Origin of the sequence: Actinokineospora sp., from assembly GCF_052390155.1 — a bacterium.
Classification (GTDB): domain Bacteria; phylum Actinomycetota; class Actinomycetes; order Mycobacteriales; family Pseudonocardiaceae; genus Actinokineospora.
The window spans coordinates 112,292-168,808 of the sequence record NZ_JBQTHF010000006.1; the positions used below are offsets into that span (position 1 = coordinate 112,292).

Genomic DNA, 56,517 nt, shown 5'->3' on the forward strand with positions numbered 1-56,517 from the left:
TGCGCTACGCCATCGACCTGCGCTCGCTGACCTCGGGCGCGGCGAGCTTCACCCGCGACTTCACCCGGTTCGACCCGCTGCCGGAGGCCCTGGCCGCCCAGTACGTCTAGGACGCGCCGAGGAAGGCGAGTACCCGCTCGCGCACCAGTGCGGCGGCGTCCGGGTCGTACGACGGCAGGGAGCTGTCGGTGAAGAGGTGCTGGTCGCCGGGGTAGAGGAACAGCTCGGCGGCGGCCGCGTCGACGAGCGCCCGGGCGGCGTCGATGTCGCCGTCGCCGACGAAGAACGGGTCGGTGTCCATCGCGTGCACCTGCACCGGCACCCCGGCAGGCCACGCGGGGCTGAACTCGGACACCGGGACGCAGGCGTGCAACAGCAGCGCACCGCGCGCGCCCGCCCGGGTCTGCGCCAGGCACTGGGCCGCGAGCACGCCCAGGGAGAAACCGGCGTACACCAGCTCGGCGGGCAGCCCGTCGACGGCCTCGGCGCCGCGCGCGACGACCTCGCCGAAGCCGATCTCCTGGGCGTGGCCGACCCCCTCGGCCACGGTGTCGAAGGTGCGGCCCCGGAACAGGTCGGGTGTGTGCACGGTGTGCCCGGCGCCGCGCAGTTCGTCGGCGAAGGCGAGCACGCCCGGGGTCAGCCCGTGCGCGTGGTGGAAGAGCACTACCTCAGCCATGTCAACACTCCATCCCCTGGATTCGAACGGTTTAGCGGACCGCGCGCAGCATCCCGTCCCACGCCTGGCCCACGACCTCGGGCAGCAGGTCGGCGAGCTGCACCGGGTAGACGGTCTCGTCGGTGGCGCGCAGGTCGTCGGCGCTCCACCAGCGGTGTTCGGCGATGGTGCGTGCCTCCAGCTCGGTGAACCCGGCGGTGTCGACCTCGGCGCCCTCGGGCAGGTCGGCGACGAAGAACCACTCCTCGCCGTCGTAGCTGCGGCCCGCGAAGCTGAACGCGACCCGTCGCCGCCACACCGGCCCGACCAGGACGTCGGCCGCGACCTCGATCCCGGTCTCCTCACGCAGCTCGCGCGCGGCGGCCGAGCGCAGGTCCTCCCCCGGTTCGACGCCGCCGCCCGCGGTGAACCAGAACGTCACGTCGGCGCGGCCGGGGTCGCGGCCGTGGAAGAGCAGCACGCGGGCCCGCGCGTCGAGCAGCAGCACCCTGGCCGACGGCCGCGGGCGCGGGAGGTCGTCGGCGGGCGTGGGCTCGGCGATCTCCAGGTACTGCGGCTTCGGCGCCGTGCCCGCGAGCTTGAGCCAGCGCACGGCGCGGCGGCGGCGCTGGGTCAGGGTGTCGCGCACGGCGTCACCGTGCACGCGGCGCGCGATCATCACCCGGTGCTCGGCGTCGACCAGTTCGGCGGCCAGCGCCAGGGCGAGCGCCTGCCGGTCGACGCCCGCGAGCAGCCTGGTCAGCTCGTTCTCGGCGGCCTCGCGGTCGCCGCGGGGGGCGCGTTCGGCCAGGTCGGCGACCACGCGCAGCCGGTCGGCCGGATCGTGGTCGAGGACCCCGGACACCGCGCGGGCCACCACGGCACGCCGGGCCAGCGCGGCGTCGAGGGCGGCCCAGGCGGCGTCGGTGCGCACGTGCAGCCGGTCGAGCCGGTTCGCGGTGCCGACCAGCCAGACGCCGATCACGGCGACGGTGGTCAGCACCAGGACCAGGATGGTGATCTCCCAGCCGGTCACGACACCTCACCCACTCCCCTCGGGTCCGCGGCGACGGCCTGCTCGTAGACCCGCAGCACCTGGTTCGCCACCACCGACCAGTCGAACGCCGCGACCCGCCGCTCGGCCGCCGCGACCAGGTCCGCGCGGCGGTCGCGGTCGGCGAGCACCTCGCGCAGCCCGGCGGCCAGCGCCCGCGGGTCGCCGACCGCGGTGAGCACGCCCGCGCGGCCGTCGTCCAGCACGCGGCGGAACGCGTCGAGGTCGCTGGCCACCACCGCGGCGCCCGCCGACATGGCCTCGGTGAGGATGATCCCGAAGCTCTCCCCGCCGGTGTTGGGCGCGCAGTAGACGTCGACGCTGCGCAGCGCGCGGGCCTTCGTGGCGTCGTCGACCTGGCCGAGCAGGTCGAGCCGGTCGGCCAGTTCGGGCCCGGCGGCGCGGCGCAGTTCGGCGTCGTCGCCGCGGCCGACGACGAGCAGCCGCAGGTCGGGCCGCTCGTCCAGGAGCAGCCGCAGCGCGTCGAGCAGCACGGCCATGCCCTTGCGCGGTTCGGTGTAGCGGCCGACGAAACCGACCGTGCCGCCCGCGCGCGGATAGCCGTCGAGCGGGTCGGCGTCGCGGAAGAAGGCCACGTCGACGCCGTTCGGGATCTCCACCGCGTCGCCGCCGAGGTGCTCCACCTGCACCCGACGGGCCAGCTCGGACACCGCGATCCGGGCGGTGATCTTCTCCAGGAACGGCTGCAGGACGAGCTGGAACGCGCTCAGCGTGCGCGAGCGAGGGGTCGAGGTGTGGAAGGTGGCCACGATCGGGCCGTCGGCGATCAGCAGCGCCAGCATGGACAGGCTCGGCGCGGTCGGCTCGTGCAGGTGCAGCACGTCGAAGTCGTGGTCGCGGACCCAGCGGCGCACCCGAGCGTAAGACACCGGGCCGAACGACAGCCGGGCCACGGAGCCGTTGTACGGGATGCCGACCGCGCGGCCCGCGGGGCGGACGAAGTCGGGCAGCGGGGTGTCCTCGTCGGCGGGGGCGAGCACGTCGACATCGTGGCCGATCGCGCGCAGCGCCCTGGCCAGGTCGAGCACATGGGCCTGCACCCCTCCGGGGACCTCGAAGGAGTACGGGCAGACGACCCCGATCCTCACCGACGCTCCCGGGGTTCCTCCTTGACGGCCAACGCCTCCTGGCGGGCGGCCGACAGGTCCGAGATCCACAGGTGCTGCAGCATGTGCCAGTCCTGCGGGTGGGCGGCGATGTCGGCGGCCAGCACGTCGGCGAGTGCCTGGGTGGCGGCGGCGATCTGGCGGACGCCGCCGACCCGCAGCGGCGGGTGCAGGCGCAGGCCCCAGCCGTGCTCGGTGAACCACAGGCCCGCGGGCAGCAGTGTCGCGCCGGTCCGCGCGGCCAGGTAGGCCGGGCCGCCCGGCATCCGGGTCTGCTCGCCGAAGAAGGTCACCGGGATGCCGGTGCGGCTCAGGTCGCGGTCGGCGACCAGGCACACGATCCCGTTGTCGCGCAGCCGGTCGGCGAGGATCGCCGACGCGGGCCGGGCGCCGCCCGCGGCGGGCAGGATCTCGAACCCCAGCGACTCGCGGTAGGCGACGAACCGTTCGTAGAGCGACTCCGGCCTGAGCCGTTCGGCGACCGTGGCGAACTTCCCGTGCTCACCGACGAGCCACACGCCCGCGGCGTCCCAGTTGCCCGAGTGCGACAGCGCCAGGACGACGCCATTGCCCTCGGCCAGCGCCGCCGCGAGGTTCTCCTTGCCGGTGACCTCGGCGTCGATCGCGCCGTGGATGGCGGTGTGGTCCATCGACGGCAGCCGGAACGCCTCCAGCCAGTACCGCGCGTAGGACCGCAGGGACTGCCGCACCAACTCGTCCAGCTCGGCCGGGCCCGCCTGCGGGACGACCCGGGCGAGGTTGGCGCGCAGCCGCAGCGTGCCCGGGCCCGCGCGGCGGGCGGCGAGGTCGGCGCCGAACCGGAACAGCGCCCGGGCGACACCCGCGGGCAGCACCCGGACCAGCCGCCAGCCCGCGGTGTAGCCCCAGATCGCGAGGCGGTCGCCGATCCTCATGTGGTCTCCTCCAGCGCCGAGCGGCGGACCGCGAGCAGCCGTTGCGCGACGGTCGCGAGCGACCCGGCGGCGAGCACCCACAGCGCGACGTGCAGCGCGTACGGCACGCCGAGGCCGGTGAGCCCGGTGCCGACCAGGGTGATGATGAGGCGTTCGGCGCGCTCGACCAGACCGCCGTCGGCCGCGAGCCCCGACGCCTCGGCGCGCGCCTTGACGTAGGAGATCACCTGCGCGGACACCAGGCAGATCAGCGCCGCGACGGCCAGCGCGCGGTCCTGCGCTACGACGAACAGGTACCAGACGATGCCGCAGAACAGCGCCCCGTCGGCGATCCGGTCGCAGCTCGCGTCGAGCACGGCGCCGAACCGGGTGCCCCCGCCCAGCGCGCGGGCCATGGCGCCGTCGATCAGGTCGAACATGGCGAAGCCCCACACCACGAACGTGCCCGCGAGCAGGTGTCCGGTGGGGAACAGCCACAGCGCGCCCGCCACGGCGCCCGCCGTGCCGAACAGGGTCATCCCGTTGGGGGTGAGCCCGATCCGAACCATCCACGCCCCGACCGGATCGGTGGCGCGCGAAACCGAGGCACGAGCGAAGATGTTCAGCATGAGGACGTCGACTGCACCTAACCGGCGGGACGATCTGGCCCGGGCAGCCTAACCGGCCGCACCCGCGAGCGCCGTCGCCACCCGCCGTCCGACCCGAGTTGTCCAGCGCGGCCGTGTGGCCCTCGCGCGGCCGCCGTGACGATGCCGTCGTGCCGAGTCCCGCTCCTGGGTGCGTGCTTGACCCACGACCGCTCAGCAGCCCACGCCGAGTTCGCGGTTGCCCGGGAGGGTCTTGTCCGGGTCGAGGCCGCCGAGGACGGCGACGCTGATCTCGCCGAGCACGCGCACCTGGTCCGGGGTCAGCCGGTCGAACAGGTTCTCGCGGACAGCGGTGACATGGCCGGGCGCCGCGGCGGCGAGGGCGGCGAACCCGACATCGGTGAGCACGGCCAGGGAGCCGCGCTTGTCGGTCGGGCAGTCGCGGCGTTCGACCCAGCCCGCGTGCTCCAGGCGGGCGACGGCGTGCGAGAGCCTGCTCCGCGACGACCCGCGCAGCCCGGCCAGTTCGCTCATCCGCAGCGTGCGGTCCGGCGCGTGCGAGAGCACGACGAGGATCTCGTAGTAGGTGTAGGGCATCCCGGAGTCGCGCTGGAGTTGCCGGTCCAGGTGGTCGTTGAGCGCGCCAAGCATCGTGACGAAGGTCCGCCACACGTCCTGCTCGTCCGCCGACAGCCACCGGGTCTCAGCCATGACCCCAGTCTACCTTCTTGTTGAACTCTCAACATCGGTGACAACGCTACGCCAGGACTGACTCAGTCGGTCACGGACTCAGTCGGTCACGGACCACGCTTCGGCGAGCAGCGCGCGGGTCTCGCCCAGAAGCTGCGGCAACACCTTGGTGTGGCCGACGACGGGCATGAAGTTGGCGTCGCCGCCCCAGCGCGGCACCACGTGCTGGTGCAGGTGGGCGGCGATGCCCGCGCCCGCGATGACGCCCTGGTTCATACCGATGTTGAACCCGTGCGGCGCCGCGACCCTGCGGGCCACGAGCATCGCCCGCTGGGTGAACTCGGCCAACTCGACGGTCTCGGCGGCGGTGAGCGCGGTGTAGTCGGCCACGTGCCGGAAGGGCACCACCATCAGGTGGCCCGGGTTGTACGGGTAGAGGTTGAGCACCGCGTACACCCGCTCGCCCCTGGCGATGACGAGCGCGTCCGCGTCGTCGAGGTCGACCAGGGTGCAGAACGGGCACCCGGCCGCGTCGTCGTCCTGGGGCTTGTTCTCGCCGCGGATGTAGGCCATCCGGTGCGGTGTCCACAGCCGCTGCAGGGCGTCGGGAATCCCCACCCCGTCCTGGGCGACGAGTTCGGGCTCCTCGGAGCGCACGGCAGCGGCCATGGCGCGATCCTAGTAGCGGCCGGCGCGCGGTCAGCCCGCGAGCATGCCCCGCATCCGGCGGATCTCGTCGGTCTGCTCGGCGATCACGTCGTTGGCCATCTCCTGCACCCGCACGTCCACGCCCGCCTGCTGCACCGTGGTCGCCATGGTCAGCGCGCCCTCGTGGTGGGTGATCATCAGCCGCAGGAACAGGGTGTCGAACTCCGCGCCGGTGGCCGCCTTGAGCCGCGCCAACTGATCGGCGGTCGCCATGCCGGGCATGTCGTGGCCCCGGTGTCCGCCGTGGCCGCCGTGGTCCGCGCCGACGGTGGGCTTGCCGTGCTGGGCGAGCCAGCGGTTCATCGCGTCGATCTCGGGCTGCTGGGTGTTGGCGATCCGGTCGGCGAGGCCCTTGACCTGCGCGTTCTGGCCGCGTTCGGGGACCAGCGCGGTCATCTCCACGGCCTGCCCGTGGTGCACGATCATCATCTGCACGTACTCGGCGTCGGCGTCGTTCGGCTGGACCGTCGGCACCCCCGCCGCGGCCTCGTCGGCCGACAGGGTCTTGTTGGACTCGCCGGGTTTCCCCGGCTGCAGCACGGGATTCGGCGGTGGCCCCGATTCCGCGCACGCCGCGGCACCGGCCGCCACCAGCACACCCGCGAGCACGGCCGCCACCGTCCGCCGCCACATCATCGGAACACCCCTCACCAGCCAGGACACGGAAGCCGATGCCGAACCTACCTTCGGTCGGCGAATACCGACAATGACGGAGCGCACTGGTGAAAACATGCTTCGAAAGTAGCTGGTTACCGCGCAACCGAAGGGTCATACTGCGGATTCCCGACTCCACGAGAGGGGTACGCAGCGTGCCTTCCACCCGACGCGACTGGCGCCGCCGGGCGCCCGTGGCAGTTCTCGGAGCAGCGGCGATCACCTTGACCACACTGCTCGCCGTGCCCGCCGCGGGCGCACAGGGTTCGACCCCCGCCGCGGACGAGATCGTCACGAGCCCCAACGTCAAACACCTCGCCAACATCCCCGCCACGGCGCCGCTCGCGGGCACCGGATCGCTGGGCAGCGACCTCGCGTTCACCGGCGACTACGCCATCGCGGGCAACTACCTCGGCTTCACGATCTACGACATCAAGAACCCGCGGCAGCCCGCGATCACCAGCCAGGTGCTCTGCCCCGGCTCGCAGAACGACGTGTCGGTGACCGGGAACCTGGTCTTCCTGTCGACCGACTCACGGCGCAGTGACAACTCCTGTTCCTCGGTCGCCCAGAACGACGGCACCAAGCCGTACTGGGAAGGCATCAAGGTCTTCGACATCAGCGACAAGCGCAACCCGCGCTACGTCACCGCGGTCGAGACCGACTGCGGGTCGCACACGCACACGCTGGTGCCGGACAAGCGCGGCAAGGACGTCTACCTGTACGTCTCGTCCTACAGCCCGGCGGCGTCGCTGTCGAAGTGCCAGCCGCCGCACGACAAGATCTCCATCGTCAAGGTGCCACTGAAAAACCCGGCCTCGGCCGCGGTCGTGGCCACCCCGAACCTGTTCCCCGACGGCGGCAACCCCGGCAAGCCGGGCAGCATCGACACCGGCCTGGTGACCGCCACGAGCGGCTGCCACGACATCACCGTCTACCCGTCGAAGAACCTGGCGGCGGGCGCCTGCATGGGCGACGGCGTGCTGCTCGACATCGCCGACCGGGAGAAGCCGCGGGTGATCCACCGCGTGCAGGACGACGCCTACTTCGCGTTCTGGCACTCGGCCACGTTCAACAACGACGGCACCAAGGTGATCTTCACCGACGAGCTCGGCGGCGGCGGCGCGGCCACCTGCAACGCCAAGATCGGCCCGACCCGCGGCGCCGACGGCATCTACGACATCACCGGCCGCGGCGACGCGCGCAGGTTGGAGTTCCGCAGCTTCTACAAGATCGGTCGGCACCAGACCGATCAGGAGAACTGCGTGGCGCACAACGGTTCGCTGCTGCCCGTGCCCGGCCGCGACATCATGGTCCAGGCGTGGTACATGGGCGGCACGCAGCTCATCGACTTCACCGATTCGACCGCCCCGAAGGAGATCGGCTTCTTCGAGCGCGGCCCGGCGGCCATCCCGGCCGAGAGCGGCGGCTCGTGGTCGTCGTACTACTACAACGGCTTCATCTACTCCTCGGACCTGGGCAAGGGCCTGGACGTGCTGGAGATCAACGACCCGCGGACCGATCCCGCGAAGTCGGTGCGGCTGACCGAGCTGAACGTGCAGACGCAGAACCGCTTCTGAGACCAGGCTTTCCCGACCGGGCCCCGCGGCACTCGCCGCGGGGCCCGCGTCGTCAGGTGATCACGGCGCAGCGGCACCGGGTCGGTGAAACTCAACGCGCGGACCCGGTACCGCTACGGCCGCTGAGGGCTCAGACGGTCTCGACGACCTGGTCGTAGGTCAGCCGCGGGCTGCGCTGGAACCAGGCGTCGGGGCCGGGGTTGCCGATGTTGACCACGACGAGCGAGTGCTTGCGGCCGTCCGGGAAGAACTCCTTGTCCACGCCCTTGGCGTCGAACCCGGTCATCGGCCCGGCGGCCAGGCCCGCGGCGCGGACGCCGAGGACGAAGTAGCCGACCTGGAGCAGGGCGTTGAGCCGCGCCGCCTCGATCCGGCCGGACTCCTCGGCGAAGAAGTCCTTGGCGTTGGGCAGGTGTGGGAACACCGTGGGCAGGTGCTCGTGGAAGTCGATGTCGGCGGCGAGGATCGCGACCAGCGGCGCGGCGACGGTCTTGGCCCGGTTGCCCTCGCTCAGCTGCGCGCCGAGCCGCTCGCGTGCCTCGTCCGACCGGACCAGGAGCACGCGCAGCGGCTGCATGTTCATCGACGTCGGCGCCCACTTGACCAGTTCGTAGATGGCCCGGACCTGCTCCTCGGTCACCGGCTCGGCGGAGAAGGTGTTGGCCGTGCGCGCCTCCCGGAACAGCAGGTCCTGCGCCTCCTCGGCCAGGGCGAGGGTGCTGGTGTCCGCTTGAGTGCTCATGGGTCGTGCTCCCCTGGTTGATCGTTGGGCATTCGCCCACGTCAACCTAGTTGAGAGCTTGACTATTCCTGCGACGCTGTGACGCCCGTCACGGCGACGCGGAATCGTGCTCGACCAACTCGGTAGGGCAGGGCGATGCGACGATCTGGTCGTGACAGCGCACCTGCCTAGCTGGCCGAGCACGAAGCCGACCCACGGTTCGGTCGTCCTTCGGGAGTTCACCGACGCGGACCTGCATCTGGCCGTCGAGCTGGGAGCCGACCCGTATGTCCCGCTCATCGGCAGCCTGCCCGCGCTACCCACGACTCGGCAGGCGCTGGACTGGATCGAGCGACAGCGGGGCAGGCCGGCCGAAGGAATCGGGCTGTCCTTCGCCATCGCCGATGCTGCTTCGCAGCCACCAGGAAATCGGCGGAACCCGCCGCGACATGCTCCTCTACGCGACGACGCGGTCCTGACGACGCACTGGTCTTACGAGATGCGCTCGGTGAGCCAGGCGACGGCGAGCGGATAGCGGTACTCGATGGCGCCGTGCTTTCCGGGGAACAACTCGAAGTGCACCGCGTCGTCGGCGACCCCGGCGGCTTCGAGTGCCCTGCGGAAGGCCACCGCGCCGAAGTCCAGGTGGTACTCGTCCTTGTCGCCCGCGTCGATCCAGATGGCCTTGAGCGAGCGGAGGGCCTCGGCGAAGTGCGGCTCGGCGGCCATCCTGACCGGGTCCCGACCGAGCCAGCGGTCCCACACCTGGGGAATCGTGACGCCGATGTCGTCGAACGGCAGTCGCACGGTTCCGTCGTCGTCGGCGGAGTAGCAGGCGGCGTAGCCGTACATCTCGATGAGGTCGAAGTCGGTCTCCTTGGTGCCGACGATCCGGCCGCCGCGGAAATCGGCGACGAAGTCTTCGTACGAGCCGTCGTAGTTGTCGCGCAGCAGTCGCGCGACCTTCGGGAACTCGGTCTGGTAGCAGACTTCGAACAGCGCGTCCCCGGCGTGCGTGGCCAGGGCGCCGAACACGTCCGGCCGCAGCATCGGCGTGATCATCGCGCCGTACCCGCCGCTCGACTTGCCGGTGATCGCCCGGTGGCCTGCCTGCGGCAGGGTCCGATAGTGCTGGTCCACCCACGGAACGACCTCGTCGCACAGGTACGAGTGATAGCGCCCGGTACCGGGCGAGTCGAGGTACTGGCTGCCGCCGACCGACGTCCAGGAGTCCACGTAGACGATCACCGCGGGCGGCGCCTCGCCCCTGGCGAAGACCCCGTCGGCCAACTCCGGGAACGGCTGCCGCCACGGGGTTCGGTTGCGCCACATCGCGATGTGCCCGGTGTAGCCCATGATCACGTAGATCGTGGGGTAGCGGCGGTCGAACTCGTCGTAACCCGGCGGCAGGTAGACCCAGAGCGGCCGCTCGTGCGGATCCCCCAACGGATTCCCGCGCAGCAGCTCGCTGGTGATCACGTGCTCATCGATCCGTCCGGCGAGCTCAGCCGACCACGGCAGCATGCGATCTCCTTCAGTGAGTCCGTCTCCGCAGCCTATTTCACGTCGCCGCACGCCCACGGTTCCCAGTGCCGCACGAGCCGAGCCGATCGAAGGGCGGCGGACAAGACGCGGTCCGCCACGAGATCGAGCGGCACCCGGTGCCCGAAAAGGCAACGCGCACCACGGCCTCGATGCCTGATCGCCTGTCCGTCAGCCGCCTGAACACGGGCGACGCGCCGCTAGCCTCGCAACGACATCCGGGCAGCGCGCCCCGCCAGCGGGACGAATCGCCCCCGGGTCGAGCGGGGCGGACATCGTCCTGAAAGGACCCCACACTCCGTGTCCCACTCCTCGCACCGCGGCTGGCTGGTCGCGGCCGGGCTCTCGGCTCTCCTGCTGACCGCGGCCGTGGCCGTGCCCGCCCTGCGTGATCCGGGGCCGCCGCCCGCCTCGTCCACCGCCCAGAACCGCACGATCGCGGCGCCGACCTCGACGGCCACCGCGATCCCCACCGCCACAACGACAACGAGCGGCACAACAACCACCGGGTCCACCACCATCACCACCACCACGACCACCACCACCGCGACCACGACTTCCACGGCGACCTCCACAGCGACGCGGACGAAGACCACCGGTCCCACGACTGCCCCACCGCCCGCCACCCCGGCCTCGCCGGAGACGGCCGTGCTCGCCCTGGTCAACCGCGAACGCGCGGCGGCGGGATGTCCGGCGCTGCGCTGGGACGACCGCATCGGGTCTGCGGCCCGGGCGCACAGCGTGGACATGGCCACCAGGAACTACTACAGCCACACCTCGCTGGACGGCCGGGGCCCCGCCGACCGGATGAGGGCGCAGGGTTACCCCAAACCGGGCGGCGAGAACATCGGGGCGGGCTACCGCACCGCCGAGGCGGCGGTGAAGGGCTGGATGGACAGCTCCGGGCACCGGGCCAACATCCTCGACTGCCGGTACCGGGCCCTCGGCGTCGGTGTCGGCAGGGGCGGGAAGTGGGGCGTCTACTGGACCCAGAACTTCGGGTTCTGACGGTCCGCCCGCCCACGACCAGCGACGATCCCCGCGCCCAAGATCAGGATTGGTCCGGTTTCACCCGAGATCGAGCCGTCGAGCCATGTCCGAGAGGAACACACCAGTGGGGTCGACCCGTCGACGAGTAGCGATCCAGGCGTCGATCCGCGGGTACATGGAGTGGAACACGTCCGCCGTCGTCCGCGAATCCTTGCCCGTATACAACCTTCCACCCATTTCCAGGACACGTTGATCGAGGGCAGTCAGGAACTCCTTCAAGCCGGCCTTGACCGGGAAGTCGACGGTGATGTTCCAGCCCGCGGTGGGAAAGGACAGCGGAGCCTTGTTTCCCTTTCCGAACAGTTTGAAGACATTCAGTCCACTGTAGTGACCTGAAGCCTGAATATCGCGAATGACCTGCTTGAATTCCTCGACCGAGGTCATCGGGACCGTGAACTGATACTGGACGAAACCATGGGAGCCGTAGGCCCGGTTCCAGTCGCCGAACAGGTCCAACAGGTGATAGAAGCCGGTCAGGTTCTTGATCTGGCCGGTGTAGTCGCCCCCCATGCGATAATAGACCTCGCCGACCAACCACAGTGTGTACTTGTTCGCCAACCCGTTCGGGAAGACGTCAGGAAGGTTGAGCAGGGTCGGGGCATCGAATTTCAGCGGATTCCGGGCAAGCTTGGCAGGCAGTTCATCCACCTTCGCGAGCCTGCCACGAGAAAATGATCCACGGCCGAGCTTGGGCGGCTTCGAGATGGTGTCGAACCATCCGGCAGCGAACTCGTGGCCGTTTTCCCAGCCGTTTTGGTGGAGTTCGATCGTCTCGTCGAGAGACCGCGTGCGCGCCCCATCCGCCAGGAAGTAGGCGGTTTCCGTCCGCTCCATCAGGATTTTGGCCCGCAGGACGATCCCGGTGAGCCCGATGCCGCCGATCGTGGCCCAGAATATCGACCCATCCGGGTCGTGTCGGGATCCGTCCGGTGTCAGCACCAGAATGTCACCGGATGCGCCGAGAAGCGTCATCTCAAGGACATGGTTTCCGAAAGACCCGGTGGTGTGGTGGCTCTTCCCGTGGATGTCGTGGGCGATGGCTCCACCGATTGTCACCTGCCGCGTTCCCGGCAGCACGGGAACCCAGAGACCGAACGGCAACGCCGCTTTCATGAGCGATTCGAGAGAAACACCCGCCTCGACATCCGCGATACCGGTGTCGACGCTGATCGAATGAATTCGATTGAACAGAGTCATGTCCACGACTACGCCACCGGAATTCTGGGCGGACTCGTTGTAGGACCTGCCCAAACCGCGGGCAATAATACCCCGGCGAAGGTGCGATGGCTTGTCTTCGTTGACGGTGGCCACATCCGAGACCGCTTTGGCCACTACCTCGATGTCCGCGGTTGTCAGCACGTAGCTTGTCGTCGGCGCGGTCCGGGACCACCCGGTCAACTGCCGCTTATCCAGCCGCACACCGCTGATCATCGCATTTGTCGACACAGCGGGCATCTTACCTGGTTCCGAACCGGCGGCCGGCTGTTCCAGGATTCGATTCGATGCCCGGTAGTACTCCGGGTCGCCGGGACGCGCCGTCAGCGCCCGCCCCAGTCGTCGCGGTTGTGGGCACCGCGCCGGATGGCGCACGATAGGGGGACTGCCTGACGATACGGCCGCAGTGGTGAGGAAGGCCGGGGTATGCGCATCGCGACCGAGACCACCGGGCCGCAACCCGTGCATCGGGTGCTCGTCGTGGACGACGACGCGCGGGTACGCACCGTGGTGGTCTGGCAGTTGGAGGCCGACGGCTTCCTGGTGAGCGAGGCGCCGGATGGCCAGACCGCGCTGGACACCATCGTGCGGCAGCGCCCCGACCTGATCGTCCTCGACCTGTCGCTGCCCGGGGTGGGCGGACTGGACGTGCTGCGCCGGGTCCGGGCGGGCGAGACCGGCGAAGCCGCGCTGCCGGTCATCGTGCTGTCCGGGCGCAGCGGTGAGACCGACCGGATCGTCGGCCTCGATCTCGGCGCCGACGACTACCTGGTCAAGCCGTTCTCACCGGGTGAACTGGCCGCGCGGGTGCGCTCCGTGCTGCGCCGGGCCGTGCCTGCGTCGAAGAAGACGCCGCGGGAGACGACCACCGTGGTGACCGGCGTCCGGGTGGACCCGGTCAGCCGTGAGGCCACTGTGGACGGTCAGCTGGTCGAGCTGACCGCCAGGGAGTTCGATCTGCTCGCGTTCCTGTCCACGCATCCGAGGCAGGTGTTCACCCGGGCGCAACTGCTGCGGCAGGTGTGGGTGAGCTCGTCGGGGTGGCAGAGCGAGGCCACGGTCACCGAACACGTACATCGGTTGCGGCACAAGCTGGGCGGCGCGTCGACCCCGGTGCGCACGGTGCGCGGTGTCGGCTATCGCTGGGAGCCATCGTGAGCGAGCTGGTGAGCGAGCTCGTGAGCGAGTCCCGAGCCCTCGGTGTGGCGACGTGAGTACCGAGATCGCCGGGATGCTGGGGCTCGACCACGCGGACAGTGTCGCGCTGCTGCGCAGGCAGACCGAGATGCTGGAGCTGATCGCGGACGGTAGGCCGCTGACCGACGTGCTCACCGGTATCGCGGCCACCCTGGAGGAGTTGGTCCCGGAGTGCCGCTGTTCGGTCCTGCTGCTCGACCCGTTGTCGGCGACGCTGCACCACGGCGCGGCGCCGTCGCTGCCGGATTCCTACTCGGCCGGTGTCGACGGCATGGCGATCGGCGCGGACGCCGGTTCGTGCGGGACAGCGGCGTATCTCGGGCTGGCGGTGGTGGCCGAGGACATCGACACCGATCCGCGCTGGGTCGACTTCCGCGACCTGGCGCGGCGGCACGATCTGCGGGCCTGCTGGTCCACCCCGATCCGGGGTCGCTCCGGGGTGCTGGGCACCTTCGCCGTCTACCACGCCCGCACGCACCGGCCCTCGCGCCGGGAACAGCGGCTGGTGGCGCAGCTCACCCACCTCGCGTCCGTGGCGATCGAGCACGACCGGCTGTTCGGCGCGCTGGCCGAGAGCGAGGAGCGATTCCGGCGGGCGTTCGAGGACAACGCGATCGGCATGGCGCTCACCGACCTGGACCGAGCGCTGGTCCGGGTCAACGGCGCGATGCGCGAACTGCTCGGCCGGACCGACGCCGACCTGATCGGCGCCGACCTGGACACCCTGTTCAAGCCCATCCTCGGCACCGGGCCCGCGGGCGAACCGCGGGCCCACTACGAGGCCACCGCCGAGACCGCGGACGGGCGAACACTCGATCTCGCGGTGGCCATCTCGCCGGTGCGTGGTGCGGCCGGGGTGCCGGTGCACCTGAGCGTGAACGTCCTGGACGTCACCCAGCGGCGCGCCGCGGAAGGCGAACGGCGACGACGCCAGGAAGCCGAGTTCGCCCGCACGGCGGCCGAGGTGGCCAGCCGCGCCAAGTCCGACTTCGTCTCCGCGCTCGGCCACGAGTTGCGCACCCCGTTGCAGGCGATCACCGGGTTCACCGAGTTGCTCGGCACCCTCGACCTGCCGCCGGAGCGCCGCATGGCCGCGCTGGAGCACATCGGGTCGGCAAGCGCGCACATCCTCGCGATGGTCGACGACGTGCTCGACGTGGCCAGGATCGAGGCCGGTGCGCTCCCGGTGCAGCTCACCGATGTCGCGCTGGGGCCGTTGGTGGCCGACGTGCTCGCCATGCTGGAGCCGCTCGCCGCTGCCGAGCGGGTGCGGGTGCGGTGCGCGGCCGCGGACGTGGTGGTTCGAGCGGACGGCAGGCGGCTCAAGCAGGTGCTGCTGAACCTGGTCGGCAACGCGATCCGGTACAACCAGGCGGGCGGCACGGTGCTGGTGTGCGCCGCGCCTGCCGGTGGCGACGTGGTGGTGACCGTGCGCGACAGCGGGGTCGGGATCGCCGAGGAACACCTCGATCGGCTGTTCACCCCGTTCGACCGCCTCGGTGCCGACCGCGATGAGGGTGTCGGCCTGGGGTTGCCGCTGGCCAGAGGGCTGGTCGAGGCGATGGCGGGCAGGCTCCAGGTGGACAGCACGGCCGACGTCGGCACGACGGTCACGGTGACGTTGGCGGCAGTACCGGCGCGTTGAGCGTCCGTTGATAGTCCGTTGGGTTCGCTGTGACACGGCTCACCCACGCTGGGCACTGTGGGTGAGCAGCAGGCGCGGCGTGGTGCCGACACCGTCGCAACGGTGTTGCGCGGGCATGCCGAGCGCACACCGGATGCGCCGTTCCTGCTCTTCGAGGCGGAGCCGGGCACCGTGTCGGCGACGAGCTACGCCGAGCAGTACGAGCGGGCCGGGCGAACCGCTGCTGCCCTGGCCCGGCACGGGGTCTGCCGTGGAGACCGGTTCTGCGTCCACCTGCGGAACCGGCCGGAGTTCTACGACCTGTTCTTCGCCGCGGCCGTGCTCGGCGCGACCATGGTGCCGACCAATCCGCTGTCGACGGCGGAGGAGTTGGACTACCTGCTGTCGCACTCCGGGTGCCGACTGGTGCTGACCCAGTCCGAGCTGGTGGACACGATCCGCGAGGCCGGTCGCGAGCGCACCGTGCTCGATGTCGACCAGCCGTGGGTCGGCGAGCCGGACCCGCGCACGCCGGGCGCGGACCCCGCACCGACCGACCCGCTGTGTGTGCTCTACACCTCGGGCACCACCAGCCGCCCCAAGGGCGTGCTGGTCTCGCACGCCGCCTACCTGCACGTCGGGGACGTCGTCGCCGGGCACCTGCGGCTGCGCCCGGACGACCGGCAACTCGTCGTGCTGCCGCTGTTCCACGGCAACGCCCAGTACTACTCGACGATGTCGGCACTGGTGACCGGCGCGTCGATCGCCCTCGCGCCCCGGTTCTCGGCCAGTCGCTGGTCGGCGCAGGCAACGGAGATGGCGGCGACGGTGGCGAGCCTGTTCGCGGCGCCGATCAGGATGATCCTCGCCGCCCGACCGTCCACAGCGGACTCCACGCACCGGTTGCGCACGGTGTTGTTCGCCCAGAACGTCAGCGACGCCCAGCTCGAAGAGTTCGAACGGCGCTTCGGCGTGCCCCTCGCCCAGCTCTACGGCATGACCGAGACGGTGGTGCCACCGACCATCAACCCCCTCTACGAGCGGCGGGTGGGGACCTCGATCGGCAGGCCGGTGCCCTCCGCGCGGCTGCGGGTGGTCGACACCGACGGGGCGGACGTGGTGCCTGGCAGGCCGGGAGAACTGCTGGTGCACGGTGTGCCGGGCCACACGATGATGTCCGGCTATCTCGACGACCCGGCCGCCACCGCCGCGGTGCTGCGCGACGGCTGGCTGTCCACAGGCGACACCGTGCGGGTGGACGAGCACGGCTACCTGTACTTCGTCGACCGCCGCAAGGACATGATCAAACGGGCCGGGGAGAACGTCGCGAGCGGCGAGGTCGAGCGGGTGGTGGACGCCCATCCAGGGGTGTTCCAGTCGGCGGCTGTCGGTGTGCCGGACGCCATGCGCGACGAGGCGATCGTGGTGTTCGTGGTGCGCAACCCCGGTTCGGCGGTGACCGACGCCGAGCTGATCGGCCACTGCCGCGAACGGCTGGCCACGTTCAAGGTCCCCGATGCCGTCGAGTTCGTCGACGACCTGCCGAGAACCTCGGTCGGGAAGATCCAGAAGAACCTGCTCAAGAGGAGTCGCAGATGACCACGACCCAGCCGGCGCCCGCGTCGGCCGCAACCGGACACACCGGCCTGACCTTCAAGCAGGCCGTCGGCAGGCGCCGCTCGATCCGCTTCTTCAAGCCCTACCAGCCGGTGGACAAGGGCAAGGTGCAGAAGGTCTTGGAGGCCGCGCGGCTGCAGTCCCAGCACGGCAACGCGGTGCTGATCCGCAAGGCTGTCGTCGTCTACCGCGACGAGACCGACCAGGAGACCTTCGCGGGACTGTGCGAGGCGATGTACAACCAGCCCGCCGCGGCCCAGGCGCCCTGCCACATCTACTGGACCATCGACATGTCCGGCTGGGACGAGCTCAAGCCCAGCCTGCTCAAGCTGATCGAGGTCGGCGCGCTGACCTCCAGCTACGGCTGGAGCGAGCAGTTCATCGACGACATCGTGATGAAGACGCCGGACTTCAACGTGCTGGCGGGCGACCGCACCTTCGCCGAGTGGCTCTCCGCGATCGAGACCGGCCTGGCGATGGGTGCCGCGTTGCTGGCGGCCCAGGACGAGGGACTCGGCACCGCGCTGCTCACCGGACAGCGGGCCAGGATCGGTGAACTGCTCGGCATGCCGGAGAACACCACGGTCGCGCAGATCCAGTTGCTCGGCTACCCGGCGGAAGGCGAGGAGGCGGGCGGCCAGCGGCCGAGGCCGGACTTCGAGCAGCTCTACTTCGAGGGCCGGTGGGGCAACCCGATGCGCCGCGACCCGGCCGTGGTGGCCGAACTGGAGGACGCGGGCATGATCCAGGCCGCGGCTCCGCTGGCGCACCGACGCCAGGAAATCCGTGCCATGGCAGCGATGTTCGGCCTGCCCGAGTGAGACCGGCGGGGGCGGCGACGGTGCCGCCCCCGCCCCTCTTTCCGCGCCCATCGGAGGACAACGGTGCCTGACGAGCAGTTCACCAGCAAGACCACGGTGGCCCGATACGCCACTTCGCTAGACGACCTGTCGCCCGCCGAGCGGGCGAAGCGGTTGGCGACCCTGTCCGACTTCGCCGCCTACGTCGAGCGCGACCCGGACCAGATGATCGCCGAGGTGTTCGACGAACAGACCCGCAAGTACCGCAAGCGCGGCTTCTACACCGACAAGGCCAAGGAGTTCGCGGCGACCTACGACGAGCCGCGCAACGCGCAACTGCAGCGCAGCAACATCATCCGCGCGTTCTTCATCGCCAACGGCAGGCGCCTGCTGCCGGAACAGCCGGACTGGATGCGGACATGAGCGAATCATTCGACACCGCGCGTGAGTTGGCCGCGCTGTCCTTGGTGGAGCTCGCCGGTCGCGCGGCGGCGGTCCGCGACGCGGCACACGGAACGCGGGTCACCTTCTCCCCCAAGGTGTTCATTCCGCTGACCAGGCTGTGCCGGGACCAGTGCGGCTACTGCACCTTCGCCACCGCACCGGCCCGGCTGCCCGCCGCGTTCCTCACCCCGGACGAGGTGCGCTCGATCGCCGCGGCAGGCGCGCGGGCAGGCTGCCACGAGGCGCTGTTCACCCTCGGCGAGGCGCCGGAGGACCGCTATCCGGCGGCGGGCGCCTGGCTGGCCGAGCACGGCTACGAGTCCACTGTGGACTATCTGGTGGCGATGTGCGGGCTCGTCCTCGACGAGACCGGCCTGTTGCCGCACGCCAACGCGGGCGCCATCGACACCGCCGCACTCGCCCGGCTGCGCGCGGTCAGCCCGTCACAGGGCATGATGCTGGAGTCCCTGCGGGCCGATCTCGCCGCCCACCGGGGCGCGCCGGACAAGGACCCCGCCCGCCGACTGTCCACTTTGGAGGCGGCAGGCGCGCTGGCGATCCCGTTCACCACCGGCATCCTCGTCGGCATCGGGGAGACCGAGGCGGACCGGATCGCCGCGCTGGCGGCCATCGCCGCGGCGCACCGCAGGCACGGCCACGTGCAGGAGGTGATCGTGCAGAACTTCCTGCCCAAGCCCGGCACCGCCATGCGCGACCGGCCTGCCTGCCCGCCGGAGGAGCACCTGCGGGCGATCGCCCTCGCCCGGCTCGTCCTGCCCGCCGACATCCATGTGCAGGCACCACCCAACCTCACCGACCCGGCCGGTCTCGGCGCACTGCTCGCCGCCGGGGTGGACGACTGGGGCGGGGTCTCGCCGGTCACCGCGGACCACGTCAACCCGGAGCGGCCCTGGCCCACGCTCGCGGTGCTGCGCGCGGCCACCGAAGCGGCCGGGCACACCCTGGCCCCCCGGCTCACCGTGCACCCCGGCTACGCACTCGATCCTGACCGCTGGCTCGATCCCGGCCTGCGGTTCCCGGTCATGGACCGCTCGGACGCCGAGGGCCTGGGCCGCGACGACCCCGGCGCGAGCTGGCCGGAGCGGCACCAGGCCGCGGCGAACGTCGGCACCGGCGCCGAGGTCGTCCAAATAGGACGCCGCTCGACCGCCTGGTACTCCGGCGCCGACACGGCGCCACCGGTCCTGCTGCCCGGCACGGCCCGCGCCAACGGCGCGGTCGGCGAGGTGCTCGCCGGGGTGCGCGCGGGCCAGGTGCCCGGCGAGGCCGAACTGGTCACCCTGTTCGGCGCGCGCGGGCCGGAGGTGGCGGCGGTCGCCGAGTTCGCCGACGACCTGCGTGCCGCGGCGGTCGGCGACACCGTGACCTACGTGATCAACAGGAACATCAACTACACCAACGTGTGCACCTTCCGGTGCCGGTTCTGCGGGTTCTCCAAGGGCCCGCTGTCGCTGAACCTGCGCGGCACGCCGTACCTGCTCAGCCTCGACGACATCGCGGGCCGGGCCCGCGAGGCCGCCGATCTCGGCGCGACCGAGGTGTGCCTGCAGGGCGGGATCCACCCCAGCTTCGACGGCGACTTCTACGTCGACGTGACCAGGGCGGTCCGTGACGCGGTGCCCGACATCCACGTGCACGGCTTCACCGCCCTGGAAGTCACCGAAGGCGCGCGCAGGCTCGACGAGCCGCTCGCCGACTATCTGCGCAGGCTGCGCGCGGCCGGGCTGAGCTCGCTGCCCGGCACCGCGGCGGAGATCCTCGACGACGAGGTGCGCGCGGTGCTCTGCCCAGACAAGATCAATACCGAGGAGTGGCTCGAAGTGCACCGCACCGCCCATCAGGTCGGCCTGCGCTCCAACGTGACGATCATGTTCGGCGCGGTGGAGCGGCCGGTGCACTGGGCGCGGCACCTGCTGCGCACCGCGGCGCTGCAACGGGAGACCGGTGGTTTCACCGAGTTCGTCGGCCTGCCGTTCGTGCACATGGCCACCCCGATCTACCTCAAGCGCGCGGCACGGCGCGGGCCGACCTGGCGTGAGGTCGTGCTGATGCACTCCGTCGCCCGGATCGCCTACCTCGGCCTGATCGACAACATCCAGGCCTCCTGGGTGAAGCTCGGCGCGGTCGGCGCAAGCCAGTTGCTCCGCGCCGGGGTGAACGACCTGGGTGGCACGCTGATGGACGAGAACATCAGCCGCGCGGCGGGCGCGACGCACGGGCAGGGCCTCGACGAGGCCGAGTTCCAGGCGATCGCCGGTACCGCGGGCCGGACGCTGCGCAGGCGCACCACGCTCTACGGTGTGCCCGCACCACTGGCCGTCGCCGGATGAACGGCCGGGTCGACGCGGAATTCACCCTGGCCAGGATCGACGCCGGGGTCGATCCGGTGGCGCGCTGGCAACTGCGGCTGGCCCAGCGGATCGGCATGGGCCAGGCGGAGCGAAACCTGCTGCGGGCGGGCCTGGACCAGTACTGCGCAGGCCACCAGGTCAGCCCGGAGGAGCTGCTGGCGAACTGGCTCGACCACCCCGAGCTGACCGTGCGCAGGCGGCCGGGCAGCACCGAGCAACCCAACCTGGCAGTGGAGAGCTTCCTGATCCACAACGGTGTCAACGTGTTCGGCGAGATCGTGTGTGTCGCGGGCGCGCGGCCGGAGGATCTGGCCGCGCAGGGCTCGTGGTTCACCCGAGGGCGGGAGACCTGATGCGCATCGTCGGACTCGGCGGCGGCATCGGCGCGGCCCGGCTGTGGTGCGCGCTCGCCGCCGCGGTACCCGCCGAGGATCTCACCCTGGTGGTGAACACCGCGGATGACCTGTGGCACAACGGTCTGCGGATCTGCCCTGACCTGGACACCACCCTGTACGCGCTGTCCGGGCAGCAGGACACCGCGCGCGGCTGGGGCGTGCGGGACGAGTCCTGGCGGGCGATGGACACCCTGCGTGGGCTCGGCCAGGACGTCTGGTTCAACCTCGGCGATCGTGACCTGGCAGTGCACCTGCTGCGGACCGGTCTGCTGCGTGAAGGCACAGGGCTCACCGAGGTGACCGCGCGCCTGGCAACCGCCATGGGTGTCGGCATCCGGGTGCTGCCGATGACCGAGCACGAGGTGAGTACCCGCGTCACCGTGGCAGGCGGCGCGGATCTGCACTACCAGGAGTTCCTGGTACGCCACGGCGCATCGGTGCCGGTCCACGCCGTGCGCCGAGCGGGCGCGGACACCGCGCAACCCGCGCCGGGGGTGCTCGACGCGCTCGCCGCGGCCGACCTGATCGTCCTCGGCCCGAGCAGCCCGGTAGCCAGCATCGACCCGATCCTCGGCGTACCGGGCATCGGCGCGGCAATCCGCGACGGGCGCGCGGACGTGGTCGCGGTGACGCCCATCGTGTCCACCGTGCCGCTGACCAACCTGGGCGAACTCCGCCGCGCACAAGCCCGAGCGGCACTGCTCGCCGCGGACGGTTCCCCGGCGACCGCCACCGCGGTCGCCACCCGGTACCGAGCCCTGGGCGCCCGGTTCGTCCTCGACGCCACCGACGCCGCCGAACTCGGCCCGATCACCGCGGCCGGGGTGTCCGTGGCAATCGCGGGAACACTGCTCCACCAAGGAGATCCGGCGGAACCACTGCTGGCAGCCGTACTCGGCAGCAGCCCGACCACCGCCGCGCCGCACGACGCTGTACCCGCGACGCCGTAACGGCGACGACCCTGGAGATCAGCCGGTTCGGGTGGTGAGGACTTCGCTGATGACGTGGCGGGCGTTGGCGGAGATGATCGGGTTGGTGTCGCGGTAGTACGGGAGCTGGATGAGGGCCATGGACAGGGCCCAGCCGCGGCCGCGGGTCCAGGTGGCATCGTCGACGTTCACGGTGTCGCGGAAGACCTCTCGTGCCGAGGCGGGCAGCAGGTTCCAGGCGGGGATGAGGTCGCAGGCGGGGTCGCCGACCCCGACGGTGGCGAAATCGAGAACCGCGGTGAGCCTGCCCTTGGCGACGAGCAGGTTGCTGGGCATGAGGTCGGAGTGGACCCAACACGGGGCCGCCGCCCAGGGCGGGGCCGCGAGCGCCGCCCGCCAGGCGGTCGTGGCCGCATCGGCGTCGAAGCCGTCGTCGGTGTCGCGCAAGTCCTCGATCGCGGCTCGGGCGGGCGCGTCGACCGTGGCCAGCGGGACGCCGCGGTAGGCGCTGGGGCCGTCGTCCAGGTCGACCCGCCGCAGGGCGGTGACGAATTCCGCCATGTCGCGGGCCAGAAGCTCGGGTTCGCCGAGCCTGCCTTCGACCGGCGTCTCGCCGTCGATCCACCGATGCACCGCCCACGCCCAGGGGTAGCCCTCAGCGGGAACGCCCGACGCGACCACGGCCGGGATCGTGACGGGCAGCGCGGGCGCGAGCCGCGGGAGCCACCGCGCCTCCCGTGCCACGTCCTCGGCGCCTCCCGCCGTGCGGGGAAGCCGGACAGTCAGCTCGTCACCGAGCCGGTAGACCGCGTTGACAGTCCCCCCGGACGCGAGGCGCTCGATCGGCAAGTCCGCCCAGTGCGGACACTGGCCGCGGAGCAGCCGCCGGACGAGGCCCGCATCGATGTCGGCCTCGTCGGCATGCATCCTGGGCACCACCTGACAAGATCACTCGGCCGATCGACCTGTCAACGGGTTTCGTGGTCCGCCCGTCAGGAAGGCGGCGAGCAGGTCGGCCAGGCCGCCGCGGGCACGGCCGGTCAACCGCGAACTGGTGAGGACCGCCGGATCGAGTGGCTGGCGGGTGGCGAATCCGGCGTCGCGCAGGCGGAACCAGAGGTCGCGGTCCTCGCCGGTGTCGAGGGGTCGGTAGCCGCCGACGGCGAGGAACGCGCTTGCTCGGACGCCGAAGTTCGCGCCGTGCACGTGGTCGTGGTCCAGCGGTCGGGTACCGGCGGCGACCAGTGCCCGATAGCGCCGCAGCAGGTCCGGGGTGAGGTGCCTGCCGGGCCCGAGGTCGACCAGGCCGGTCACCGCGTCGGCGCCCGCGGCGGCGTGGCGCAGGTGCGCACCGGCCCAGCCGGGGGGCACGCGGCTGTCGGCGTCGGTTCCCAGCAGCCACACCGATTCCGGGCGGTGCGCACGCAGCGCGTGCAGCACGTGCCCGGCGCCGAGGCCGCGGACCTCGCCGAGGGTGCGCCGCGTCCGGGTGGGCAGCACGTGCGTGCCGGGCAGGGCCGCGCGGGCGACCTCGCCGGTGGCGTCGGTACAGCGGTCCGCGACGACACAGACCTTGACAGGGACGCCGACGCCGTCGAGCGCCTCGCCCAGCGCGCGCAGGCAGGCGCCGATCAGCGACTCCTCGTTGTGCGCGGGTACCACGACGCCGAGTGCGGAGATCACCGGCGGCGCAACACATGCAGGAGGAACTCGGCGTCGACGTGCTCGACGAGCGGGGTCAGTTCGCCGCGGTCGAGCAGGGCCCGGTGCGCCGCGGCGCCGTCGCGGGGCGCTTCCGGGGCCCACGGCCGCCAGTGGACGGCGAGGAGGGTGCCACCCGGCTCCAGCACGTCGAGCAGCCGGTCGAGGCTCGCCGCGAGGTCGTCGTCGCTGAGGTAGTAGAGGATTTCGCTGAGTACCACCAGGTCCACCGGCTCGGTCGGGAGCGTGTCGGGCAACGCGCCGAGGGCGACGCGGGCCTCGGGCGCGGCGATCCGCGCGCGCCGCACCGCGTCGGGTACGGGGTCGAAGGCGGTCACCTCGGCGCACCGCCGGATCAGCTCGCGGGTCAGTTCTCCGGTGCCGCACGCCGGTTCGAGCGCGCGCCGGTACCGCCGGTCGGGCAGCGACGCCAGCGCGAGGGCCCGCTTGCGTCGCTCGTACCAGCCGTCCGCGGTGTCCCACGGGTCCGGGTCCGCGCGGTACAGCTCGGCGAACCGGGCGACCGGTGCCGACTCGCCGCGCGGCTCACGGAACAGCACCTCGTGGTCGCGGTCGACGTGGGTCAGCATCGACGCGTCGACGATCGGGTCCTCACCGTGCGGGCCCGGTGCGACTTGGGAGGCGAACGCGGCGATGGCCCGCTGCTTGCGCACCTGCTGCGCGGGCGCCATCCGGTGGGTGAAGGCGTGGTGCCACGGGATGTCCGGGTCGGCGGTGCCCATCCACTGCCACATCCAGATCGGGTAGGACCAGCGGTGGGCGTGCACGGGCGCGGCGGCCAGGCCCGCGCGGCCCGCCGCGGCGTGGTCCGGGTGCGGATCACCCGGCCAGGGCACGACGACGCAGTCGGCACCGTGCAGCAGCCCGGCGAGTCGTTCGGTCAGTTCCGCCTCGTGCTCGGCGAGCCCGGAATCGGGCAGGCCGAGCAGGTGGACCCGCGCGTCGGGCAGGCCCAGCGCGGCCAGGGCGGCGACCAGCTCGCGGCGCCGCCGCACGCCCAACGCGGCGCGCTCGGCGGCGCTCGACACCGGAAACGACGCCTCACCGTCGGTGGCGACGACCAGCGACACCTGCGCACCCGCGGCGTGCAGCGCCTGGATCACGCCGCCCGCACCGAGCGTCTCGTCGTCCGGGTGCGCGGCCACCACGACCGCGCGGCGCGGCGCCGAGGCGTCGAACGGCGGCAGGTCTCGGCCCGCCAGGAACGTCGTCCACTCGGGTTCGCCGGTGACCGGGCGGGTCACGGGGTGCCGCCGTGGTCGAGCGCGCACCGACCGAGCGCGGCCAGGTCGCGCTCGGCGTGGTGCTGACGCACGTAGAGCTGCAGGTCGGCCAGCGCCTGGGCGAACGAGCGGTCGCGGGCGAGCGGGGTGGGGCCGGTGATGCGAGGGACGCGGTCCACGACCTCGCGGGCGGTGTCCTCGGCGCTCGACCGGCACAGCCGGATCCGCTGGGCGACATCAGCGGCGGGGTCCGCGTCGATGCCCTCGGCGGTCTCGCGCAGCAATGCCCCGGTAGCGGCCAGCGCGGTGTGCAGCGCGCCGAAGTGGGCGAGCTGGTGTTCGTCGGGTTCCTTGCCCGCGCGGAGCAGCGCCGCGGTGCGCGCGACGATCCCGGCGGCGCCGCCGTGCCAGACGGCGGCCACTCCGCCGCCGCCCCAAGGGAAACCGGGCCGTCCGGTGTAGAAACCCGGCGGGCCCACGACATCGGCGGCGTCCACCGGCACGGCGGCGAACACCACATCGGGGCTGTCGGAGGCGTCCATACCCAGCGGCTGCCAGGTGTGCGGGTGCCGCTGGACGCGCCGGTCGTCGAGGTCCACGTCGAGCAGCAGCGCGCGATCGTCCTCAGTGGACGCGACCACCAGTGCCCGGTCGAGGCTGTGCGCCCCGGAGCAGAACCGCACGCTGCCCGAGAGCAAGCCGTCGTGCAGCACCGCGCCGGTACCACCCGAGCGGGCGGCCCACACGCCATAGAGAACTCCCCGACGCCCTTCGCGCCCGGCCTCGCGCAGGATCGACACCGCGTCGGTGTGCCCCTCGGCCAGCCGGGCCAGCGCGAGATCACCACGCCCCAGATCGGCCAGCGCCGCCCACCGCGCGCGAGTCCGCCCGAGCCCGGGATCGGGAAGATCGAGCCCGCCCGCCTCGAACAGGTCTCGGAGCTGGAGCGCGACGGACGCGGCATCGCGGGGCTGATCCACGTGCACCGGATACCCCGTCCGACAGTCCCGAAACCCGCAGGTCAATCGGCAGCGTGGCACCGCCTGCCGCGGATCCGCCGACAGCGAACGCCACTGTGGCGCGGGCGGCAGGCCACCATAGTGAGGACATGCCGAACCACGACCACACCGAAAGCCTCCGCGCGGCCGAACGGCGCCTGCAGGCAGCCCAACTCACCTCGGACGTCGACGCGTTGGCCGAACTGATCGACGACGCGGCCTGGTTCACCGGACCGGACGGCAATCTCTACTCCAAACAGGACGACCTGGACGCGCACGGAACCGGCCACCAAGTGCTGAGCCGCGTCGAAGAGGAGGAACTCCTGGTGCTGGCCACCGCGCACACCGGCGTCACCTGGTTCCTCGGCACCCTGGAAGGTGCGGTCGGCGGAAACCCGCTGGTCGCCCGGATGCGCTACACCCGAACCTGGACCCACGACGACCTGTCCGGCTGGAAGATCATCGCGGCCCACGCCATGTTCCTCGACAACCAACCCGTCGACGTCAACGACAACGCGACCGACGGCTGACGACCGCGCACTCGCCGATCATTTTCGTAACCTGCCGCCACCCGTTGACGAAGCCCGGAAGGACCCGAAACGACTCCCCGGACTGCTCCCTGGTCTGGAGTGACCCACGTCGTCATGTATACGACGTTGGTGCACGAGCCATGGCGTGGTACTGGTCGAGGCGGACGCGGGGCAACAGCCTGAACCGGGATTCCGGGAACCGTGATGTAGGTCTGCATACCGCCACCCATGTCCCCTGGCCATCCCGCTCGGGTAGGTATCGCGACGTGCCCCTTGAACGGCGACCATCCAACCATCGGGCTCCAACTGACGACGCAGCCGGACAAACGATTCGACCATGTCCCATGGCGGTGGCCGTGTACCGGTCCCCGCCGAGGAACAGCTCGATCCGATATCGCGGTCGCGGCCCAAGTCTCGGACAGCCCTCACTCACATGCCCATTCAATCAGCCAGGCAGGGCTGTCGATCGCGCTCATCCCCAGATGAAGGCGATACTGCGGATCCACGCCTCGCGGCATGAGCGGATGGTTGTCGCGCAGGTGCACCGATGCCGGTCAGCGGCGGCCGGCGGCCAGGATAACGAGGAACTGGCCGCCGCCCGCCTCGACGCTGGCAGTCACCGGCAGCCCTGGTACCAGTCGGGAAAACCGGTCCAGCAACCAATCTGCCGCCTCGTGGGCGTCCCGACCGGTCGGACAACGGGCCACCATCTCGCGGCCCCCCTTGCGCTCCAGCCTCCCGGCAACGGTGATCAGCGGCGCGGGTTCGACCACGTGCAGGCGGTCCGGCCAGGCGATGACCACCTTGACCGCGCCCTTGCGGGTATTGCACCCGCGGTGCGCGAGCCGCTCGACGACCTTGGCCTTCCGGTCGGCGGTCCGGCTGTCGACACTTGGCCCCCGCGAGTCGTTCACCGACATGTCGGGATCGACCCGTTCGTCGCACACCCAGCACCGCCAGCCGTCGCGCTCGGCCACATCATCAAGGAGACTCACCCTGGCAAACTAACCTGCCCGACCGCCGCCCGCGCACCGCACCCAGGGCAGCGCTTGGGGACGCGCTCGCCGCGCCACATCGCCGTCACCACGATCACGGCAGCGACACCTTTGCCCGCTCTGGTCGGCTAGTACTCCAGCTGCACTTCGTGATGTTGATCCGGTCGGGTCTTGATCTTGTGTTGGTTGATGAGGATCTTGATGCGTGGGTGGCGGGTCTGGATGGGTTGTTCGGGCGGGTGGCGGGCCGGTTTCGCCGGGTGGAGCCGCGTCGGCGGGCGCGGGCGTATGTGCGTGGGTTTTGGCGCCGCTGGCGGGTAAGAACGGGTGGACGTTGGCCGGCCGCTGGTGAGGCCACCCCGGGCGGGATGCAGCGGCTGCTGAACGCGGCGTCCTGGGATGTGGGCGGGATCTGGCTCGAGCCAGCGGCGTATCGGCTATGTCGTCGCGGTGGCCCGTGACCAGACCATCCCGGCGGTGGCCGGTGTCTCCCGCGCCGACGTTCTGACGGCGAACGCGCCCGAGCAGGCATGGAAACGCCGTAGCTGCGGCGACGGCGCCAAAGGGCCACGGCTGTTCGACTGGGCCGTGGCCTCCTTGCCCGTCTACGACGACACCACTCCAGCGGGCTGGTCGCGGTGGCTCATGGCGCGCCGCTCGCTGACCCGCAACAGCAAGGGTGAGCACGAGCTGGCCTACTACTTGTGTTGCGCCCCAACCGGAACCACCGGCGGCGACCTGATCCGGGTGGCCGGAACCAGGTGGGCGGGACGCCACCAACACCAAGCCCAAACCAGCCACTACCAGCGAAGACAGACCCAACATCACGAAGTGCTGCTGGAGTACTAGGACAGAACAACCAAGAGGTCGCCGCCCTCCACCTGCTGCACCGAACCGATGGCGAGCCGAGAGACCTTGCCCGCCTTGGCGGCGGTGATGGCGGCCTCCATCTTCATCGCCTCGATCGTCGCCACCGTCGCGCCCGCTTCCACGTCGTCGCCCTCGGCGACGGCGAGGGTGACCACGCCCGCGAACGGGGCGGCGACGTGGTTCTGGTTGCTCCGGTCGGCTTTCTCGGCGACCGGGAGATCCGAGGCCACCGAGCGGTCCCGGATCTGGATCGGGCGCAACTGGCCGTTGAGGGTGGCCATGACCGTGCGCACGCCGCGTTCGTCGGCGTCGCCGACAGCCTCCAGTTCGATCAGCAGGGTGACGCCCTTCTCCAGCGCGACGGCGTACTCCTTGCCCTGCTCCAAGCCGAAGAAGAAATCCTTGCTGGCCAACACGCCCGTGTTGCCGAACTGCTCGCGATGGGACTGAAACTCTTTGGTGGGGCCGGGAAACAGCAGCCGGTTGAGGGTGGCGCGGCGGTCCGACGCCAAGCCCTCGTGGTCCTCCTCGGTCAGCTCCGCGACCCCCTTGGGCGCGGCCCGGCCCTTCAACGCCTTGCTGCGGAACGGTTCCGGCCAGCCGCCCGCCGGGTCGCCCAGTTCGCCGTGCAGGAAGCCGACGACCGAGTCGGGGACGTCGAAGCGGCCCGGCTCGGACTCGAACTCCTTCGGGTCGACACCCGCGCCGACCAGGTGCAGGGCGAGGTCGCCGACCACCTTGGACGACGGCGTGACCTTCACCAGCCTGCCCAGCATGCGGTCGGCGGCGGCGTACATGGTCTCGATGTCCTCGAACCGGTCGCCCAGGCCCAATGCCACCGCCTGGGTGCGCAGGTTCGAGAGTTGGCCGCCGGGGATCTCGTGGTGGTAGACGCGGCCGGTGGGCGAGGGCAGGCCCGCCTCGAACGGGCGGTACACCTTGCGCACGATCTCCCAGTACGGCTCCAGATCGGACACCGCCTGCAGCGACAGCCCGGTGTCGCGGTCGCTGTGGTCGGTGGCGGCCACGATCGCCGACAGCGACGGCTGCGACGTGGTGCCCGACATCGACGCCACCGCGCCGTCCACAGCGTCCACACCGGACTGGATGGCGACCAGGTACGTGGCCAACTGCCCGCCCGCGGTGTCATGGGTGTGCAGGTGCACGGGAAGGTCGAATTCCTTGCGCAGCGCGGTGATCAGCCGCTGCGCGGCGGGCGGGCGCAGCAGGCCAGCCATGTCCTTCACCGCGAGCACGTGCGCGCCCGCGCCGACGATCTGCTCGGCCAGCTTGAGGTAGTAGTCGAGGGTGTAGAGCTGCTCGGCCGGGTCCGACAGATCGGCGGTGTAGCAGAGCGCGACCTCGGCGACAGCCGTCCCGGTCTCGCGCACGGCCTCGATCGCGGGCCGCATCTGCTCGACGTCGTTGAGCGCGTCGAAGATGCGGAAGATATCGATGCCGGTCTCGGCCGCCTCCTTCACGAAGGCGTCGGTGACCTCGGTCGGGTACGGGGTGTAGCCCACGGTGTTGCGGCCGCGCAACAACATCTGCAGGCAGATGTTGGGCACCGCCGCACGCAGCGCGGCGAGCCGCTCCCACGGGTCCTCGGCGAGAAACCGAAGCGCCACATCGTAAGTGGCGCCGCCCCAGCACTCCAGCGACAACAGCTCGGGGGTCATCCGCGCCACGTGCGGGGCGACGGCGAGCAGATCCTTGGTACGGACCCGGGTGGCCAGCAGGGACTGGTGCGCGTCGCGGAAGGTGGTGTCGGTGACGCCGACCCGCCGGGATTCGCGCATCCAGCGGGCGAATCCCTCCGGGCCGAGTTCCACCAGCTTCTGCTTCGAGCCCGCGGCAGGCTCGGCCGTCAAGTCGACCTGGGGCAGCTTCTCGCGCGGGTCGATGACCTTCGGCCGGTCGCCGTGCGGCTTGTTGACCGTCACGTCGGCGAGGTAGGTGAGCAGGCGCGTGCCGCGGTCGGCGGAATGCCGTGCGGTCAGCAGGTACGGGCGCTGCTCGATGAACGACGTGGTCACCCGGCCCGCGCGGAAGTCCGCATCGTCGAGAACCGCCTGGAGGAACGGGATGTTCGTGGCCACGCCGCGGATGCGGAACTCGGCGACGGCGCGCTTGGCGCGGCGCACCGCGGTCTCGAAGTCGCGGCCGCGGCAGGTGAGCTTGACCAGCATCGAGTCGAAGTGCGCGCTCACCTCGGCGCCCGCCGCGGTGCCGCCGTCGAGCCGGATGCCGCTGCCGCCAGGGGACCGGTAGGCGCTGATCTGGCCGGTGTCGGGGCGGAACCCGTTGGTCGGGTCCTCGGTGGTGATGCGGCACTGCAGGGCGGCGCCGCGCAGATAGATGTCGTCCTGGCCGAGGCCGAGGTCGGGCAGCGACTCACCGGCGGCGATGCGGAGCTGCGACTGGACGAGGTCGACGTCGGTGACCTCCTCGGTCACCGTGTGCTCGACCTGGATGCGCGGGTTCATCTCGATGAACACGTGCTTGCCGTGGGGGTCGAGCAGGAACTCGACGGTGCCCGCGTTGCGGTAGCCGATGTGCCGGGCGAACTTCACCGCGTCGGCACAGATCCGCGCGCGCAACTCCGGGTCGAGGTTCGGCGCGGGCGCGATCTCGATGACCTTCTGATGCCTGCGCTGCAGCGAGCAGTCGCGCTCGTAGAGGTGGATCACGTTGCCCTCGGCGTCGGCGAGGATCTGCACCTCGATGTGCCGCGGGTCGACCACGGCCTGCTCCAGGAACATCGTCGGGTCGCCGAAGGCCGACTCCGCCTCGCGCATCGCCGCTTCCAGCGACTCCCGCAGCGCCTTGCGCTCCTCGACGCGGCGCATGCCCCGCCCGCCACCGCCCGCGACGGCCTTGACGAAGATCGGGAAGCCGATCTCGTCGGCGTCGGCGATCAGTGTGTCGAGGTCGGTGGTGGGCTGCGACGACCGCAGCACCGGCAGCCCGGCCTCGCGGGCGGCGGCGATCGCGCGCGCCTTGTTGCCGGTCAGCTCCAGGATGTCGGCGGTGGGCCCGACGAACGCGATGCCCGCCTCGGCGCACGCCTTGGCCAGCTCGGGGTTCTCGGAGAGGAAGCCGTAACCCGGGTAGACCGCGTCGGCGCCGGCCTTCTTGGCGGCGTTGACGATCTCCGCGACCGACAGGTAGGCCCGCACGGGGTGACCGGCCTCGCCGATCATGTATGCCTCGTCGGCCTTCATCCGGTGCGGGGAGTTGCGGTCCTCGTAGGGGAAGACGGCGACCGTACCGGCGCCGAGTTCGTACCCGGCGCGGAACGCCCGGATGGCGATCTCGCCACGGTTGGCGACGAGCACCTTGCGGAACATGGCCGGTTACCTCCTGCTACCTCAGAGTCGGTTGCCGGAGGTTACCGTGAACGGCTCACCCGCCGGGAGCGTCGCCGCACGTGACGGGTGCCATCCTGATCGATCCTCTTGCGGCCTTGTCACCCACGGCCGACTCGCGTCCCGGGGCCAGCCAATTGTGTTCCGCGCGGGCCCCCGGCGCGAGATCACGCGGGTCGACCGGTCACGGGAACGGGCCGGTGCAGAGGATGCGGTTGTACCGGTAGCGCTGATCGAGCGGGAGGCACCGACTTCGGATTGTCCATCGGGGACGTCACGCGGCCGAATCCAGACGGTACGACCACATCGGTACGAATCGGACGACTCGGGTTCAGCCACGGACAGATAACGAGCTGTGCCTGTCGTTCCAGCAACAGGTGCTCGGCATCTGGTACTCGATCTTCGTTACCGGCGGTGACGAAAAACGATCCACTTGGGAGATCAAGACCCAGAATGTGGAACTCGATGTGGTGACAGCATCGGGCGCGCTGGACATGGACGGCGTGGTCAAGATCGGCATCCCCGGCGACCAGGTCACCACGGTCAAGGCCGCGGCTGGGAATCACGTGCCGAACCCGCTGCGGGTCCCCCGGGGCGGCGAATCGAACGCAGCCGTTCGCAGTGCGCACCACCAGTCGCGGCACAGGGAAACCCATAACACAGAATTACCCACCTCGGTGGTATCACCTGAGCGGGTGACCTCTAAAGTGGTGCAATGCCTTCTGGTGACGCCGAGCCTTCCGACCGTTTGCCGCACTTCGACACCGTTCTCCGCGGGTACAACCCCCGTCAGGTCAACGAACGGGTCACGCGACTCACCTACGACCTGCGCCATGCGTCCAAGGGACGCGAAGAGGCCGCGTCGAAGGTGGGCGAGCTAACCAAGTCACTCGGCTCGTTGCAACAGCAATTGCTGGAAACGACCACCCGGCTCAACCGCATCAGCACGAACCCCAACAGCACCGAGGGCATGACCGAGCGGGTGCGGTTGATGATGCAGTTGGCCGAGGAGGAGATCGCCGAGTTCAAGCGGCAGGCCAACGACTACGGGCAGGCCACGCGCAACGAGGCGGAGGCGTACGGGGCGAACACCCGCCAGGAGGCCGACGCCTACGCCACCGGCACCCGGACCGCGGCTGACGACCACGCCGCGCAGACCAGGCTCAGCGCCGAGGCGTACTCCGCGAACATCCACAGCAAGGCCGACGACGCGGCCGCCGTCGTTCGCGCGGAGGCCAACGCCTACGCCACCGACCTCAAGGGCAAGCACGACCGGATGCTCGCCGAGCTGGCCGAGCGCCGCAAGCAGTTGGAGGCGGACTACACCCGCAACCACGCGGAACTGGACGCCGAGTACGAGTCGATGCGCTCCACACTCGCCGCCGAGCACAAGAAGCTGATGGCCGACGCCCGCGCCGAGGTCGAGCAGCAGACCAAGGCGAACGAGGCGCGCATCGCCCAGCTCTACGCCGACGCCTCCGCCCACCGCGACCAGCTCGACGCCGAGGGGCTGCGCGTGCGCGAGCAGCTCGACGCCGAGTCGGACCGTCGACGGGCAGAGACGCAGGCGCAGGCGGAGAAGGTGTTCGCGGGCAGGCAGGCCGACGCCGAGACCGCGCTCAAGGCCCGGATCGACCAGGCCGATGCGGCCGTCGCGGCGAAGTCGGCGCAGGTGGACAAGGCGCTCGCGGCCAAGACCCACGAGGTGGAGTCGGGGCTCGCGGCGAAGTCGAAGGACACGGAGCGGGCGCTCGTCGAGCAGCGGTCCAAGGCGGAGTCCGAGATCGCCGCCCGCAAGGACACCGCCGCGAAGCAGGCCGCCCGGCTCGTCGCCGACCTGGAGCAGCGTCAGTCGGACACCGACAAGGCCATCGCCGACCAGCGCTCGAAGGCAGCCGCCGAGCTGGCCGCCCAGAAGGACGCCGCGGAGAAGCAGGCCGCGAAGCTCATCGCCGACACCGAGCGCCACCAGGCCGAGACCGACAAGGCCCTCGCCGACCAGCGCTCGAAGGCAGCCGCCGAGATCGCCGCCCAGCGAGACGCCGCCGAGAAGCAGGCCGCGAAGCTGGTCGCCGACACCGAGCAGCAGAAGTCGGACACGGAGAAGGCCCTCGCCGACGCCCGTACCAAGGCCGACAACGAGATCAAGGCCAAGCGGGACAACGCCGAGAAGCAGGCCGCCGCCCTGGTCGCCGACGCCGACAAGCAGAAGTCGGACACGGAGAAGACCCTCGCCGAGGCCCGCACCAAGGCCGACAACGAGATCAAGGCCAAGCGCGATGCGGCAGACAAGCACGCCGCCGACGTCCGCGCCGACGCGGAGGCCAGGCTTTCGCACGCCACCGAGAAGCAGCGCACAGCCGACGACTTCGAGCGTCGCGTCTCCGAGCAGGTGACGAGCACCTTCGCCATCCTGGAAGAAGCCAAGCGCCACTTCACCGAGACGATGGCCAAGGCCGCCGACACCAAGTCCACTTCGGACACATCCGCGCGCCCCGGCCAGACAACACCCGCTCCGACGCCCGCCCGCGCGGGCGCCCGGTAAGGTCAGTTACGCACGCTCGGCCCCCTCGACCTGGTTGTCGAGGGGGCCGAGCCACGTTGGGAACCCCCCGGCCTGATCAAACCTTTTCCAGGTACTCCGCGCGCTCGTCGTCCACCAACTGGCCCACCATATGGGCCAGACCGGGAAACGCCGCCAACTCCGGGTCATCGGCAATCAGTGCCTGCGCGACCACCCGGGCATCGGCGATCACATCCTCATCACGCAACAACGACAGCAGCTTCAACCCCGACCGCGATCCCGACTGGCTGGCACCGAGAATGTCGCCCTCCCGACGCATCTCCAGATCAAGCCGAGCCAGCTCGAAACCGTCCAAAGTGGAGGCAACAGCATCAAGTCGGTCGCGAGTGGCCGTGCCGCCGATCATTTCCGTGACCAGTAGGCACAGCCCAGGGGCGCTGCCCCGTCCGACGCGCCCGCGGAGCTGATGGAGTTGGCTCATCCCGAACCGCTCCGCATCCATGATCACCATCGCGGTGGCGTTGGGCACGTTCACCCCGACCTCGACCACCGTGGTAGCCACCAGTACATCGATCTCGCCCGCGGCGAACGCGCGCATCACACGATCTTTTTCGTCGGCCGCCAGGCGTCCGTGCAGAATCCCCAGGCGCAGCCCGGAAAGCGCGCCATCCGCGAGCATCGGCGCCACATCGGACACCGCGAGCGGCGGGCGACGACCCGTGCCGTCGTCGCCGCCGGAAGCGTCCTCTGTGGACTCTTCCGCGCCGATCCGCGGGCACACCACGTATGCCTGGTGTCCTTTATGGACCTCTTCCCGAACACGTTCCCACACCCGGTCCAGCCAAGCGGGTTTCTCGGCCACCGGCACCACGTTCGTCGCGATCGGCGAGCGCCCGGCGGGCAACTCCCGCAGCGACGAGGTCTCCAGGTCGCCGTACACCGTCATCGCCACCGTGCGCGGGATCGGGGTCGCGGTCATCACCAGCACGTGCGGGCTCACGTTCTCCCCCGCCCGCGCGCGCAGCGCGTCGCGCTGTTCGACGCCGAAGCGGTGTTGTTCGTCCACCACAACGAAACCGAGGTCCGCGAACGACACCTTGTCCTGGATCAGCGCGTGCGTGCCGACCACGATTCCGGCCGCGCCGCTGGCCGCGTCGAGCATGGCCTGTTTGCGCTGTGGCGCGGAAAGCGAGCCGGTGAGCAGGGTGAGCCGGGTGGCGTTGTCGGCGCCGCCGAGCTGACCGCCCTCCGCAAGATCACCGAGCAGCTCCGCCAGCGAGCGGGAATGCTGTGCCGCCAACACTTCCGTGGGCGCGAGCAGCGCGGCCTGCCTGCCGGAGTCGACCACCTGCAGCATCGCGCGCAGCGCCACGATCGTCTTGCCGGACCCGACTTCGCCCTGCAGCAACCGGTTCATCGGGTGCTCGCCCGCGAGATCCTCGGCGATCGCCTGGCCGACCGCGACCTGCCCCTGCGTCAGCTCGAAGGGCAGCCGCCGATCGAACGCGTCGCGGATGCCGCCGTCGTGGGGCGGGCACGCGGGCGCGGGCCGCGCGGCGGATGCGGTGCGGCGCTGGGCAAGCGCGAGCTGCACGGCCAGTGCCTCGTCCCACTTGAGCCGCTTGCGCGCGCCCTCCACATCGGCCCAGTCGGCCGGTTTGTGGATCGCGCGCACCGCCTCGTCGTACTCGGACAGCCCGAGTTTGGCGCGCAGCTCGGGCGGAAACGGGTCATCGATCTCGTCGAGCAGGCCCAGCGCCTGCTGCACGCATTGCGCGATCTGCCAGGACTGGATCTTCGCCGACGCCGGGTAGACCGGAATGAGTCCGCCCGCGAAGTCCGCCACCGCATCAGGTTCCGCGTCGCCGCCGTCGAGGAGTTGGTAATCGGGATTGGCGAGCTGAAGTTTCTGCCGGAACGCGGTGACCTTGCCCGCGAACAACGCGCTGATGCCCGGCTTGAGCTTCTCCAACTGCCAGGGCTGGTTGAAGAACGCGCACTCCAGCGAGCGCTTGCCGTCGGTCAGCGCGACCTCGATGATCGAGCCGCGCTTGGTCTTCATCTGCCGCTTGTTCACCGAGACGACCTTGGCCATCACCGTGACGTGCTCGCCGACCTCCAGGCCCGCGATGTCGGTGAGCTGGCCGCGCTCGGCGTAGCGGCGCGGATAATGCCGCAGCAGATCGCCCGCGCTGTCCAGCTTGAACGCGGCCGCCAGCGCGTCGGCCGACTTCTTGCCCACCACCCGGTCGAGCCGGTCGCTCAGCGATGCCATACCTCTCCCACGCCCACGTCGGATCGGCCCGATTATGACGGTCCGCCCCGACAGTGCGTCACTCCAGGCCGAGCACCAGCACCGAATCGGTCTGCCCGCCCCGATGCACGGCGAGTTCGGCGTCCGGCCGCTCACCGCGCAGGAACTCGGCCAGCGCGTCGGCGAGTTCCGCGGGCGCGTCGCGGCCGAGCAGCGCGGTGACCAGTTCGCCACCCGCCGCGAGCATCCGGGTGACCACCGCCGCGGCGACCCTGGCCAGGGTGTCGGCCCCGGGCGGCCCGGGCTCGATCAGCACGACCTCGCCGTCCGCGAAGCCCAGCACGTCGCCCGCGCGACACGGCCCGATCCAGGTGATCGCGTCCTCGGCGGCGACCACCACTTCGCCGCGACGGGTCGCGGCGGACGCCTCGGCCATGGCCACCACGTCGTCGCCCGCGCGCCTGCGCGGATCGTGTACCGCGATCGCCGCCAGTACCTGCACGGGCGACACACTCGGCACCACAACCACGTCCTGACCAGCGGCGACGGCGCGGATCGCGGCCTCGTCGGCGATCGCGACCAGCCCGGCGTTGCCGGGCAGCACCGTCACGTGCGCCGCGCCCGTGCCGGTGATCACCTGCAGCAACTCGTACGGCGTCGGCGGCGCGCCCTCATCGACCCGCAGCACGGCCACGCCCTCGGCGAGCAGCAGGTCGGCCAGTTCGTCGCCGAGCACGGGCACCACGACCGCGCGGTCCTTGGCGAACCGGGCGGGCCCGTCCGGGGCGGCGTCGGCGAACCGGGCGACCCGGACCCGGCGCGGCCTGCCCGCATCGATGCCCGCCTCGATGGCGGCACCGACATCGTTGCAGTGCACGTGGACCGTCCACAGGTCCGCGCCGTCGCCGACCACCGACACGCAGTCGCCGAGGCCGACCAGCACCTCGCGCAGCGCGCCCGCGGCCACCTCGGTGGTCTGCTCCAGCAGGTACATGACCTCGTAGCCGTAGAGGTCCGAGCCCGCCTCTCGGGACGCGACCAGCGAATTCTCGGCAGGTCGGGGAGCCACCTTGACCTCGTCGGCGCGCACGCGCGCGGCCACCGCCAGCTCCGGCGGCGCCCCGGCGATCACCGCGACGAGCGCGTCGAGCAGCACCACCACCCCGCGCCCGCCCGCGTCGACCACCCCCGCCTCCGCGAGCACGCTGAGCTGCTCGGGCGTGTGGTCGAGCGCCTCGGCGGCGGCGACCGCGGCGGCGATCGCCACGTCGTGCAGGCCGTTGGCGCCGCCGTTCGCGGCCGCGGCGGCGTCGAGCACGCTGAGCATCGTGCCCGGGACCGGCCTGGACACGGCCGCCGTGGCCAACTCGGCGCCGCGGACCAGGGCCGCGCGCAGGCCGGGCCCGGTCACCTCGGCGTGGTCGCGCAGCGCCTCGGCCATCCCCCGCAGGACCTGCGAGACGATCACCCCGGAGTTGCCGCGCGCGCCCGCGAGCGCGCCCTTGGCCAGCACGGCCAGCGCGCCGCCCGCGTCGGCCCGCTCCGCCCCGGGCGCCCGCAGCAGCGCCTCCAGCGCGGCGCGCACCGTGTTGAGCAGATTGGATCCGGTGTCACCGTCGGCGACGGGGTAGACATTGATGTGATCGATCGCCTCGCGGTGCGCGTCGAGCGCCTGCACGCAGGCCGCGGCCCAGCGACGCACCTCGCCCGCGTCCAGTGCCTGCAGCACTAGAGCCTCCCACTCGTCCAACCGGTATCCGGGGAGACTAGTGGGAGCCCCGGTTTGGAGCGCCGTCCCGGCACCCGATACGCTGTGCAGACCGCTCAGGCCGTGCCTGGGCCCTCGTATGTGCGCTCACGATAATTGTGGGCTCCGTCAACCTGAAGGAGTGTCGACGTGGCTGCCGTGTGCGACGTCTGTGGCAAGGGGCCAGGCTTCGGCAAGTCGGTCTCGCACTCCCACCGGCGTACCAACCGCAGGTGGAACCCGAACATCCAGACCGTGCACGCCAAGCTGGGCATCTCGCAGCGCAAGCGGATGAACGTGTGCACCTCGTGCCTCAAGGCGGGCAAGGTCGTCCGCGGCTGAGAGTCCGCAGCAGAATTCCGAAACCGGCGTCGGTGACTCAGGTCACCGGCGCCGGTTTCGCTGTGTCCGCGGCCAACATCACGCGCAGCGCGGCCACGCCCGCCACCAGCGCGGCCACGGCGGCGATCGCGAACGTCGGCCGCGGCCCCACCATGGCCACCACGACACCGCCGAGCACCGTGCCCACGATGTTCGACCCGATCAGCACCGCGCCCGCCGCCGCGAACGCTCGGCCGCGGATCGCGTCGGGGGTGCGCGCCCGCACCAGGCCCTGGTGGGTCACGCTCTGCACGCCGTTGGCCGCGCCGCCAAGCAGGTAGCCGACCGCGACCGGCGGGGCGAACGGCAGCAGCGCGGGCACCAGCATGGCCACCCCCATCACGCAGCAGGCGGCGCCGAGCCCGATCAGCAGGGTCCGCTCGGCGCCCATCCGCGCGGCCACCCGCGCCCCGACGAGCACGCCGAGCATCCAGCAGGCGTGCAGCAGCCCGAGGATCGCCGCGCCGCCGCCGAGCACGTCGGTGACGTAGAAGACGTTTGCCACGTCCGCGAACATCACCCCGACGCAGGCCACGGCCAGGCTCGCCACGACGATCCGCAGCACCGGGTCGCCGAGGATGTGCCGCAGCCCCGCCGTGGCGTCGCCGCGCGCGCGGCGGGTCGAGGTGCCGCGCGGGTCGCGCTCGGCGCGGACGAGGCAGAGCAGGGCACCTTGCAACAGGTACGTCGCGGCGTCGAGCAGCAGCGCCTCCCGCGTGCCCAGCGCGGCGACGAGCAGACCGCCCGCGGCCGAGCCTGCGAGCATGCCGATGCCGCGGCCCGCCGCGAGCCAGGCGTAGCCGCGGGTGGCGTCGGATTCCCCGCACACCACTGGAATCAGCGCCGACGCGGCCGGGTTCACCACCGCCGTGCCGCAGCCAAGGACCACCAGCATGCCCAGCATCAGCGGCAGGCTGTGCATGGTCGCCACGACCCCGACCACCGCAGCGGCCTGCACCACCTGGCCTGCGATCATCAGCCTGCGGTTGGGCAGTCGGTCCACCAGCAGCCCGGCGAGCGGCGCCCCCAGCGACACCGGCACGAACTCGGCGATGAGCACGGCGACCACCGCGTACGAGCTGAAGTCCTTGACGTACAACAACAAGACGATCAGGGTGACCGCGGTCCCGAACAGCGACACGGCGGCCCCCGATGCCACCAGCGCCAGATCCCGTCTCGCCCACATCCGCTCGACGCTAGCGCCGAACGCGGTGAAGCAACACACAATTCACACACTCAGCCCGAACGCACTACCGCGCCACACCCGACCTGTCTCACCCGCGCCCTCCAACGGCCGATGGCTAGAGCCCCCAACTGATCACGCGCAGCGGCGTGATCCTGATCAGTTCGGCGCTGAACCCGGGCATCGGTGGCCGCTGTCCGGTGAGCGCCTGCGCGGTGCCGCGGATCTCCACGCCCCGCACCGTCCACGGATCCACCGACGCGAGGTCGTCGACGACGAGCGCGACGGTGCTGCCCGCGGCAACGTTGCGAAATTTCTGCGTGCGCGCCATCGCGTGACCGCCGATGTCAACGGTGCCGAGGTCGGCGTTGACGAAGAAGCCCACCGGCCGCACCTGCACGGTGCCGTCAGGGGTGACGGTCGCGAGCCGCCCGAGCGGCTGGGTGGCGAGGTAGTCGAGTTCGGACTGGGAGAACGTCATCCGCCCAGCCTGCAACCTCCACATATGTGGAGGTCAAGACCCTAGGGCAGTTTCCAGTCCACCGGTTCGGCGCCCTGCTCCGCGAGCAGCGCGTTGGCCCGGCTGAACGGCTTCGAGCCGAAGAACCCGTTGTGCGCGGACAGCGGGCTCGGGTGCGCGGACTCGACCGCGGGCACCGACCCCAGCATCGGCAGCAGATTGCGCGCGTTGCGGCCCCACAGAATCGCCACCAGCGGGCCGCCGCGGGCCGCGAGGGCGCGGATGGCCTGCTCGGTGACCTGCTCCCAGCCCTTGCCCTGATGGGCGTTGGACTTGCCGGGCTGCACCGTGAGCGCCCGGTTGAGCAGCAGCACGCCGTGCTCGGCCCACGGCGTCAGATCGCCGTTGGTGGGCGGCGGGTGACCGAGATCCTCGCAGTACTCCTTGTAGATGTTGACCAGACTCTTGGGAATCGGCCGCACCTCCGGGGCGACAGAGAACGACAGCCCGACCGCGTGCCCCGGCGTCGGGTACGGGTCCTGGCCGACGATCAGGACGCGCACGTCGGCGAAGGGCTGCTTGAACGCACGCAGCACGTTCTCCCCCGCGGGCAGATAGGTGCGTCCCGCGGCGATCTCCGCGCGCAGGAACTCCCCCATCGCGGCGATCTGCTCGGCGGCGGGCGCCAGCGCCTGCGCCCACCCTGCTTCGACAATCTCGGTCAATGGTCGTGCCACGCCGGAGAACCCTACTCAGTCCAGGCGACGCAGCTTCGCCCGGTACGTCGCGCAGTTCGCCACGTACATCGCCACGATCCCGGCCGTCATGTCGTCGGGCACCACGTAACCCTCGCGGACCTTGGCCGGGACGCCCAGCGCCATCGACCGCGCGGGGATCACCCCGTTGAACGACATGACGCCGCCCGCGCCGAGGATCGCGCCGTTCTCGACCACGGAACCGTTGAGCAGCACCGAACCCGACGCGATCATGCACCGGTCGCCGACGGTCGCGCCCTCGATGTGCACGTTGTGCCCGATCACGCAGTCGGCCCCGATCCGAACCGGGTGGAACTGGGTGCAGTGGACCACCGAGCCGTCCTGCACGCTGGTGCGCTCGCCGATCTCGATGGTGCCGTAATCACCGCGCAGCACGGCCCGCGGCCACACCGAAGCGTGCGCGCGCAGCGTGACGGCGCCGATGACCGTGGCGTCCGGGTGCACGTAGGCGTCCGGGTGGATGGTGGGCGTCAGGTCGCCGATGGCGTAGACGGGCACGACACTTCCTCACTGCTCAGGACCTTGCCGAGGTGGATCGCCTCGGGCGCGTCGGCGTAGTAGCCGAACTTGGGCACAGGTTCGTAGCCCGCGGACCGGTAGAGTTGCACGGCCTCCGGCTGCTTGCTTCCGGTCTCCAGGATCAACCTGTCGTAACCCGCTTCGGCCGCCGTCCGCTCCAACTCGGCGAGCATCATCCGCGCCAGCCCGCGACCGCGGCCCGCGGGTGAGACGTACATCCGCTTGATCTCCGCGTCCGCCCCGTGGGCCCGCCACCCGCCGGTCACCATCGCCACCCCGCCGACATACCCGACGAGGAACAACCCCCGCGGCGGCGCGAACTCGGCCGGATCGACGGGAGTGTCGTCCGGCCCGCCATAGCGAATCACGTACTCCCCCTGCACCTCCGCCACGAGGCGGACCACGTCGGGGTGGTCGTAGGCCAACACTTCGATGCGCACGCCGAGATTGTGTCGCAACGCGCAAATCCGTGTGTCGCCTTATGCCGGTGCGTGACTGGCGCCACTCGAACCGCGCAGCGACGTGGTGCGGACGGCGAATATGTTGACAGCCGAGGCTCACCGCCAGTGCTGCCACCCGGTCGCGCCCTCGTACGGGCCGCCGTCGACCGTGACGTCGGTGCCGCGGGTGACGGTGCCGATGGTGCGCCAGCCGTCCGGTACCGCGGCCGGTTCGGGGAACGTGGCCGCCAGGGCGTGGTCCTCACCGCCGGTCAACACCCAGTGGCGCGCGTCGGCGCCGAGGGCGGAGGCCACGTCGACCAGGCGCTGGTGGACCTCGATCAGGTCGGTCCGCACGTCGATCGCGACGTGGGATGCCGCGCAGAGGTGGGCGAGGTCGGCGAGGAGTCCGTCCGACACGTCGATCATCGCGGTGGCGCCCGCGTCGGCGGCCTGGGGGCCCGCGGCGTAGGGCGGTTCGGGGGCGCGGTGGGCGCCGACGACGCTGACCGGCGACCGGAAACCACGGCCGAGCACCGCCAGGCCCGCCGCGCTCCAGCCCAGTTTCCCCGCCACCGCGACGACGTCACCAGGCATGGCGCCCGCACGGGTGACCGGGGCGCGGCCCTGGAGATCACCCAGGGCGGTGACGGAGATCACCAGGGTGGCCGAGTCGGCCATGTCGCCGCCGACGATGCCGACTCGGGCGCGGGCCGCCTCGTGCCACATGCCCGCGGACAGTTCGTCCACCACCGACGCGGCTGTCCCGGATGGACACGCGAGGCCGACGAGCACCGCGGTGGGGACCGCGCCCATGGCCGCGATGTCGGCCAGGTTCACCGCCACCGCCTTGCGGCCGACCTGCTCCGGCGGCGACCAGTCGAAGCGGAAGTGGACGCCCGCCACCAGAATGTCCGTGCTCGCCACCACGCGGCCGTCGGACGCCGCGACCACCGCGGCGTCGTCGCCCGGGCCGAGCAGGGTCGCGGCGGGCTGTCGGCGGCCGTCGGTGATTCGCCGGATGAGGGCGAACTCACCCACGTCGGCCACCGTCTCCGCGCTCCGCGGTGGGTCCGATCGCATGAGTTCCTCCGATCACCGACACTCGGAATCCCCATCGATCCTGAACTGGGGTACGTTGCTGGACACGTTCCTACCTCTTGGGGACTCCTAGCCGCGAAGGGGCGCGCCGTGGTCCATGCATACATCCTTATCCAGACCGAAGTCGGCAAGGCCGCGGCCGTGGCCGCCGAGATCGCCGACCTCGATGGTGTCACCACGGCCGAGGATGTAACCGGGCCCTACGACGTGATCGTGCGGGCCGAGGCCGACAACGTCGACCTGCTCGGCCAGCTCGTCGTCGCCCGCATCCAGAGTGTCGACGGCATCACCCGGACGCTGACCTGCCCGGTGGTCCACCTCTGAGCGAGCCCGCGAGCGAGCAATCGACACAGGGCGAGCAGTCTCGCACCGGTCTGTCGCCGACCGCGGTCGGTGTCGCCGTCGCGCTGGTGGGGTTGCTGGCGGCGGGAGTCGTGGTGGCGAGCCAGGTTCTCGACTCCGGCGACACCGCCGCGGCGCCACCGCCGACTCGGACGACACCGCCGCCGCGCACCGGTCCGATCGGACTGGTGCCCGTCGACGCGCCCGCGGCGTCGGCGCCGGAGTGCGCGGCGCTGCTGGCCGCGCTGCCCGCCGAGTTGACCAGCGGGTCCGTCACGCTGTCCGAGTTGCCGATCGCGGCACCCGCGCCCGCGGGCGTCACCGCGTGGGGCGACCGCGTCGGCGATCCCGTGGTTCTTCGCTGCGGGCTGGCGAAACCGCCCGAGCTGACGCCGACCTCGGCGCTGCGCCAGGTGTCCGGCGTGCGGTGGCTGCCGGTGCCGGGCACCGCGTCGGCCTCGTGGTTCGCCGTCGACCGCACGGTCTACATCGCACTCACGCTGCCGGAGGGCGTGGGCACCGGTCCACTGCAGACAGTGTCCGAAGTGGTCGGTGCGACGCTGCCCGCCCAGCGGGTGACGCCCTAGCGCAGACCGGTGCCGCGCGCCAACGCGGTGTCCACGAGCACGCCCAGCAGGGTCGGGTAGTCCACGCCCGAGACGGCCCACATCTTCGGGTAGGCCGAGGTGGGGGTGAAGCCGGGCATCGTGTTGACCTCGTTGACGGTCAGCGCGCCGTCCGCGCCCACGAAGAAGTCGACCCGCGCGAGGCCCTGGCAGTCGAGCGCGCGGAACGCCTCGACGGCCATGGCGCGCAACCGTTCGGTGACGGTGTCGTCCAGTTTGGCGGGGATGTCGAGTTCGCAGACGTCGTCGAGGTACTTCGCGTCGAAGTCGTACCAGTCGACGCCGTCGACCAGGCGGACCTCGGCGGGCTGGGACGCCTCCAGCCGGCCGTCCGGGAACTCCAGCACGCCGCACTCGACCTCGCGGCCGACGACCGCGGCCTCCACCAGCACCTTCGGGTCGATCTCGCGGGCGAGCGCGATCGCCGCGGCGAGCTGGTCCCACGCGGTGACCCGGCTGATGCCGGTGGACGAGCCCGCGCGCGACGGCTTGACGAACACCGGCAGACCGAGGTGGTCGCGCTCGGCGTCGGTCAGCGTGGCCTGGCCCCGGCGCAGCTCGACGTAGCGGCCGACGGGCAGGCCGTCGGCGGCGAGCAGCTTCTTGGTGTAGCCCTTGTCCATCGCGACCGCGCTGGCGAGCACGCCGGGGCCGACGTAGGGCAGCCCGACCATCTCCAGCAGCCCCTGGATGGTGCCGTCCTCGCCGTACGCGCCGTGCAGCACGGGAAACACCAGGTCGACGCCGGAGAGCACCTCGCCCTCGCGGCCGCGTTCCAGCACCACCAGGCGCGTCGAGGCCGGGTCGGCGGGCAGGGTGAGCGCGGTGCCGGACTCGATGCTCGGCATCGTGCGCTCGTGGATGCGCAGCACCGCCGGGTCGGCCGGGCCGAGCACCCAGGCCCCCTCGCGGGTGATGCCCACGGGCAGGACCTCGAACCGGTCCGGGTCGAGGTTGGCGAGCACACTCGCCGCCGACACGCAGGACACCGCGTGCTCGGTGCTGCGGCCGCCGAACACCACCGCGACCCGGATCTTTGAGCTGGCCATGGCGGACGACCCTACCCGGATGGGCTAACGACGGACCCCGTCGACCTGGTCAGGAGTCGTACCAGGACCGGAATCGCCTCGTGGAGCTGCTCGCGCGAGCACGCCGCGTAGCCCAGGGCGATGCCGAACCAGCTCGCCTGGCCGCTGTGGTGGCGGGCGAGGCCGTCGAGCAGCAGGCCACTACGCGACGCGGCGTCGATGAGGTCGCGCTCGGCGGCGGCCGAGTCCAGCGGCACCACCAGGTGCGCGCCCGCGTCGTCGCCGACCACGGGGACGCCGCCGTCGAGCAGCGCGCCCACCAGCAGGGTGCGCCGCTCGGACAGTTCGCGGCGCAGCCTGCGCAGGTGCCTGCCGAGGTCGCCGTTGCGGGCCAGTTCGACCACGACGAGCTGGCCCGCGGCGGCGGGGCCGGTGCCGGTGGACTCGCGGTGCTCCAGCACGGCGGCGACAACCCCGGGCGGCGCCACCATCCAGCCCGCGCCGAGCGTCGGGGTGAGGATCTTGCTGGTGGTGCCCAGGTGCACCACGACGTCCGGGGCGAGCGCGGCGAGCAGCGGCAGCGGGGCCACGTCGTAGCGCAGCTCGCCGTCGTAGTCGTCCTCGATGACCAGCCAGCCCTCCCGCCGCGCCCGCTCCACCAGCGCCACCCGCCGCCCCGCCGCCATCCGCCGCCCCAGCGGGTACTGGTGCGCGGGCGAGCAGTAGACGGCGCGGGTGCCCAGGGGCAGCGCGTCGAGCAGCAGGCCGTCGGCGTCGACCGGGGCGGGCACGACCCGCAACCCGGCCGCGCGCATGGTTTCCACGGCCCGCTGGTAGCCGGGTTCCTCGACGGCCACGGTGTCGCCGCGGCGCAGCACGGCCGCGGCCAGCTCGGCGAGCGCCGCGGTGGTGCCGCCGGTGGCCAGCACGGATTCGCCGTCGCCGCCGTCGAACTCGGCGCTGACCCGCAGGCCGCGGTGGCGCAGCAGGTGCTCGGCGACGGCCGCGCGATAGGCGGGCAGACCGGCGCGCTGCGGGCGGCGCAGCGGCGCGACGTCGGCCGCGGCCCGCCAGGCGCGCCGCCACGCCGACCGGTCGATCCCGCCGACCCACGGCGAGCCTGGCCGCAGGTCGATGGCGTCGGCCGCGGCCGACTCGGTGCGGGCGCGGCGCGGCCGGGCGCGCAGGGAACCCGGTGGCGCGGTGGTGATGTAGGTGCCGGACCCGTGTCTGCCCGCGATCCAGCCCTCGGCGTGCAACTGCTCGTAGGCGGCGGCGGTGACCGTGCGGCTGACCTTGAGCTGGGCGGCGAGCGTCCGGGTCGAGGGCAGCCGGTCGCCGCTGCGCAGCCGTCCGTCGGCCGCGGCGGTCCGCAGTTCCTCGGCGAGCTGCACGGCCAACGGGGTCGCTGACTCCCGGTCGACGGTCAGCGGCAGCGCGGGGCTCTCCGCCATAAGTGGCCTCCCAGAATTGCTCGGCTGTGGCCCTGTCAGCATGCCACTCGACGCGCCAGGCTGGTCACGTGACCGAGACATTTCCGTCCCCCAGTCAGTCCCCCAGGCTGTCCCCCACCGAGCGCAGCACCGTCCAGCGCGGCAAGAACCGGGCCGTCGCGGACCGGGCGGTGCTGCACTCGATCCTCGACGCCGGGCTGGTCTGCCACCTGTCGACGGTGGTCGACGGCGCGCCGCTGGTGCTGCCGACCGGCTACGGCCGCGACGGCGACACGCTCTACCTGCACGGCTCGACCGGTGCCCGCAGCCTGCGCACGGCGGCGGCGGGCGTCGAGGTGTGCGTGGCGGTGACCCTGGTCGACGGCATCGTCTACGCGCGGTCGGTGTTCCACCACTCGATGAACTACCGGTCCGCGGTGATCCACGGCACGGCGGTGCCGGTGACCGAGCCCGTGGCGAAGATCCGCGCCCTGCGCGCGCTCACCGACCACATGGCGCCCGGATCGTGGGAACACGCGCGCGTGCCCGACGCCAAAGAGCTGGCGGCGACGTCGGTGCTGGCCCTGGACCTGACCGAGGCCGCGGCGAAGATCCGCACGGGCGGGCCCGCCGACGACGAGGAGGACATCGACGCGGGCGCCGCGTGGGCCGGTGTGCTGCCGCTGCGCCAGGTTTGGGGCGCGCCGGAGCCGTGCGAGCTGCTGACCGGGGATTTCGCCGTTCCCGCGCACGTCACAGCGCGGGCGGTACCTGCGCGAGACCGGTGACCGGGTCGACCTGGAAGTGGCCCATCGCGGGCCGGACCGAGCGGTAGACGTGCAGGCTGACCGCCGGGTCGACTCCCGCGTTGCGGACCTGGTGCACGTAGCCCGGCCCGAACACGCGCGACTGCCCGGCGGCGACCTGGTGCAGCACCTTCGATGGCCGCTCCCCCGACGCGCCGCGGGCGACGCGCTCGGTCAGGGTGCCGCACACGACCGTGAACGCGCCCGCGGCCTGGGCGTGGTCGTGCAGGTCGGTGCTCTGGCCGGGGAGCCAGCTCATCAGCCAGACCTCCAGCTCGTCAGTGCGGTCGACCAGGGCGACGAACCGCACGTCGGGGTCGTAGCGCAGCAGCTCGCGCCACCGGGAGCGATCCTCGGCGTACTGCCGGGCGATCAGCGCCGGGTGGGCGCCCGCGGGGATTCCGCCGAGGGCGACGGTGTTGGGCGGCACAGCGAACATGGGATACTCCATCGGGATGCGCGAACACGATGCGGCGCCCCGTGGGGCCGCCGAGAGCGGGCTGGATCACCGACAGGGACAGAGCGCGCCGACGACCCGGCCGAGGTCGTGCTGACCCAGCCGGTCGGGCATGGCGCGTAGTGACACGCCACTAAGGAAAGCAGCCGTCCTCGGAACCGGTCAACGCCGCCCACCAGGTGGGAAGCGCACCCATCCAGGACCCCGCGCGCACCGAATGGTCCATAGCGGAGACGCCAGGCGCCGCGCGGGGAATGCGTGCCAGAGGACGAGAGCAGGTGGACATGGCCGAACGTGTTCGGCGGATTGCCGGAGTGGCCGATGTCGAACGGGTCGAACCACCCGACTCCAGTGCCCTGCTCCAACTCGTCGCGCGTGGTGACGAGCAAGCCTTCGAGAAGCTCTACGGCATCGTGTCCGCGCCGGTCTTCGGTCTCGTCCGGCGCATCGTGCGGGACCCGGCCCAGTCCGAGGAGGTGACCCAGGAAGTGATGCTCGAACTGTGGCGGACCGCCGCCAGGTACGCCCCGGAGCGCGGCAGCGCGATGACCTGGGTCATGACCCTGGCCCACCGCCGCGCGGTCGACCGGGTGCGCTCGGCCCAGTCCGCGACGGACCGGGAGGACAAGGCGTTCCGCCGGGAGACCACCCGCCCGTTCGACGAGGTCGCCGAACTGGTGAACACCCGACTCGAACACGAGCAGGTGCGCCGCTGCCTGGCGAGCCTCACCGACCTGCAGCGGGAGTCGGTCGAACTGGCCTACTACCGCGGACTGACCTACCGCGAGGTGTCCGAACTGCTGGACACGCCGCTCGGAACCATCAAGACTCGACTGCGCGACGGACTGATCCGCATGCGCGACTGCCTGGGGGTGACCCGATGACCGCAGACATCCACGCGCTGACTGGCGCCTATGCGCTCAACGCGATCCCCGAGTTCGAGCGGGCCGCGTTCGAACGCCATCTCGCCGAGTGCGAGTCGTGTGCCCAGGAGGTGCGCGAACTGCAGGACACCGCGACCCGGCTGGGCGAGGCCGCCTCCGAGCAGCCGCCCGCCGAACTCAAGGCGCAGGTGCTCGCCCGGATCGCCGAGGTCCGCCAGCTTCCCCCACTGGGCGACGACCTCGCCGAGCTGCGTGCGGAGAAGGTCGCCCGGCGGCGCTCGCCGTGGCCGATGCGGATCACCGGTGTCGCCGCGGCGGTGCTGCTGGTGGTGTCGGTGTCGCTGGGCTTCCTGCTGGTCGAGAACCGCAAGAACCTCGACTCGGTGCAGGCCCAGTCGGTCGCGATGGCCGGCCTGCTCTCGGCCAACGACGCGAAGTTCGTCAGCGGCTCGACGACGTCCGGCCTCAACGGCACCGTGGTCCTCTCCCGCGACCGCGGCCAGGTCATGTTGCTCGCGGGCGGCGTCCCCACCGCCCCCGACGGCAAGACCTACCAGGTCTGGCTCATGGGCGACGGCGACCCGCGGTCCATCGGCCTGATGGACCCGGACCAGGAGGGCCGCGCGTCGCTGCTGAACGCGTCCTCGGGCATCGGCGGCGCCACGCAGATCGGTGTCACGGTCGAGCCCAACGGCGGCTCGCCGCTGCCCACCAGCGAAGTCGTGATGCAGATGACGTTGCCGGTCTGATTCCGATCCACCGCACTGAGGGCCCTTGCCGCGGCAGGGGCCCTCAGTGCGTCTCCAGGGCGGCCAGCACGTCGGCGACGAGGTCGCGGGTGTCCTCGCAGCCGCACGAGAAGCGGAGCAGGCCCGCGGGCACCGGATCGCCCCAGCGGGCACGTCGATCGGCGGTCGAGTGCAGGCCGCCGAAGCTGGTCGCGGACGTCACCAGGTGGGCCGCGGCGAGGAAGGACGCCACCGCGGCGGCCGACTCCAGTTCGAAGGTGACGACGCCGCCGAAGCGGCGCATCTGCCGGGACGCCACCGCGTGGGCCGGGTCGTGCGGCGAGCCCGGCCAGCGGACACCGCGGACGCGCGGGTGTCCCCGCAGGGCCTCGTAGAGCGCGGCGGCGTTGTCCGCCTGCCGCGCCAGGCGCAGGTCGAGGGTGCCGAGGCCGCGGTGCGCGAGCCAGACCTCGAACGGCCCCGGCACGCACCCACTCGCCGTGCGCTCGGCCCGCAGCCGCGCGGCCAGCCGGGCGTCGGCCGTGCTGATGTGGCCGAGCACGACGTCGCTGTGGCCCGCGAGGGCCTTGGTGTCGCTGGCCAGGGTGACATCGGCGCCCAGTTCCAGCGGCCGCTGGCCGAGCGGGGTCGCCGTGGTGTTGTCCACCGCGACCAGCGCGCCCGCGGCGTGCGCGAGCGCGGCGACCGCCGCGATGTCGCACACGTCGAGGCCCGGGTTCGACGGGGTCTCCAGCAGCACCAGGCGCGCGCCCGCGACGGTCTCGGCCGACCACGGCGCGGCTGTCGGGATCTCGCGCACGTCCAGCTTCAGCGCGGCCAGGTGGTCACGGACGTAGTCGCGGGTCGAGAAGTAGCCGTCGGCGGGCAGCACGACCGTGTCGCCCGCGCCGAGGACCGTGCGCAGCAGCGACGAGACCGCGGCCATGCCCGAGGAGTAGACCACGCACTCGCCGCCGTCGAGGCCGCCGATCGCGGCCTCCAGCGCCCGCCAGGTGGGGTTGTGCGGACGGCCGTACCAGTCGTCGCCATCGCCGCCGAGATGGAACTGGGCGGCGAACACCGGCTGCGGCGGCACGGGCGCGCCGGGGGCGGCGGGCGAGACCCCCGCGTGCACGCACCGGGTGCCGTCGCCGAGGCCGGCGCTCACCGCTCCGGCTTCGTCTTGCGGCCGATCAGCTCGCCCGCCATCTCGCGCGGGTCGAACCCGTCGTGGCACACCCGGTGCACCATCTCGGTGATCGGCATCTCGACGCCGTGCCGCAGCGCCAGCTCACGGATCGACGAGCACGACTTCACGCCCTCGGCGACCTGCCCGTGCGCGGCGGCCTGCGCCTGCGCCACCGTCTCGCCCCGGCCCAGCCGCGCGCCGAAGCTCCGGTTGCGCGACAGCGGCGACGAGCAGGTGGCGACCAGGTCGCCGAGGCCGGCGAGGCCGGCGAAGGTCATCGGGTCCGCGCCGAGCGCGGCGCCCAGCCTGCTGGTCTCGGCCAGGCCGCGGGTGATGAGCGTGGCGAGGGTGTTCGCGCCGAACCCGAGGCCGTCGGCCATGCCGCAGGACAGCGCGATGACGTTCTTGCACGCGCCACCCAGCTCGCAGCCCACCACGTCGGTGATCGTGTACGGCCGGAAGTAGCTGGTGCTGCACGCCTGCTGCAGGGCGACCGCGCGGTCGTGGTCGCGGCAGGCGATGACCGTGGCCGTCGGCTGCTCCTCGGCGATCTCCTTGGCCAGGTTGGGCCCGGACACGACCGCGATCCAGTCCTCCCGCACGCCCGTGACGTCGGCGACGACCTCGCTCATCCGCTTGAGCGTGCCCAGTTCGACACCCTTCGCGAGGCTGACGAGCGTCGCGTCGGGCACCAGCAGGGGGCGCCACGCGGTCAGGTTGTGCCGCAGGCTCTGGCTCGGCACGGCCAGCACGACCGTGGTCGCGCCGTCGATCGCGAGCCGCGGGTCCGAAGTGGACGTCAGGGTGTCGGGGAGCCGGATGCCCGGCAGGTACTCGGGATTCTCCCGGCGCTCGGTGATCGCGTCGGCCACGTCGCGCCTGCGCGCCCACAGCGTGACCTCGCGGCCGGTGTCGGCCATGACCTTCGCGAAGGCGGTGCCCCACGATCCCGCGCCCAGTACGGCGAACTTCTCGTCCATGGGGGTCAGCTCGCGGACTCGTCGGCGTTGCCCTTGACCCCTGGGCGGAAGAACTCCGCGGGTGCCGGTTCCTCGCGGATCTCGGCGAGCAGGTCGCGCACGTCGGCCATGATCAGGTCGGTGACCTCGCGCAGCAACTGGTTGGTGACCGGCCTGGCGCGCTGCGCGGACAGGTCGACCGGGTCGCCGACGACGGTGACGACCCGCTTGCGCGGCAGCGGCCGGAACTTCTTGGTGTAGCCGTTCCAGATGTCGTTGGTGCCCCACCGCGCGGCCGGGACGACCGGCACGTCGTTCTGCAGCGCCAGCCGCGCCACCCCGGTGCGCGCGCGCATCGGCCAGCCGTCGGGGTCCTTGCTGATGGTGCCCTCGGGGTAGATGAGCACGAGCTTGCCCTCCTGCAGCGCCTGGTGGGCGGCACGCAGGCTGTCCCTGGCCTCGGCCGAGCCCCGATAGACCGGGATGCCGCCGGACCCGGCGAGGATGCGGCCGAGTACCGGAAGCTGGAACAGGCTGTCCTTGGCCATGAACCGGGGCACCCGCTTGTGCCGGTGCACGAAGACCGCGTCGTTCGGCGGGTCCAGGTGCGACACGTGGTTCATCACCAGCAGCGCGCCGCCGGTCGCGGGCAGCTTCTCCGCGTCGACGAACGTGCGCTTGCCCAGCCAGGTCAGCGGGTAGAACATCGCCGCCGCGGTGGTGACCCAGAACCCGCCCTTCTCGCGCTTGCCCAACTGCTCCTCCTCCGCGCCCGGTGCCGTGACCAGTGAGTCTCCCTGGCGGACCGGCCGCGGGTCCAGACGGGGTCGGCTGTCAGCTTCGGCCGGCAGTATCGACGGTGTGGTGGACCTCGTGGTGCCGGTGAAGCAGCTCGACCGGGCGAAGTCGCGGCTGCGTGGCGCCGTGCCGGGCGGGCGCGTCGGGCATCGCGCGCTGGTGCTGGCCGTAGTGCTCGACACCGTCACCGCCGCGCTGGCCGCGCCCGGCGTGCGCAGGCTGCTCGTGGTGTGCGAGGACGCCCGGGTGATCGAGGCCCTGCGCGACACGGGCGCCGAGTGCGTCGACGAACGCGGCCTGCCGGGGCTCAACGCGGCGCTGGTCTTCGGCGCGGACCTGCTGCGGGCGGGCGATCCGCACTCGGTCGTCGGCGCGCTGCAGGCCGACCTGCCCGCCCTGCGTCCGGCGGAGTTGGCCGCGGCACTGACCGAGGCGGACGGCCGCCGCGCGTTCGTGCCGGACCGGCCCGGCACGGGGACCACGCTGCTGCTGTCCGCGCCGGGCGGCCCGCTCGCCCCGCGCTTCGGGGTCGGGTCGGCCGCGGCGCACGCGGCGGACGCCGTGCGGGTCGGTGCCGACCTCGCCACGCTGCGCCGCGACGTGGACACCGACGCCGATCTGGCCGCCGCCCGCGAGCTGGGTCTCGGTCCGCGCACCACCCGGGCGGCTCAGGTCGCCTGTGGGGCGCGGTGAGAATTCACTCCGCTGTTCGCAACCGGAGTGCACCGCGCGGACGTCCTTGCCGGACAATGGGACCTTGTGAGCAAGGACAGGACAAAGGACAACGCCAAGAACCCGGCCACGGTGACCGCCGCACTGCCTGCCGTCACCGCCATCGAGCCCGCCGAACCGCGCGGTGTGCCCTCCGCGCCGCCCGCGGTGACCCCGGCGGTCACCGACACCGACCTGCCCGACGACCGCTACCTCAACCGCGAACTGTCCTGGTTGGACTTCAACGCGCGGGTGCTCGCGCTGGTCGAGGACTCCTCGCAGCCGCTGCTGGAGCGGGCCAAGTTCCTGGCCATCTTCGCCGGGAACCTGGACGAGTTCTACATGGTGCGCGTCGCGGGCCTCAAGCGGCGCAACGAGACCGGCCTGTCGGTGCGCAGCGCGGACGGCCTCACCCCGCGCGAGCAGTTGGGCTACATCGCCAAGCGCAACCAGGAACTGGTCGAGCAGCACTCCCGCGCGTTCGCCGAACGGGTGCGCCCCGAGCTGGCCGAGCGCGGCATTCGGATCGCGACCTGGACCGAGGTCACCGACGACGAGCGGGAGCGGCTGTCGGTGTACTTCCGCGAGCAGGTCTTCCCCGTGCTCACCCCGCTCGCGGTCGACACCGCCCACCCGTTCCCCTATATCTCGGGGCTGTCGCTGAACCTCGCGGTGACCGTGCGCGACCCGCAGGGCGGCGTCGAGCGCTTCGCCAGGGTCAAGGTGCCGGACAACGTGCCGCGGCTGGTGGCGATCGACCGCAGCGCCGACGAGCAGGTCGCGATCTTCCTGCCGCTGGAGGAACTCATCGCGGCGCACCTCAACACGTTGTTCGCGGGCATGGACATCATCGAGGTGAACGTCTTCCGGGTCACCCGCAACGCCGACCTGGAGGTCGAGGAGGACCGCGACGAGGATCTGCTGCAGGCACTGGAACGGGAGCTGGCGCAGCGCCGGTTCGGCCCGTCGGTGCGCCTGGAGATCGCCGACGACATGAGCGAGCACATGCTCGAACTGTTGTTGCGCGAGTTGGAGGTGCACCCCAACGACGTCGTCGTGGTGCAGGGCCTGCTCGACCTCTCGTGCCTGTGGCAGCTCTACGGCGTGGACCGCAAGGAACTCAAGGACCCGCCGTTCGTGCCCGCCACGCACCCGGCGTTCGCCGAGCGGGAGACGCCCAAGAGCGTGTTCGCCACCCTGCGCGACGGCGATGTCCTGGTGCACCACCCGTACGACTCGTTCTCCACCAGCGTGCAGCGCTTCGTCGAGCAGGCCGCGAGCGACCCGCATGTGCTGGCGATCAAGCAGACCCTGTACCGCACCTCGGGTGACTCCCCGATCGTGGACGCGCTCATCGACGCGGCCGAGGCGGGCAAGCAGGTGGTGGCGCTGGTCGAGCTGAAGGCGCGCTTCGACGAGCAGGCCAACATCAAATGGGCGCGGGCACTGGAAAAGGCGGGCGTGCACGTCGTCTACGGGTTGGTGGGCCTCAAGACGCACTGCAAGATCGCGCTCGTGGTCCGCCAGGAGGGCGCCACGATCCGGCGCTACTGCCACATCGGCACCGGCAACTACAACCCGAAGACCGCGCGGCTCTACGAGGACGTCGGCCTGCTCACCGCGGAACCGTCGATCGGCGCGGACCTCACCGACCTGTTCAACGTGCTGACCGGCTACGCCCGCCAGGACGAGTACCGCAGCTTGCTGGTGGCGCCCTACGGGGTGCGGCGCGGGATCGTCGAGCGCATCGAGCAGGAGGTCGAGCACCTTCGCGCGGGCCGCCCGGCCGGGGTGCGGATCAAGATGAACTCCCTTGTGGACGAACAGGTGATCGACTCGCTCTACCGCGCTTCGCAGGCCGGGGTGTCGATCGACATCGTCGTCCGCGGGATCTGCGCGCTGAAGCCGGGAATCGAGGGGCTCAGCGACAACATCCGGGTGCGGTCGATCCTCGGCCGGTTCCTGGAGCACTCGCGGATCTTCCACTTCCAGGGGGCAGACGAACACTGGATCGGCAGCGCGGACATGATGCACCGCAACCTCGACCGCCGCGTCGAGGTGCAGGTGCGGGTGACCGATCCCCGGCTCACCGCGCAGCTCGACGCCGTCTTCGAGTCCTGTCTGGACTCAGCCACCCGGTGCTGGGTGCTCTCCGCCAAGGGCGACTGGGAACCGTCCCCCTCGAACGGAACCTCGGTGCGCGACCACCAGGCCGAGTTGATCGCGCGCCAACGCGCACTAGGGTGACGCCGGTGTCGACCACGATCGCAGCCGCGGGCGCGGTGTTGTGGCGGACCGACTCGGCGGGCGCGATCGAGGTCGCCGTCGTCCACCGGCCCCGCTACGACGACTGGAGCCTGCCCAAGGGAAAGCTCGACCCGGGCGAGACGATCCACGCCGCCGCGGTGCGGGAAATCGCCGAGGAGACCGGTTTCACCGCCGTCCTCGGCCGTTTCCTGGTGCGCAACACCTATCCGGTGCCGGGCGCGGTGAAAATGGTCGACTACTTCGCCGCGCGGGCCGCGGCGGGCTCGTTCACCCCGAACGACGAAGTGGACGAACTGCGCTGGCTGACGCCCAAGCGGGCCGGGAAACTGCTGAGCTACCAGGACGACCGCCGTGTGCTCGCGGCGTTCGGCGCCGTCCCGGCCGACACCGTCACCGTGCTGCTGGTCCGGCACGGCCACGCGGGCAAGAAGGACCTGTGGACCGGCGCGGACGACGAGCGCCCGCTGTCGGTGACCGGACGCGGCCAGGTGAGTGCCCTGACGCGGCTGCTGCCGCTGTTCGGGCCGGACCGGGTGTACTCGGCGCCGAAACTGCGCTGCCAGGCCACGGTGCGCCCGCTGGCGGCGTCGCTCGGCGTGCCGGTACGGACCGAGCCCGAACTGTCGGAGTCCGGCCACCGCAGGAATCCGGCCGCCGCGACCGCCCGGTTGCTGGCCATCGCCGCGGCGGGCGGGACACCGGTGGTGTGCAGCCAGGGCGGCGTGATCCCGGATGTGGTCACGGAACTGGCCGCGGAGTCCAGAGTGGAGCTGGGCGAGGTCCGCAGCCGCAAGGGCAGCGTGTGGGTGCTGTCCTTCGGCCCCGGACTCGTGGCGGCGCACTACATCGACCGCCCGGGCTGAGATCACCGCGGCAGTCCGACGCGCCCACACCGCCGAAGCACGCACGCGAGAGCCCCGCACGGGAGAAGCGTGCGGGGCTCTCGCGATGTGCTCTTGCTGCTACTTCTTGGCCGCGCTCACCTTCTTGGCTGGCGTGGCCTTGGCGGTCGCCTTGGGCGTGCTGCTCTGCGTGGCCGTCGTCGCCTTCTTCGCCGCGGGCTTGGCCGCCGGGGTGGCCTTCTTGGCCGCCGTCGCCGTCGCCGCGGCGGGCTTGGCCGCCGTCGGCGTGGCGGTGGTGGCCTTGTCCGCGGTCGTCGTCGCCGCCGCGGCGGGCGTCGCTGCCGCAGCCCGGGGTGTGGCCTTCGGCGCCGCGGCCGCCGGCTTGGCTGCCGCCGCGCGGGTGCGCGTGGTGGTGCTGCGCGTCGCCGCGGCGCGGGTCGTGGTGCCCGCCGCCGCGCGCGTGGTGGTCGCCGCGGT

Annotated in this window: 55 protein-coding genes and 2 pseudogenes (2 of these 57 only partly in view); 24 read left to right on the plus strand and 33 right to left on the minus strand. The window is 71.6% G+C overall.

What is annotated here, in order from left to right; genetic code table 11:
* Positions 1-110 carry the 3' portion of an elongation factor G-like protein EF-G2 gene (locus ACT4N7_RS02710; protein WP_444826944.1) on the plus strand. The gene continues 2,011 nt to the left of window position 1, outside the view, so the window shows 110 of its 2,121 coding nt (coding positions 2,012-2,121); its start codon lies off the left edge, out of view; the stop codon is at positions 108-110.
* Here the strand turns inward: ACT4N7_RS02710 and ACT4N7_RS02715 are convergent.
* From ACT4N7_RS02715 to ACT4N7_RS02755, 9 genes and pseudogenes are all read right to left on the minus strand, one after another.
* Positions 107-679 carry a dienelactone hydrolase family protein gene (locus ACT4N7_RS02715; protein ID WP_444826945.1) on the minus strand — a complete coding sequence of 191 codons (573 nt, stop codon included), beginning with the start codon at positions 677-679 and terminating at the stop codon, positions 107-109. The two genes, ACT4N7_RS02710 and ACT4N7_RS02715, sit on opposite strands and share 4 nt — an antisense overlap.
* Positions 680-710: 31 nt before the next feature.
* Positions 711-1,226: an NUDIX hydrolase gene (locus ACT4N7_RS02720; RefSeq protein ID WP_444827044.1), complete on the minus strand. Its 516-nt coding sequence runs from the start codon at positions 1,224-1,226 to the stop codon at positions 711-713.
* A pseudogene (locus ACT4N7_RS02725) lies at positions 1,209-1,694 on the minus strand (exopolyphosphatase); the annotation flags it as partial. The pseudogene ACT4N7_RS02725 and the gene ACT4N7_RS02720, both read right to left, overlap by 18 nt.
* Positions 1,691-2,821 carry a glycosyltransferase family 4 protein gene (locus ACT4N7_RS02730; RefSeq protein ID WP_444826946.1) on the minus strand — a complete coding sequence of 377 codons (1,131 nt, stop codon included), beginning with the start codon at positions 2,819-2,821 and terminating at the stop codon, positions 1,691-1,693. The pseudogene ACT4N7_RS02725 and the gene ACT4N7_RS02730, both read right to left, overlap by 4 nt.
* A complete protein-coding gene (locus ACT4N7_RS02735) occupies positions 2,818-3,753 on the minus strand; it encodes a phosphatidylinositol mannoside acyltransferase (protein WP_444826947.1) in 936 nt (311 codons plus the stop codon). The genes ACT4N7_RS02730 and ACT4N7_RS02735 overlap by 4 nt, the downstream gene beginning before the upstream one ends.
* Positions 3,750-4,361, minus strand: a complete 612-nt coding sequence (pgsA, locus tag ACT4N7_RS02740) for a phosphatidylinositol phosphate synthase (RefSeq protein ID WP_444826948.1) — start codon at positions 4,359-4,361, stop codon at positions 3,750-3,752. Before pgsA ends, ACT4N7_RS02735 begins: the two co-directional genes overlap by 4 nt.
* A 192-nt stretch (positions 4,362-4,553) precedes the next feature.
* Positions 4,554-5,051, minus strand: a complete 498-nt coding sequence (locus tag ACT4N7_RS02745) for a MarR family winged helix-turn-helix transcriptional regulator (RefSeq protein WP_444826949.1) — start codon at positions 5,049-5,051, stop codon at positions 4,554-4,556.
* Between the two features lie 78 nt (positions 5,052-5,129).
* A complete protein-coding gene (locus ACT4N7_RS02750; protein WP_444826950.1) occupies positions 5,130-5,699 on the minus strand; it encodes an HIT family protein in 570 nt (189 codons plus the stop codon).
* Positions 5,700-5,729: 30 nt separating this feature from the next.
* Positions 5,730-6,374, minus strand: coding sequence for a DUF305 domain-containing protein (locus tag ACT4N7_RS02755; RefSeq protein WP_444826951.1), 645 nt, complete (start codon positions 6,372-6,374; stop codon positions 5,730-5,732).
* A gap of 236 nt (positions 6,375-6,610) precedes the next feature.
* On the opposite strand from ACT4N7_RS02755, the gene ACT4N7_RS02760 reads away from it, so the two are divergent.
* Positions 6,611-7,972 carry an LVIVD repeat-containing protein gene (locus ACT4N7_RS02760; protein ID WP_444827045.1) on the plus strand — a complete coding sequence of 454 codons (1,362 nt, stop codon included), beginning with the start codon at positions 6,611-6,613 and terminating at the stop codon, positions 7,970-7,972.
* A gap of 130 nt (positions 7,973-8,102) precedes the next feature.
* Here the strand turns inward: ACT4N7_RS02760 and ACT4N7_RS02765 are convergent, their stop codons facing one another.
* Positions 8,103-8,714: a malonic semialdehyde reductase gene (locus ACT4N7_RS02765; protein ID WP_444826952.1), complete on the minus strand. Its 612-nt coding sequence runs from the start codon at positions 8,712-8,714 to the stop codon at positions 8,103-8,105.
* Positions 8,715-8,865: 151 nt separating this feature from the next.
* On the opposite strand from ACT4N7_RS02765, the gene ACT4N7_RS02770 reads away from it, so the two are divergent.
* The gene (locus ACT4N7_RS02770) at positions 8,866-9,228 is read left to right on the plus strand and encodes a hypothetical protein (RefSeq protein ID WP_444826953.1); all 363 of its coding nucleotides are present in this window, start codon (positions 8,866-8,868) and stop codon (positions 9,226-9,228) included.
* On the opposite strand, the gene ACT4N7_RS02775 is transcribed toward ACT4N7_RS02770, so the two are convergent.
* Positions 9,186-10,217: an alpha/beta hydrolase gene (locus tag ACT4N7_RS02775; protein WP_444826954.1), complete on the minus strand. Its 1,032-nt coding sequence runs from the start codon at positions 10,215-10,217 to the stop codon at positions 9,186-9,188. The two genes, ACT4N7_RS02770 and ACT4N7_RS02775, sit on opposite strands and share 43 nt — an antisense overlap.
* A 318-nt stretch (positions 10,218-10,535) precedes the next feature.
* On the opposite strand from ACT4N7_RS02775, the gene ACT4N7_RS02780 reads away from it, so the two are divergent.
* Positions 10,536-11,243 carry a CAP domain-containing protein gene (locus ACT4N7_RS02780; RefSeq protein WP_444826955.1) on the plus strand — a complete coding sequence of 236 codons (708 nt, stop codon included), beginning with the start codon at positions 10,536-10,538 and terminating at the stop codon, positions 11,241-11,243.
* Between the two features lie 60 nt (positions 11,244-11,303).
* Here the strand turns inward: ACT4N7_RS02780 and ACT4N7_RS02785 are convergent, their stop codons facing one another.
* Positions 11,304-12,716 carry an FAD-binding protein gene (locus ACT4N7_RS02785; protein ID WP_444827046.1) on the minus strand — a complete coding sequence of 471 codons (1,413 nt, stop codon included), beginning with the start codon at positions 12,714-12,716 and terminating at the stop codon, positions 11,304-11,306.
* A gap of 210 nt (positions 12,717-12,926) precedes the next feature.
* On the opposite strand from ACT4N7_RS02785, the gene ACT4N7_RS02790 reads away from it, so the two are divergent.
* The 8 genes from ACT4N7_RS02790 (at position 12,927) to cofD (ending at position 21,899) form a co-directional block, all read left to right on the plus strand.
* A complete protein-coding gene (locus ACT4N7_RS02790; protein WP_444826956.1) occupies positions 12,927-13,658 on the plus strand; it encodes a response regulator transcription factor in 732 nt (243 codons plus the stop codon).
* A gap of 52 nt (positions 13,659-13,710) precedes the next feature.
* Positions 13,711-15,342, plus strand: a complete 1,632-nt coding sequence (locus tag ACT4N7_RS02795; protein WP_444826957.1) for an ATP-binding protein — start codon at positions 13,711-13,713, stop codon at positions 15,340-15,342.
* 57 nt (positions 15,343-15,399) lie between these two features.
* Positions 15,400-16,920 carry a class I adenylate-forming enzyme family protein gene (locus tag ACT4N7_RS02800; protein ID WP_444826958.1) on the plus strand — a complete coding sequence of 507 codons (1,521 nt, stop codon included), beginning with the start codon at positions 15,400-15,402 and terminating at the stop codon, positions 16,918-16,920.
* Entirely contained in the window at positions 16,917-17,759 is an 843-nt protein-coding gene (locus ACT4N7_RS02805) for a nitroreductase family protein (protein WP_444826959.1), read from the plus strand. The genes ACT4N7_RS02800 and ACT4N7_RS02805 overlap by 4 nt, the downstream gene beginning before the upstream one ends.
* A gap of 63 nt (positions 17,760-17,822) precedes the next feature.
* Positions 17,823-18,161: a hypothetical protein gene (locus ACT4N7_RS02810; RefSeq protein ID WP_444826960.1), complete on the plus strand. Its 339-nt coding sequence runs from the start codon at positions 17,823-17,825 to the stop codon at positions 18,159-18,161.
* Positions 18,146-20,533: a bifunctional FO biosynthesis protein CofGH gene (locus ACT4N7_RS02815; protein WP_444827047.1), complete on the plus strand. Its 2,388-nt coding sequence runs from the start codon at positions 18,146-18,148 to the stop codon at positions 20,531-20,533. Before ACT4N7_RS02810 ends, ACT4N7_RS02815 begins: the two co-directional genes overlap by 16 nt.
* On the plus strand, positions 20,530-20,907 hold the full coding sequence (locus ACT4N7_RS02820; protein ID WP_444826961.1) for a hypothetical protein: 378 nt from the start codon (positions 20,530-20,532) through the stop codon (positions 20,905-20,907). The genes ACT4N7_RS02815 and ACT4N7_RS02820 overlap by 4 nt, the downstream gene beginning before the upstream one ends.
* A complete protein-coding gene (gene cofD / locus ACT4N7_RS02825) occupies positions 20,907-21,899 on the plus strand; it encodes a 2-phospho-L-lactate transferase (protein ID WP_444826962.1) in 993 nt (330 codons plus the stop codon). Before ACT4N7_RS02820 ends, cofD begins: the two co-directional genes overlap by 1 nt.
* A gap of 18 nt (positions 21,900-21,917) precedes the next feature.
* Here cofD and ACT4N7_RS02830 read toward each other — a convergent pair whose 3' ends face one another.
* The 4 genes from ACT4N7_RS02830 to ACT4N7_RS02845 are packed head-to-tail and all read right to left on the minus strand — an operon-like array spanning position 21,918 to position 25,803.
* Positions 21,918-22,805, minus strand: a complete 888-nt coding sequence (locus ACT4N7_RS02830; protein WP_444826963.1) for an aminoglycoside phosphotransferase family protein — start codon at positions 22,803-22,805, stop codon at positions 21,918-21,920.
* 21 nt (positions 22,806-22,826) lie between these two features.
* On the minus strand, positions 22,827-23,561 hold the full coding sequence (locus ACT4N7_RS02835; RefSeq protein ID WP_444826964.1) for a glycosyltransferase: 735 nt from the start codon (positions 23,559-23,561) through the stop codon (positions 22,827-22,829).
* Positions 23,558-24,844, minus strand: a complete 1,287-nt coding sequence (locus ACT4N7_RS02840; RefSeq protein ID WP_444826965.1) for a PIG-L family deacetylase — start codon at positions 24,842-24,844, stop codon at positions 23,558-23,560. The genes ACT4N7_RS02835 and ACT4N7_RS02840 overlap by 4 nt, the downstream gene beginning before the upstream one ends.
* Positions 24,841-25,803 carry an acyl-CoA dehydrogenase family protein gene (locus ACT4N7_RS02845; protein ID WP_444826966.1) on the minus strand — a complete coding sequence of 321 codons (963 nt, stop codon included), beginning with the start codon at positions 25,801-25,803 and terminating at the stop codon, positions 24,841-24,843. The genes ACT4N7_RS02840 and ACT4N7_RS02845 overlap by 4 nt, the downstream gene beginning before the upstream one ends.
* Positions 25,804-25,931: 128 nt before the next feature.
* Between ACT4N7_RS02845 and ACT4N7_RS02850 the strand changes: the two genes are divergently transcribed.
* On the plus strand, positions 25,932-26,351 hold the full coding sequence (locus tag ACT4N7_RS02850) for a nuclear transport factor 2 family protein (protein ID WP_444826967.1): 420 nt from the start codon (positions 25,932-25,934) through the stop codon (positions 26,349-26,351).
* Positions 26,352-26,905: 554 nt separating this feature from the next.
* Here ACT4N7_RS02850 and ACT4N7_RS02855 read toward each other — a convergent pair.
* Complete coding sequence (locus tag ACT4N7_RS02855; protein WP_444826968.1) at positions 26,906-27,346, minus strand: hypothetical protein; 441 nt, start codon at positions 27,344-27,346, stop codon at positions 26,906-26,908.
* 179 nt (positions 27,347-27,525) lie between these two features.
* On the opposite strand from ACT4N7_RS02855, the pseudogene ACT4N7_RS02860 reads away from it, so the two are divergent.
* Positions 27,526-28,114 (plus strand): annotated as a pseudogene (locus ACT4N7_RS02860) (IS701 family transposase); the annotation flags it as partial.
* Between the two features lie 77 nt (positions 28,115-28,191).
* Here ACT4N7_RS02860 and ACT4N7_RS02865 read toward each other — a convergent pair.
* Entirely contained in the window at positions 28,192-31,566 is a 3,375-nt protein-coding gene (locus tag ACT4N7_RS02865) for a pyruvate carboxylase (RefSeq protein ID WP_444826969.1), read from the minus strand.
* Positions 31,567-32,299: 733 nt separating this feature from the next.
* On the opposite strand from ACT4N7_RS02865, the gene ACT4N7_RS02870 reads away from it, so the two are divergent.
* Positions 32,300-34,129 carry a hypothetical protein gene (locus ACT4N7_RS02870; protein WP_444826970.1) on the plus strand — a complete coding sequence of 610 codons (1,830 nt, stop codon included), beginning with the start codon at positions 32,300-32,302 and terminating at the stop codon, positions 34,127-34,129.
* Positions 34,130-34,205: 76 nt separating this feature from the next.
* Here the strand turns inward: ACT4N7_RS02870 and recG are convergent, their stop codons facing one another.
* The gene (gene recG / locus ACT4N7_RS02875; RefSeq protein WP_444826971.1) at positions 34,206-36,383 is read right to left on the minus strand and encodes an ATP-dependent DNA helicase RecG; all 2,178 of its coding nucleotides are present in this window, start codon (positions 36,381-36,383) and stop codon (positions 34,206-34,208) included.
* Between the two features lie 58 nt (positions 36,384-36,441).
* Positions 36,442-38,088, minus strand: a complete 1,647-nt coding sequence (locus ACT4N7_RS02880) for a DAK2 domain-containing protein (protein ID WP_444827048.1) — start codon at positions 38,086-38,088, stop codon at positions 36,442-36,444.
* Between the two features lie 171 nt (positions 38,089-38,259).
* Here ACT4N7_RS02880 and rpmB point away from each other — a divergent pair, with 171 nt between their 5' ends.
* Entirely contained in the window at positions 38,260-38,451 is a 192-nt protein-coding gene (gene rpmB / locus ACT4N7_RS02885; protein ID WP_444826972.1) for a 50S ribosomal protein L28, read from the plus strand.
* Positions 38,452-38,488: 37 nt separating this feature from the next.
* Here rpmB and ACT4N7_RS02890 read toward each other — a convergent pair whose 3' ends face one another.
* The 6 genes from ACT4N7_RS02890 to ACT4N7_RS02915 all read right to left on the minus strand — a co-directional run bounded on the left by ACT4N7_RS02890 (position 38,489) and on the right by ACT4N7_RS02915 (position 42,951).
* On the minus strand, positions 38,489-39,676 hold the full coding sequence (locus ACT4N7_RS02890) for an MFS transporter (RefSeq protein WP_444826973.1): 1,188 nt from the start codon (positions 39,674-39,676) through the stop codon (positions 38,489-38,491).
* A gap of 115 nt (positions 39,677-39,791) precedes the next feature.
* Positions 39,792-40,154: a PPOX class F420-dependent oxidoreductase gene (locus ACT4N7_RS02895; RefSeq protein WP_444826974.1), complete on the minus strand. Its 363-nt coding sequence runs from the start codon at positions 40,152-40,154 to the stop codon at positions 39,792-39,794.
* A 41-nt stretch (positions 40,155-40,195) separates the two neighbouring features.
* A complete protein-coding gene (locus ACT4N7_RS02900) occupies positions 40,196-40,870 on the minus strand; it encodes a uracil-DNA glycosylase (protein WP_444826975.1) in 675 nt (224 codons plus the stop codon).
* Positions 40,871-40,885: 15 nt separating this feature from the next.
* Positions 40,886-41,407, minus strand: a complete 522-nt coding sequence (locus ACT4N7_RS02905) for a gamma carbonic anhydrase family protein (protein ID WP_444826976.1) — start codon at positions 41,405-41,407, stop codon at positions 40,886-40,888.
* The gene (locus ACT4N7_RS02910; protein WP_444826977.1) at positions 41,380-41,868 is read right to left on the minus strand and encodes a GNAT family N-acetyltransferase; all 489 of its coding nucleotides are present in this window, start codon (positions 41,866-41,868) and stop codon (positions 41,380-41,382) included. The genes ACT4N7_RS02905 and ACT4N7_RS02910 overlap by 28 nt, the downstream gene beginning before the upstream one ends.
* Positions 41,869-41,985: 117 nt before the next feature.
* Positions 41,986-42,951, minus strand: a complete 966-nt coding sequence (locus ACT4N7_RS02915) for a thiamine-phosphate kinase (protein ID WP_444826978.1) — start codon at positions 42,949-42,951, stop codon at positions 41,986-41,988.
* A gap of 108 nt (positions 42,952-43,059) precedes the next feature.
* Here ACT4N7_RS02915 and ACT4N7_RS02920 point away from each other — a divergent pair, with 108 nt between their 5' ends.
* Both ACT4N7_RS02920 and ACT4N7_RS02925 read left to right on the plus strand, forming a co-directional pair.
* A complete protein-coding gene (locus ACT4N7_RS02920; protein ID WP_444826979.1) occupies positions 43,060-43,293 on the plus strand; it encodes an Lrp/AsnC ligand binding domain-containing protein in 234 nt (77 codons plus the stop codon).
* Between the two features lie 86 nt (positions 43,294-43,379).
* Positions 43,380-43,898 carry a DUF3515 domain-containing protein gene (locus ACT4N7_RS02925; RefSeq protein ID WP_444826980.1) on the plus strand — a complete coding sequence of 173 codons (519 nt, stop codon included), beginning with the start codon at positions 43,380-43,382 and terminating at the stop codon, positions 43,896-43,898.
* Here the strand turns inward: ACT4N7_RS02925 and ACT4N7_RS02930 are convergent.
* Entirely contained in the window at positions 43,895-44,986 is a 1,092-nt protein-coding gene (locus tag ACT4N7_RS02930; RefSeq protein ID WP_444826981.1) for a D-alanine--D-alanine ligase family protein, read from the minus strand. The two genes, ACT4N7_RS02925 and ACT4N7_RS02930, sit on opposite strands and share 4 nt — an antisense overlap.
* 11 nt (positions 44,987-44,997) lie before the next feature.
* Positions 44,998-46,419 carry a MocR-like pyridoxine biosynthesis transcription factor PdxR gene (gene pdxR / locus ACT4N7_RS02935; RefSeq protein ID WP_444826982.1) on the minus strand — a complete coding sequence of 474 codons (1,422 nt, stop codon included), beginning with the start codon at positions 46,417-46,419 and terminating at the stop codon, positions 44,998-45,000.
* A 68-nt stretch (positions 46,420-46,487) separates the two neighbouring features.
* On the opposite strand from pdxR, the gene ACT4N7_RS02940 reads away from it, so the two are divergent.
* On the plus strand, positions 46,488-47,186 hold the full coding sequence (locus ACT4N7_RS02940) for a pyridoxamine 5'-phosphate oxidase family protein (RefSeq protein WP_444826983.1): 699 nt from the start codon (positions 46,488-46,490) through the stop codon (positions 47,184-47,186).
* On the opposite strand, the gene ACT4N7_RS02945 is transcribed toward ACT4N7_RS02940, so the two are convergent.
* Entirely contained in the window at positions 47,152-47,643 is a 492-nt protein-coding gene (locus ACT4N7_RS02945; protein WP_444826984.1) for a cysteine dioxygenase, read from the minus strand. The genes ACT4N7_RS02940 and ACT4N7_RS02945 overlap by 35 nt on opposite strands.
* Before the next feature lie 302 nt (positions 47,644-47,945).
* Between ACT4N7_RS02945 and ACT4N7_RS02950 the strand changes: the two genes are divergently transcribed.
* The gene (locus ACT4N7_RS02950; protein WP_444826985.1) at positions 47,946-48,545 is read left to right on the plus strand and encodes a sigma-70 family RNA polymerase sigma factor; all 600 of its coding nucleotides are present in this window, start codon (positions 47,946-47,948) and stop codon (positions 48,543-48,545) included.
* Positions 48,542-49,294 (plus strand): anti-sigma factor, encoded by a 753-nt coding sequence (locus tag ACT4N7_RS02955; RefSeq protein WP_444826986.1) that lies wholly within the window; start codon positions 48,542-48,544, stop codon positions 49,292-49,294. The genes ACT4N7_RS02950 and ACT4N7_RS02955 overlap by 4 nt, the downstream gene beginning before the upstream one ends.
* A 43-nt stretch (positions 49,295-49,337) precedes the next feature.
* On the opposite strand, the gene ACT4N7_RS02960 is transcribed toward ACT4N7_RS02955, so the two are convergent.
* The 3 genes from ACT4N7_RS02960 to ACT4N7_RS02970 are packed head-to-tail and all read right to left on the minus strand — an operon-like array spanning position 49,338 to position 52,176.
* Entirely contained in the window at positions 49,338-50,441 is a 1,104-nt protein-coding gene (locus ACT4N7_RS02960) for a cystathionine gamma-lyase (protein WP_444826987.1), read from the minus strand.
* Entirely contained in the window at positions 50,438-51,442 is a 1,005-nt protein-coding gene (locus ACT4N7_RS02965) for an NAD(P)H-dependent glycerol-3-phosphate dehydrogenase (RefSeq protein ID WP_444826988.1), read from the minus strand. The genes ACT4N7_RS02960 and ACT4N7_RS02965 overlap by 4 nt, the downstream gene beginning before the upstream one ends.
* A 5-nt stretch (positions 51,443-51,447) precedes the next feature.
* Complete coding sequence (locus tag ACT4N7_RS02970) at positions 51,448-52,176, minus strand: lysophospholipid acyltransferase family protein (RefSeq protein WP_444826989.1); 729 nt, start codon at positions 52,174-52,176, stop codon at positions 51,448-51,450.
* 109 nt (positions 52,177-52,285) lie between these two features.
* Between ACT4N7_RS02970 and cofC the strand changes: the two genes are divergently transcribed.
* From cofC to ACT4N7_RS02985, 3 genes are all read left to right on the plus strand, one after another.
* On the plus strand, positions 52,286-52,912 hold the full coding sequence (gene cofC, locus ACT4N7_RS02975; RefSeq protein WP_444827049.1) for a 2-phospho-L-lactate guanylyltransferase: 627 nt from the start codon (positions 52,286-52,288) through the stop codon (positions 52,910-52,912).
* A 66-nt stretch (positions 52,913-52,978) separates the two neighbouring features.
* Positions 52,979-55,177 carry an RNA degradosome polyphosphate kinase gene (locus tag ACT4N7_RS02980; RefSeq protein WP_444826990.1) on the plus strand — a complete coding sequence of 733 codons (2,199 nt, stop codon included), beginning with the start codon at positions 52,979-52,981 and terminating at the stop codon, positions 55,175-55,177.
* 5 nt (positions 55,178-55,182) lie between these two features.
* Positions 55,183-56,061, plus strand: coding sequence for an NUDIX hydrolase (locus tag ACT4N7_RS02985; protein WP_444826991.1), 879 nt, complete (start codon positions 55,183-55,185; stop codon positions 56,059-56,061).
* Positions 56,062-56,160: 99 nt separating this feature from the next.
* On the opposite strand, the gene ACT4N7_RS02990 is transcribed toward ACT4N7_RS02985, so the two are convergent.
* A protein-coding gene (locus tag ACT4N7_RS02990) for an HU family DNA-binding protein (RefSeq protein WP_444826992.1) crosses the window boundary here: on the minus strand, positions 56,161-56,517 show its 3' portion. The gene runs 327 nt beyond the window's last position; only the last 357 of its 684 coding nucleotides appear in the window; the start codon falls outside the window, past its right edge; its stop codon occupies positions 56,161-56,163.

Excerpts from the sequence above, each read along its gene's own strand:
- ACT4N7_RS02950 (WP_444826985.1), top strand. The coding sequence starts at position 47,946 with ATGGCCGAACGTGTTCGGCGGATTGCCGGAGTGGCCGATGTCGAACGG.
- ACT4N7_RS02965 (WP_444826988.1), bottom strand. The coding sequence starts at position 51,442 with ATGGACGAGAAGTTCGCCGTACTGGGCGCGGGATCGTGGGGCACCGCC.
- ACT4N7_RS02915 (WP_444826978.1), bottom strand. The coding sequence starts at position 42,951 with ATGCGATCGGACCCACCGCGGAGCGCGGAGACGGTGGCCGACGTGGGT.
- ACT4N7_RS02820 (WP_444826961.1), top strand. The coding sequence starts at position 20,530 with ATGAACGGCCGGGTCGACGCGGAATTCACCCTGGCCAGGATCGACGCC.
- ACT4N7_RS02755 (WP_444826951.1), bottom strand. The coding sequence starts at position 6,374 with ATGATGTGGCGGCGGACGGTGGCGGCCGTGCTCGCGGGTGTGCTGGTG.
- ACT4N7_RS02790 (WP_444826956.1), top strand. The coding sequence starts at position 12,927 with ATGCGCATCGCGACCGAGACCACCGGGCCGCAACCCGTGCATCGGGTG.
- ACT4N7_RS02750 (WP_444826950.1), bottom strand. The coding sequence starts at position 5,699 with ATGGCCGCTGCCGTGCGCTCCGAGGAGCCCGAACTCGTCGCCCAGGAC.
- ACT4N7_RS02870 (WP_444826970.1), top strand. The coding sequence starts at position 32,300 with ATGCCTTCTGGTGACGCCGAGCCTTCCGACCGTTTGCCGCACTTCGAC.
- ACT4N7_RS02865 (WP_444826969.1), bottom strand. The coding sequence starts at position 31,566 with ATGTTCCGCAAGGTGCTCGTCGCCAACCGTGGCGAGATCGCCATCCGG.
- ACT4N7_RS02955 (WP_444826986.1), top strand. The coding sequence starts at position 48,542 with ATGACCGCAGACATCCACGCGCTGACTGGCGCCTATGCGCTCAACGCG.
- pgsA (WP_444826948.1), bottom strand. The coding sequence starts at position 4,361 with ATGCTGAACATCTTCGCTCGTGCCTCGGTTTCGCGCGCCACCGATCCG.
- ACT4N7_RS02930 (WP_444826981.1), bottom strand. The coding sequence starts at position 44,986 with ATGGCCAGCTCAAAGATCCGGGTCGCGGTGGTGTTCGGCGGCCGCAGC.
- cofD (WP_444826962.1), top strand. The coding sequence starts at position 20,907 with ATGCGCATCGTCGGACTCGGCGGCGGCATCGGCGCGGCCCGGCTGTGG.
- ACT4N7_RS02765 (WP_444826952.1), bottom strand. The coding sequence starts at position 8,714 with ATGAGCACTCAAGCGGACACCAGCACCCTCGCCCTGGCCGAGGAGGCG.
- ACT4N7_RS02895 (WP_444826974.1), bottom strand. The coding sequence starts at position 40,154 with ATGACGTTCTCCCAGTCCGAACTCGACTACCTCGCCACCCAGCCGCTC.
- ACT4N7_RS02745 (WP_444826949.1), bottom strand. The coding sequence starts at position 5,051 with ATGGCTGAGACCCGGTGGCTGTCGGCGGACGAGCAGGACGTGTGGCGG.
- ACT4N7_RS02785 (WP_444827046.1), bottom strand. The coding sequence starts at position 12,716 with ATGATCAGCGGTGTGCGGCTGGATAAGCGGCAGTTGACCGGGTGGTCC.
- recG (WP_444826971.1), bottom strand. The coding sequence starts at position 36,383 with ATGGCATCGCTGAGCGACCGGCTCGACCGGGTGGTGGGCAAGAAGTCG.
- ACT4N7_RS02775 (WP_444826954.1), bottom strand. The coding sequence starts at position 10,217 with ATGCTGCCGTGGTCGGCTGAGCTCGCCGGACGGATCGATGAGCACGTG.
- pdxR (WP_444826982.1), bottom strand. The coding sequence starts at position 46,419 with ATGGCGGAGAGCCCCGCGCTGCCGCTGACCGTCGACCGGGAGTCAGCG.
- ACT4N7_RS02890 (WP_444826973.1), bottom strand. The coding sequence starts at position 39,676 with ATGTGGGCGAGACGGGATCTGGCGCTGGTGGCATCGGGGGCCGCCGTG.
- ACT4N7_RS02805 (WP_444826959.1), top strand. The coding sequence starts at position 16,917 with ATGACCACGACCCAGCCGGCGCCCGCGTCGGCCGCAACCGGACACACC.
- ACT4N7_RS02715 (WP_444826945.1), bottom strand. The coding sequence starts at position 679 with ATGGCTGAGGTAGTGCTCTTCCACCACGCGCACGGGCTGACCCCGGGC.
- ACT4N7_RS02850 (WP_444826967.1), top strand. The coding sequence starts at position 25,932 with ATGCCGAACCACGACCACACCGAAAGCCTCCGCGCGGCCGAACGGCGC.
- ACT4N7_RS02735 (WP_444826947.1), bottom strand. The coding sequence starts at position 3,753 with ATGAGGATCGGCGACCGCCTCGCGATCTGGGGCTACACCGCGGGCTGG.
- ACT4N7_RS02830 (WP_444826963.1), bottom strand. The coding sequence starts at position 22,805 with ATGCATGCCGACGAGGCCGACATCGATGCGGGCCTCGTCCGGCGGCTG.
- ACT4N7_RS02945 (WP_444826984.1), bottom strand. The coding sequence starts at position 47,643 with ATGTTCGCTGTGCCGCCCAACACCGTCGCCCTCGGCGGAATCCCCGCG.